The organism is Leptospira hartskeerlii (genome assembly GCF_002811475.1).
GTDB classification, from domain to species: Bacteria; Spirochaetota; Leptospiria; order Leptospirales; family Leptospiraceae; genus Leptospira_B; species Leptospira_B hartskeerlii.
Genome location: NZ_NPDL01000003.1, coordinates 461,371 through 506,700, shown reverse-complemented (window position 1 = coordinate 506,700; position 45,330 = coordinate 461,371). Strand labels below are relative to the sequence as shown.

The following is a 45,330-nucleotide window of genomic DNA, read 5'->3' as shown; positions in this document are numbered from 1 at the left end:
CTCTAGTTCAAGGCCAGCAGCTTTACCTACCATATTGCCTGGTTTTCCTGGAACTGTTGGCAATAGTAGTTCTGCATTTATGGGAGGAACAGCTGGTGCGGGAGGCAATGCAAGTGAATCTGCTCATTCAGGAGAAAATGGAAATTTAAATACTGGGGGTGCTTGGTCGGAGCAACCGACTTGGGGTCTTAGAAATACATTTATTCCGTCTGGTGGTTCAGGAAGGAATTCTTCTGCGCCAGGGGCTGCTGGTGGATTAGGTGGTTCAGGAGAATATTTGAATATTCCAAATTTGCAAGTTACTCCGGGGCTTAATATTTTTGGAGTCGTGGGAAATCGCGGGGTTGGTGGTGCGGGGGGAGCAGGTGGATCAAGCCCTTCCGGGCAATATGGTGGGAATGGGCAAATGGCAACCGGGAGTAATCTTGGAAATCCGGGTGGAATTAAGATCAAGGGTTGATATAGTTTTTTGAATAAGTGAGGAGACGCCATTTTTTGGCTTGAGGAAAGGCGAAAGTTATGAATTGAATTTATATTATACTATTATAAATTATATATTTTTAATTTTATATCGTTAAGCGAAAAAGATCATAAATTCTCTCTTATGTGGCTCAGATGGATGAATTCCTGATATGGATTATATACCATTTAGGAGAGCATTTAAATGCCAATTCCCAACACAAGCAAGAAGATATCTTGGAATAGGAGTACGCCGAATGACGGACTACTTTTTGACCAAGAATATTCTTCACTTTACGCAAACGATATTTCTCTACAATCCCAGCTAGAGAATTTACAATCTCAAATCGATTCTTTGACAGTTCTGCTTTCGCAGATTAACGTTCCTTTGGGTGCGATTATTGAATTCGATTTTCCTAATATTCCTTCAACCTATATGATCGCAAATGGGCAAGCAATTTCGAGGACGACATATTCTTCTCTCTGGAATCTTGTTCATCGAACGATAACCGGTCTTGTGCCAACTACAGATCGAATACAATCGACTTCTCATGGACTTAGTGCAGGTCAATTGGTTAAGTTTTCTTTTACCGGAGGAGGGATCACAACAAACGTTCCTTACTTTGTATTAAATCCGACTGCTAATGACTTTCAGATCTCTCTCACTCAAGGGGGTGCTGTTATAGATCTAACTTCGAATCAAACGGGGAATTTGCTGACTCATAGTCAGTATGGTTTTGGAAATGGTTCCACAACATTCAATTTGCCGGATCGAAGAGGAATTTTTGCTCGAGGTGCAGGACAACATTCTAATCGAGCGAAAGCTGCCGGAGGAAATTATGATGGCGGAGGAATTGGCCAAGAGATCCAAGATAGATTCCAAAGCCATAGGCACTCAGCCATCGGAATTTCCGCTGATTTGATCCATCCAGACGGGTATTCTGGAGCAGGAACTTCTCAAATTGGGCAAGGAATGGTTTATGTATTAGATCCAATTACGGACGGACCAAGCGGGGCCCCAAGATTCGGAACTGAGACTTCGCCTGCTTCTACATCTGTGCAATACGTCGTACGGGTAATCTAAAAGAGTAAGGTAAAAACCGTAGTAGATCTCTAATTCGAATATTTTACATAAATATATCTGATTAGAGATCTACTTCATTCCGAAATTTTTTCTCAAAACATTCAACCGAATGGTTGACTCTTCTTGTTCTTACTATATACATTTAACCATATGGTTGAATCCAGAAAATACGACCTCAATCTGATCTTCCAGGCATTGTCCGACCCGACAAGAAGGGCAATGTTAAGAAGCCTTTCTAAAAAAGAGAGGGTGATCACGGAAATCGCAAAACCGTTCGAAATGTCATTAGCAGCTGCTTCTAAACATATTAAGGTTTTGGAAAAGGCGAAGTTAGTGAATAGAAGAAAGGAGGGTTCCTTCTCCTATTTAAGCCTGAACGGAAAGGCAATGATGAGCGCGGATCGGTGGATGCAACATTATAAGAAATTCTGGGAGGATCAGCTGGATTCTCTCCAGGAACTGTTGGAGGAAATAGAATGAAAACAGCAGAATACAAACTGCAAATATCTAAGTTTATCAAGGCCAAAAGAGAGAAGGTCTTCGAAGCATGGGTCAAACCTGAAATTATGAAAAAATGGGGCTGTCCTAAGGAGTTGAAGATTGGAGAGATCCAAATGGATTTCAAAGTAGGGGGCAAATTCAGGACCTCAATGCTCGGAAACGGAGATGTTTATATCGCTAGAGGGATATATCAAGAAATTATTTTGAACGAAAAACTTGTTTTTACTCATGGATGGGAAGGACCGGACCAAGGAAATACCCTCGTTACTGTAATCTTTAAAGATAAAAACGAAGGAACTGAAGTGATCCTTACTCACGAAAGACTTCCTAACGAAAGTTCTATGGAAGGTCATAAAGAAGGTTGGATCAGTACTTTGGATAATCTGGAACTGCAATTTTCCTAAGAGTAGGTTAGAAGGAGAGGTATACTTAGCAATTAGCAGAAATGCTTCTTGCCAATTCGCTTATCATTTCCTGAAATAAGAAATTCGATGCCTAAAACGAGTTTCGATATTCTTTGGATCATTCTTTCTTCCGGATTGGTATTTTTCATGCAGGCCGGATTTTTATGTTTAGAATCCGGCCTCACTCGTACAAAGAACTCGATTAACGTAGCAATTAAGAATATTACCGATTTCGGAATTGCTACTCTCATTTTCTATTCAATAGGTTTCGGGCTTATGTTTGGCACAACCTATTATGGTTGGATCGGAAAGGATATGTTCTTTCCTGATTTTTCAAAAACAAATCCTGAAACTTCCGTTTTCTTTTTATTCCAACTCATGTTCTGCGGAACTGCAGCGACTATCGTTTCCGGCGCCGTTGCCGAAAGAATGAAATTCGGTGCGTATATTATCGTTACTACCATCATTTCTTCATTGATCTATCCGATTTTCGGTCACTGGGTTTGGGGGAGAGATCTGCAAGATTGGGATCAATTTACAGGTTGGCTCGCACACCTTGGCTTTATGGATTTTGCGGGCTCTACTGCAGTGCATAGTGTTGGCGGTTGGGTTGGACTTTCTGCGATGTTACTTATCGGAAACCGGACCGGAAAATACGGTAAGGATGGATCCGTTCGGAAGATCACAGGGCATAATTTACCTCTTGCGATGCTTGGAACATTGATACTATGGTTTGGTTGGATCGGATTTAATGGGGGAAGCACTCTCGCTTTCACTTCCGATGTGCCAAAGATCATTACAAATACCATGTTTGCAGCTTCTGGAGGAATGGCTTCCAGTCTGATCTATGGTTGGATCCGATTAAAATATGCAGAAGCTACTCTTCCTTTGAATGGAACCTTAGCAGGGCTTGTAGCAATCACGGCTCCTTGTAATGCAGTCAACTCTCTGGAATCAATTTTGATCGGTCTAGTTGCAGGAATTTTAATGTTCGAAGCGGGTGTCCTTCTGGAGAAACTCAAATTGGACGATGCTGTAGGAGCTATTCCTGTTCATCTTGTGTCCGGGATTTGGGGAACTTTGGCGGTAGGATTTTTCGGGGACCTTTCCGTTTTAGGTACAGGATTGGATAGAACTACACAAATCCTCGTGCAGTTCTTAGGCGTAGTTTCCTGCGCAATTCTTTCCTTCGGCGTAAGTTATCCTCTTCTTTATGTCATACATCGTTTTTACAGCCTTAGAGTTTCTCCTCAAAATGAATTCCAAGGATTGAATTATACGGAACATAGGGCCACTACTGAACTCATAGATCTCTTTATGGAAATGGAATACCAAAAACAGACTGGAGATTTAAGCCAGGACCTTTCTATTGAACCTTTTACGGAAGTAGGGCAAATCGCAGAAAGATACAATCTTGTATTAGATAAGATCAGAACTAATATTAAAGAAAAGGAAACTTTAGCAATTGAATTAGAACATAATCTTAGTTTACTTCAAAGTGATCTGTCCACCGCTCGAAAGATCCAATCCGGTATCATTTCTCAGGAAGATAAACTCACAGGAGAATTAGAAATTACTGTTAGATATCTTCCTCTCACCGAAGTTGGAGGGGACTTTTTCGACATTATGGAACTTCGTCCTGGGCTAACTCGGGTGTTTCTTGCTGACGCTACCGGACATGGAGTGCAAGCTGCGCTCTTGACAATGGCGATCAAGGCAATTTATGAATCCTTAAAACGAGGTATTTATAGCGTTACCGAAATTTTATATCATTTAAACAACGAGTTCTTGCATACATTCAAAAATTTGAATCAATTCTTCACTTGTATAGTGGTCGACATTGATACAAACCTAAATTTGATCCGATATTCCTCTGCGGGCCATGTGCCTCAATACCTGCTCCAAGACCAAGAAATCCATTCCTTGGAAAAAACAGGAAGGATCATGGGGGTGATCCCGAATACAAAATACACTTCGAATGAGATCGGATTTAATCAGGATTCTAAACTGATCCTTTTTACGGACGGTCTTTTTGAACAATGGAATTCCAACAAAGAGGAATTCGGAGAAGAAAGAGTTGAAGCGATCATAGGTAATCTGAAAGGAATTTCCATAGGAGAAGGGATCGATCAAATATTAAATAAGTTGGATGAATTCTTAGATGGATCTCCTAAGCAAGATGATATTTCCGTTTTAGGGATCAGTAGAAAAATCCAAAAACCTTCGAGATAAACTTGCGAAAAATCCATCTATAGCTTTTATAATTCTCTAGATCTATGTTATATCTTGCTCTTAAATATGCGGTAACTTCTGCATTAGTGGTTTTGATTTCGGAAATTGCACGAAGGAACGATCGTATAGGTGCGTTGATTGCTTCTCTTCCTTTGGTGACGATACTGACCTTGCTTTGGCTGCAATTCGAAAGAACGGATCCTGAAAAGATCTCTAATCATGCATATTATACTTTTTGGTTTGTAATTCCCACATTGCCTATGTTTCTAATATTTCCTAAACTGTATTCTGCATTCGGTTTTTGGTTCGCACTAGGTTCCTGTGTTCTATTGACTGTGTTGCTTTTTGTTTCATTCAATTACGTTCTCGAAAAATTCGGTATCAAACTTATTTAAGAACCTGTTCCAGGCACTTGAGGCTCGCTTCGCTGACTAAAATTACTTCTTGCTCGTGCATGTGCGAGTATAGAATCAGTTTTGCTAAATAATAGAGAAGAGAATCATGCCCGCCAAAAAAACAAACCGACCAAGTCCTGGAAATTCACTCGCGATAGGTAGGTCCGCCGAAATTTCGGAATACGGCCCTAGTAAGATCCTAAAATTATTTTTTAAAGAATTCCCTGCCTCCGAAGTTGATACGGAATATTCTAATTCCGTAATCGCCTTTTCTGCAGGTGCCACTTCCATGAAATGTTATGAGAAGGTTAAAATTGGAGATAGGAAAGGGTTGATCTTCGATAGACTGGATGGAATTTCACTCACTAAACTTCCGGACAAAAAGCCTCTGACTTTTTTCAGTCTTTCTAAAATACTCGCTGACCTCCATCTGGATTTGCATAATAAACAAACCAAGAAAATGAAGGATATCAGATCGGAAGCGGTGAAAGTTCTTTCTAAGGAACCTCTTTCTTTCTTGAGTAAAGATGAGAAGAAGATCGCAAAACAGTTCATCGAAAATTTGCCCGAAGGTTCTTCCGTTCTACATCTGGATTTCCATCCTGAAAATGTGATCGTGACCAATGATTCTTTTGTGATCATAGATTGGATGACGGCTTTAAAAGGAGATGCGGCCGCGGATGTTGCTTCCACTGTTTTTCTGTTTCAGGATGCGGAACTTTGGCCCGGCACTCCATTTCTAAAAGTTTTATTTTATACTGTGGTTCGAAAGTTCATCTTAAAAGGCTATTTAAAGAGATATCTTTCCATTTCCGGAATGGATTGGAAAGATATAGAAAGATGGAGACTCCCTATATTAATTTTTCGTTTAGGACTTTGGAATATAGAAAGTGAAAGGGCAGCTCTACAGAAAGAGATTCGAGAGATCGTTTCTTCTTTTAAGGCAGGTAAATGAATCCGCTAAAATTAGAACGTTTTATCGAAAAAGTAGGAGATGAAGCTTACTTTGACGTATTGATCATAGGCGGGGGGATCACCGGTTCTGCCTTGGCGTATGAGGTGGCGAGCAGAGGGCTTTCTGTTGCCTTGGTCGAAAAAAAAGATTTCGGGGGAGCTACATCATCTGCCACAGGAAAGTTGATCCACGGCGGACTCAGATACTTAAAACGTTTTGATCTCTCTTTAGTTAGAGAAGCCCTCAGGGAAAGAAGGATCTTATCTAATATCGCACCCAATCTAGTATATCCTTATCCTATGATCCTTCCAAATCCGGGTCTTTTGGAAAAGATCGGTCTATTCGTATACGATCTACTTTCTTTTGATAGGAACCGGACCTGGGATACATCCAAAAAAATCCCTGCACATAAAAACCTTTCTAAAAAAGAGATCCAAAGTCTTGGATTAGCCATGGACTCGGCGATCTATTTTTATGATTGTATCATGCCTTGTCCTGAAAGATTGACTTTGGCCTTTTTGAAATCAGCAGTCCAAGAGGGCGCATCCGTTTCCAATTATACAAAGGCGGAAGAATTGATATTCGATGGAGATCGAGTGATAGGAGCCTTTGTTAAAGACACAATTCATAATAAAAACGTAAAATTAAGTACTTCGGTTGTTGTAAATGCCTCCGGACCGTGGAGTCAGGACTTACTGAACGGAACTAAAGAGATAAAAGTTCCTGTTCCTAAAACAAGATCCGAAGGGATTTACCTTATCACAAAAAAATACTTCGATACAATGGTGCTTCACGTAGGTAAGAAAGGTCATTTCAGTTTTGCTCCTTGGAGAGGAAAGAATATGATTGGTCCTACTGAGAAAGCATATTATGGTCCTGTGGAAGATTGGAAACTTTCTCAAGAGAGTATTTTAGAATTCTTGGAATATATTAACTCATCAGGTCTACTTTCCGAAAGATTAGAGTTAAAGGATGTTGAGTTTGCTTACGGCGGGCTCAGGCCTCTTGCGGAAACCGGAGGGGAAGATAAGGAAACTTACTCAGCGTCTAGAAAATCCGAATTGCAAGATCATTCTAAGGACGGGATAGAGGGTCTGATCAGCGCGGGTGGTGGAAAATATACCACTAGTCGACACTTCGCACAGAAAATATTCAGACTTATCCAAAAGAAATCCTCTAAAAAAACAGGACCGAGTATTTCCGAGAAGAAATTCCTAAAAGGATGCGAGATCCCTAATATAGTATCTTATTTAGAAAATGCTAAAAATTCTCATCCTAATATTTCTCAAAATACGATCGAATACCTGGTCCGTCATTATGGGACCGAATACGAGTCCGTTCTGGAATTGGCAAATTCTTCTAAACAGTTATCCGAAAAATTGGATGAAGATGGGGAAATAGCGGCTCAAGTTTTATATGCGATCCGTTTTGAAATGGCAATGAATTTGCAGGATATTTTTCTAAGACGGACCGGCATTGGAACTGTTGGACTTCCTACCGACGAGGTGCTTTCTAAAGTAGTTGAGATCGCTGGTAGAGAATGGAATTGGTCTTCTGAAAAAAAAGCGGAAGAGATCCAAAAACTAAAAAGAAAACTTAAACTTCCGGTTTCTTTCTGATTTAGATCTCCTCCGATCGAAAATGGGCTATTTTCTATCGTAATTTTCTATAACGATCGCGATTCCTTGGCCTCCTCCTATACAGAGAGAGGCCACTCCATATTTTAAATTCTTACGTTTGAGTTCGTAGGCGAGTGTCAATGTGACTCTGGTTCCGCTAGCTCCGAGTGGATGGCCGATTGCGATTGCTCCTCCGTTCACATTCGTTTTTTCCGGATCCAGGCCCAATTTGGAGATCACAGCCAAAGTTTGAGAAGCGTATGCCTCGTTGATCTCGAATAGATCTATATCTTTTAAACTAAGTCCTGAATTTTGAAGAGCTTTTGGAATGGCAAATACGGGACCTAAACCCATCATTTTAGGATCACAACCTATATTCGCATAACCTAATATGGATGCTAACGGTTTTACTCCGTTAACTTTTGCCCAATCTTCTGAGGAAAGTAGAATGGAGGCAGCTCCATCATTGATACCGGAAGCGTTTCCTGCTGTGACTGTTCCTTCTTTTAAAAATGAAGTCGGTAGATTTTTCAATTGAGGTAAACATTCTTCACCTCGGATCTGTTCGTCTTTGTCTAGTAAGACGGATTTTTTACCTCCGGTTTGGACCGGTATCATTTCGGAGGAGAAAGTTCCGTTCTTCGTGGCCTTCTCCGCCCTGATTTGGGAAATTCCGGCCCATTCATCTTGTTCCGATCTGGAAATTTTGAAATGTTGAGAGATATTCTCGGCGGTCATTCCCATAGTTAGATCTGCAAAACAATCTGTAAGACTTTGTGCTAATCTATCTTCGGCAGTCGTGTCTCCATATTTGTTTCCCCATCTCGCACCCTTTAATACGAAGGGTGCATTGCTCATGGATTCTGTTCCGCCTACGAGGATGAGATTGTTTTCTTTAGATAGAATTTTACGAGCGCCTATGAGAATACTTTCCAGTCCGGAGCCGCAAAGTCTATTTACTGTAAGTGCACTGGACTGTTCGGATAGTCCCGATCTGAGAGAGATATGTCTGGCAAGATAAGCTGAGTCTTTATTATCCTGTATTACATTTCCATAAATAGATTCTTCTATCTTAGAAGGATCTATTCCGGTCTTTCGAACGGTTTCTTTTGCCGTGATCACCGCTAAATCGGATGAACTATAATCTTTTAATCCTCCGCCGAATTTTCCAAAAGGGGTTCTTGACCCGTCTATAATAACTACCATCTTGTCTCCTTATATATTGTATATACACTATACGATTTCTGAAAAACTATCGAGCACATCTATCGCTTAGACTTGGTTTTGGGTTTCCAATACCGGAATTTTTCGGACCTCGGAAAGTATCCTTAAGGTTTCTTGGAATTTAGATCTTCCTAACGATTTAGTAAGTTCGCTCTGGGCTTCTTCCCAAAGTAGGATAGCTTCCGCTAATTTGGATTCCCCCTTTTTCGTTAGGGAAAGATTTCGGATATTCCCAGCTTCCTTTTTTTCGATCCGGATCAGACCATCCCGTTTTAGGATCTCTAAACTTCTTTGCAGGGTGGTTCTGTCTATATCAGTGAGTCTGGAAAGATCTGTGATGCTACATTCTTCTTCATATCCTATTCCGACTAAGATGCTGAATTGTGTGATCCTGAGTCCGGAAGGTCTGAGTATCGAATCATAATAGGAAGTAACTAATCTTGCTGTCCTTCTTAAACTTACGTTCAAGCAAGATAATCCTATTTTTTTTAGTTCTGAAGAGGAAGGTTTATTTTTCATATCTTCTAATCAAATGGTGTGTATGCACTATTCTTGGGTCAAGTGCAAAAATACTTGTATGCCGAAGACTATTGTCTTACTCAGAGCAGGGAATTCATAAGCCTGTTTTGATCGATTCTCCTGATTATTCTGTAAGTAGAGTTTTTTTCTTCTAGAATGGATTCATCCAGTAATGATCTAAACGCTCTGCTTACCGATTCGGGGGTTGTTCCTATCAACGAGGCCAATTGATTTTTGGTGATCGGAAGTGTGATAAATTCCTGAGAGGCGCCACATTCTCTTAGAAAATTCAAGATCCTGTCTTTTACGGAGAGATGAAGATTCTCCACTAATTTTTTTCTGAAATAGTTCAAATGTTGAATAGTGACCGCTGAAAATAAATAAAGTGCTCTAGTGTTATCGAATAAGAAAGAGGTAAATTCCCTTTTAGGATAGTATAATAATTCTCCATCTTTTAGCGCTTCGCAGAATGCAGGATAAAAACAAGGTTCTTGTGGCTGAAAGATTGGATGGGAAGCGATCAATTCTCCCGGATAAAATACTTTTAAGATGGCTTCTTTTCCTTCGTGAGATAAAGAATACACTTTAAAGATGCCGGATACGATCTCGAAAAATCCGTCGTAAGGGTCCCTTTCACCGAAAACAACTTGGCCTTTTGAGATTCTTTTTGGGATTCCGATAGAGGAGAGCTCATTTGGAAATTCCCTTTGGATTTCGGCCCAATGATCGCTTGTTTGAACGCTTAACGTTTTAGTCATAACAGACGTTTTGTATAGATTTTTATAAATAATTCAAGCCAAAAGATTGTCAAATTTTTCTAAACTCGCTTGATCTAAATCAAGGAAATTTATTTAGTTATCAGCCAAAATGTCCCCCGATTTCTAAATCACTGTTTCACGCGAGCTCGCGTTTTTTTTAAAGATAAGGAAGAGGGTATGCTTACAAAATTTCAGGCGAAATTATTTTTCCTGGTTGGGACATTTTTATTCTCCGCAGTTTTCCTATTACTTACTTATGATTCTTTAAAGTACGTTTATTCTTCTCCTTCTTCTAAAACTTTAAGTGAAGAAGTGATCAGAGGCAAAGAGCTTTGGGAGAAGAATAATTGTATGGGATGTCATACGATCTTAGGAGAAGGGGCCTATTACGCACCAGAATTGACGAAGGTGTACGAAAGGAGAGGCCCTGAATGGATCAGAGTTTTCCTAAAAGATCCACAGGCGATGTATCCTGGAGAAAGAAAGATGGTGAAATACGATTTTTCCGACTCTCAGATCTCCGATATAATCGCATTCTTAAAATGGAATGGAGAGTTGGATCTAAAAGGTTTTCCTCCTAAGCCGGAATATAAATCTTCTACCCAACTCGTAAACGCCGAGTCTGCCGCTGTCGCTCAACCAGAAAAGTTCAAACAGATCTGCACTGCATGTCATTCTGTTGGAGGCGCTGGAGGAAACGTAGGGCCTGCGCTGGATTCTGTCGGGAAAAAGTATGATATTGCATATCTTCAAAATTGGCTGAAAGATCCTCAGAAGGTCAAGCCGGGTACTGCAATGCCTAAACTTCCCCTTAGTGATAGCGAGATCAAGGATCTGTCCTCTTATCTCTCCCAGTTGAAATAAACAAATAGGATTAGAATATAACGGTTTCTTTATGAAATATAAATCTCAAAAAATTGCATATTGGTTTTTTGCTACCTGCATGCTCTTACTGTCCTTGCAAATAATTTACGGATTCGTAATGGGATTTGCCAGAATGGGATTCGATGTTTTGCATGATTGGGTTCCATTCAATGCCGCCAGGGCAACTCATACGAATTTATTGGTGGTTTGGCTCCTTACTGGTTTTATGGGTGCTGCCCACTATATTATTCCTGACGAATCTGACAGAGAGATCTATTCCGAAAAGCTCGCGTACATCCAGCTAATCTCTCTCATCTTGGTGGGAGTTGTATCGATTATAGGATTTCACCTGAATTTCTGGGAGGGAAGAAAGTTTTTAGAGATCCCTCGTCCTTTAGATTATCTGGTAGTAGTCAACGTTCTATTATTTCTATTTAATATAGGAATGACCGTCTGGAAAGGGAAAAGGTATACTACAACTGCTCTCGTTCTGTATTTTGGTCTCTTCTCTGCGGCTCTTTTATATCTTCCGGGAATGATCCAATTCAATAGCCAAACTGTGGACTCTTATTTCCGTTGGTGGGTAGTCCATCTTTGGGTAGAGGGGGTTTGGGAATTGATCATGGGAGGTATTCTTTCTTTCCTTCTTATCAAACTCACTGGAGTGGACCGCGAAGTTATCGAGAAATGGTTGTATATAATCGTAGGATTAACTTTCTTATCCGGGATCCTGGGAACAGGTCACCATTATTATTATATTGGAGTTCCTGAATATTGGAAATGGGTAGGTGGCTTTTTCTCTATGTTAGAGCCTCTTGCATTTCTTGCTATGGCAATGTTCGCGATCTCCATGTATAGAAAAAGTGGAAGAAACCACCCGAATACGATCGCTCTTTTCTGGACGATCGGAAGTGCAGTCATGTCTTTTGTGGGAGCAGGGTTTTTAGGATTTGCTCATACTCTTCCTCAAGTAAATTTATATACTCACGGAACTTTGATCACTGCGATGCATGGTCACCTCGCGTTCTGGGGAGCGTACGCAATGATCGTGTTTGCGATCTTAACATACGCAATGCCTTTGCTTACCGGCAGAAAACTTTGGAATAATCCGACAGGCCTCTTTGCATTCTGGGCTTCCAATATTGGAATGCTGGGAATGACCGGAGCATTTGCGGTGGCAGGTATTGCACAAGTTTACTTGGAAAGAAAGCTTGGGTTAGACTTTTTGACCGTTCAAAAAGAGATCCAAGTCCATTTTCTAGGTTTGATACTCGCTGCAGTCGTGTTTACTTCAGGGATTATTGCGTTCATTATAAACTTCATACGTTTTGGAACTCCTACGGATGAGGCCTTAGGCGCAGAGCAGGCTTCGGGAGATATTTCTCTTGCCCGTAGATCCTAAAGCAGATCATAAAAATGGAATGTTAGGTGAAGCTGAGGTCCCGTATTATCGGCCTATTGGACAAGAGATAGAAATATTCGAACATGCTTATAAGAATAAACTTCCTATCTTGCTCAAAGGGCCTACCGGTTGTGGTAAAACTCGATTTGTAGAATTTATGGCCTCTAAATTAGGTCTTCCCATGACAAGTGTATCTTGTCATGAGGAGACTTCTGCAGTGGACCTACTCGGAAGATTTTTAATCCAAGGTTCGGAAACCGTTTGGCAGGATGGGCCTTTGACAAGAAGCGTTCGGTCCGGTGGAATATTATATATAGATGAAATTGCAGAAGCTAGACCCGATACAATCGTTTCTATCCATCCTTTGACGGACCACCGAAGGGAAATTTTTATAGATAGAAAGAACGAAAATTTAAAAGCTCCGGATTCTTTCGTTTTAGTAGCTTCTTATAATCCAGGTTATCAAAGAGGTTGGAAGGAGTTAAAACCTTCTACGAGACAAAGATTTATATCCGTCCAATTCGATTATCCTGATAAAGATACTGAGGCAGAGATATTAAGTAGGGAAACCGGAATTTCTTCTTCTGTTTCTTCTAAGTTAGTGAAGCTTGCGGAAAAGATCAGAAATCTTACAGAGTTGGGATTATTGGAATCTTGCTCTACAAGATTACTTGTGGATGCTGCAAAATTGATCTCTACAGGTTTACCTTCTCGTTTGTCCTGCGAAGTCGCAATAGTCCAACCATTAAGTGATGATCCGGATACGATCCGTTCTTTAAAAGATCTGGTCTCTTTGATGATCTAATATGGGTTGGGAAGAATTCATATTCAAAAAGACTTACAATACTGTCAGAGAACTTTTTTCCTCCGAAAAAGACCCATTCTTAAAAGCTAAAATAGTAAAACTCTCCGAACTTAAGCCCAGACTTTCGATCCTTGCTAAGTCTTTGACTGGGGAAAATATTGAGATATTTCCTGCGGAAAGGGAAGGAGGATTTCAGGACCAGATCTACTTTTTACCTGGGTCCTATTCTCATGGCCCGGATACATTCTCTAATCTTCAATTTTATATGTTTAGAATACTTTATATATCTGAGCAGAGAAAATTAGGGTTTCATTGGAAAAAAGGAGAAATCAGAAGCCTAAACGAATCATCAAAAGCCGCGGCGGAGACCTATCCGCAGGTAATGTCAAGTTTGGAAAAAAATTTTCCGGATGCGAGATCTCTTTTTGAATCCGTAGAGAATGTGGAAAGGAACTTTCAGAGATCTATATTAAAAAATAAGAATATACCTGAGGACCTCTCCTTGTTATACGGGGTTTGGATGTCTTCTTCTCCGTCAAAATCTGAAAATCAGATTTCTTCTCAGGATTTGTTCTCTCAAAAGACTGAAGACGATAAGATTGAAACTGAATTAGAAGGTGTCCCAAGAGAAAGAATAGAGACAATCCAGGCGGATCTTAAATCCCAGGAAGATTATACCTTAATGCACCAATTCGAAAAGGTGGAAACTGCGGAAGAATTCCAAGGAAATTGGCGTGACTTTGACGGTTCCGATACTTTATCGGAACAAGAAGAAGCTATTCGAGAATTGGACCTTAGGCAAACGGTTCGTTCTAACGAGCCGACACATTCCGTCTTTAGGACAGATTTTTTTTCCGGATTATTTGCGGGAGAAGTAGGGAATGATCGGTCGGAAGAAAATCCGATCTCGTACGATGAATGGGACTTTAAAAAAAGGAAATATAGAAAAGATCATTGTAAGGTGTTTCCTCAAAAATTTCCGGATGGAAACTACGGATTCACTCAGAAGATCTTCCAAGAGAATTATAGTACTTTAAATTCGCTTCGGTCCAGAATGAATCGATTCTTTAATCTGAAAACTTCTCTCAAAAGACAACCTTATGGAGAAGACTTAGATTTGGACGCGGCTCTACAATATTTTTCGGATCTGTCCTGCGGACAAACCCCTACTGAAAATGTGTATCTATCCGATAGGAAAAGGCTTAGGGAAGTTTCTATACTTCTGCTTGCAGATATGAGTTTATCTACCGATTCTTATGTGGATAACCAGAGGATCTTGGATGTGGAAAAAGCTTCCTTAGTGTTATTCGGACAGATATGTTCGGAATTTGGAGATCGTTTTAGGATAGATTCATTTTATTCTAATACTCGGAATCATTGCGATTATTCTAATATAAAAAGTTTTGATGAACCTTGGGAAAAATCCAGAGATAAGATAGGACTTATGGAAGCAAAGGGCTATACTAGGATAGGGCCGGCCATCAGGCATTCTCTCTCTTTGATCCAAAAGGAAAAAAGCCAGAAACGTTGGATCCTTCTTTTGACGGACGGTAAACCGAATGACTATGATCGTTATGAAGGAAAATACGGAATAGAAGATGTTAAAAAGGCAATTCTGGAATGTGAAAGATCGAATGTCGGTGTCTTTGCACTTGCAATAGATAAAAGTGCAAAACAATATCTTCCCGCAATGCTTGGAAAAGAATCATATAGGATCTTGCCGAATCCTAAAGAATTACCGGAAGCGTTGACTGATTTTTTTATCAAACTGGTGCGATGATTCTTGAAAGTCGGATATTATATTAGTAAAAATTTATATTATTAGAATGGAGTAAATTGTGAAAAAAATTCCCTTAGGATTGATCTCTTTAGTATTATGGTTAATCTCTGCTTCCGTTTTCCTATACTTTTTCTTTTCCGGAAATGTATCCGAATCGATAGACGGAAGGGTTGCAATTCATTTGAATCCACAAGAGAAAAATTTAGTCTTAACGGAGATGAGGGGACTACTTACATCCGTGAATGGGATCGTTTCCGCATTAGCTGAAGAAGATTATAAAAAAGCTGAATTGGCTGCTTCTGCCAGTGGAATGGCTATGGTAAAAAAACTGGAAGACGAGGAAAAAACGATCCTTCTGAAATTGCCTATAGAGTTCAAACAATTAGGATTCGGTACTCATGATCAATTCGATAAGATCGCAGGGGAACTGAGACAGAAGAAGGACACTAAAATTATTCTAAAAGAATTGGATAAGCTCACTCAAAATTGTGTTCGATGTCATGCAACGTATAAAATTGCATTTTAGAGTATAAAAATGGTCATCTAAAACCGGAGGAATGATTTTCCGATTTTAGATGATTATCGCATGCTGGGAATCTAACGAACTGCTTTCATAAGTTCTACTAATTGGTTTAAGGCTGTATTCCAACCTTCGTGGAAGCCCATCTCCTCGTGCTTTTTTCTACTCTCTTCATCTTTATGACGAGCAAGAACATGATACTTGGTTCCATTACCATGTTTTTCTAATGTAAGTATCGCGGTAAAAAATCCACCGTTTGCTGTAGGTTTAAAACCGGGTTCGAAAATATCAGTGAATACAAGCTTCTCATTTTCAACGATATCCAAAAAACAACCGTTATTCGGGAACTCTTGTCCTTCCGGAGATAACATTGTTGTGCGGAAGATACCGCCCGGTCTAAGATCAATCTCGCAATCGATCGTTTTCCAAGGGGCAGGGGTAAACCATTTCAGGATATGTTCCGGAGTGGTCCATGCTTTCCAAACGAGTTCTGTAGGAACATCTACAATCCTTTCCAGAACTAGATCTGTTTTCGGGTCCGGTTGGTAATAGTTAGTTTTTGCCATTTTCTTTCTCCTTCATTTCAAGTAAGTAACTGTCCAGTTGATCAAGCCTTCTGTCCCAGAGGGTGCGTTGTCTAACGAACCAGTCTTCTCCTGCTTTCATGGAATCTTGAGTAAGTTTATAAGTCCTTACCCGACCCACTTTTTCGGAACGAACCAGAGAAGAATCTTCCAACACACCAAGATGTTGCATTAAAGAAGGGAGGGCCATTTTGAAAGGCTCTGCCAATTCTCCTACTGTCGCCGGTCCCATGCTCAAACGCTCTAAGATGGACCTTCTTGTGGGGTCCCCGAGAGCATGAAACAGGTTATCCAGACTGTTACTATACTTAGGCACTTACCTAACTATATCATAAGAATAAACTTAGGTAAATACCTAAGTTTTAAAAAAGTGAGAATTTGGGGAAAAAAGTTTGGGGTCCAGATTGTAGTAACTTCGACGAATTTCGGAAAGAGGATTTAAGCTTTAAAAGGAAAATCTCCTAGATAGTCCTTCTTACCCAATTCGACACCGTTATGTCTGAGGATATCATAAGCAGTTACGATATGAAAGAAGAAGTTCGGGATCATATGATGAAGAGCATATTCTTTTCCGGTCAGAGATTTACCCTCCCAGCGAGGCAGAGAGATTTTACTTTCGGAAGCTTCTTTATAATCTTCAGGTTTTAGGCCTTTTAATATACCAATAACTGAATCGATCCTTTCGATCACTTCTGATAGAGTCTTCTCCTTATCTTCGTGCGTTTGGAATTGTTTTCCGGTTAAGCGGGCTGCTCCTAATTTTGCTGTATCGCAGGCCAACTGGATCTGTCTGATAAAATTATACTGGTCCGGTGCGAGCCTTGAGTTCAATAGAACATCTATATCGATCTTTTTGGATTCGGCGAAACTTTTGCCCTTATCTATAAATCGTTTTAAGTGTTCTAAATTTTTGATTACTTGTGTTACTGTGATTTCGTAAATCGAAATGTCTGACATACTTCCATGGAAAGAGGTGAATAGGATCTATCAAGCCTTAAATCCGCATGAGTCATCTCAAATTTTATTGGTCTTTGGTATAAGTGTTCAGAAACAATTTGCATCCGATTCTACCGCACCGATCGAAATTGCACCGGCTCCAGAAGGAGTGAAAGGGCTAGAAGTATTTGTTCTTAAGCTTCCATAAAAATCAGTCTGAATAAATGGGATCGCAGTGATCGGAAGTGTGATCGTGCTCAAATCGACACCACCATATAGAGAAGAACAAGGAGAATTTGCGGATGTTGGAATTCCAAAAGGAAGATTAAAATTCCAGATCTTTTCGATCTCAATCGTATCTGCAAACTTAGGATCCGCACCATAACTATTCGAATAGTCTCCTATGAATTGTCCAGAGATCGGATGAGCGCAATCTTCTTGGTTTAGTTCGATTCCACAAAAAATATATTGGTCAAAACCTATGACGAGAGGAACACTAACGAAATAATTATTCCCTCGAATAATGGAACTTGCATCCGGAGGAGTTGCAAAATTAATACCGGCAGTATTTGCGGATAGATTTTGAGAGAAAATTTGGTTATTTAGAATTTTATGAATTCCGAATCCTGCCTGTACGAATATCCCTGTGGATTTTCCTAAAGAAGTATTCTGAGAATTTCCAATATAAATATCGTTATTTATAATATTACTAGAATCTGCCGCGTCTGTGAAAATAATCCCGTAAGAAGTTTCTGAAACTAAACCCGGATTTAAATATTGGTATGCATTGATCTTATTTTCAGAAACGATCACTCCTTCGAAATTCCCCGTTTCTATCCAAAGACCGGCGCTAAATCCTGCAGGTTCTATACTCACTAGTCCATCTAAAATATTTCTGGAAAGTATGATAGGTTGCGAAATTGCACCGGCTCCTTCTAACATCGCTCCTATGGAATGAGATCTTCCTGAGCCTCCTCTTAACCAATTTTCAGTTACGACTACATTATCCGATTGGTTGATGAGTAATCCTGTGCGGATCCCGAAACCGTTAGAGTTTGTTTCATTTCCAAAAACCATATTTTTAGAAATGATGATCTGTCCTAAATTTGTCCTAGAGTTTAGAACTTGGATCCCAGTGGAATAATCTCCGATTAGATTCATCTGTATTTGGAAGCCGATTACTGAAAGATTTGTAGTCGGAGAACTTAAAGAAGTGGTCGAGATCAAAATTGCATTACAGAAATTTGCAAAGGAAGTCCCACAACTGGAAAGTGTATCATCCACAATCCTTGTTGGATGAATGCTTGGATCAGAATCTAAATCCGGGAAACCAGAAGCAAATCCTCCGAATAGAGAAGTGGTTCCACCTAAGAAAATTTGGGAGATAGGAGTATAACTTCCTTCCGAAACGAATACTGAACAAATAGATCCGCTTGAGTCGCATTCTTGGACTCCTTTTTCTATACTTCTACAGAAGGCGCTAGGCCCGAAACCAGTTCCGCATCCAGGATCATCTATCCCATTGCTTTCATCCACCAAACGAATATTAGAAGAAGTTATAAAATCATAATGGATCGGATTTCCATTTTGGATCGGCAGACTTTTGGCAGTACAACCGACTAATTCAAAGAATGAACTTCCAGGTGGTCCCCATTTATCAGGAGAATTTGGAGTGATCACAATTGTATGATCATCCGGGGCAGAAGGATACGTAATACTCGGTGGATTTCCAAGAGAAGCCACATTATTTTTTCCAGATATAGTAATCGGATCAAAACTACAACTTCCAGGATCTACTCCATGAAAGGAAAGTTTGACGGAAACCTTTCCATTTGGAGTGAGTATTTTAGACTTAGGAAAAATTTCCAAAATGGAAATACAATCCAGAAGCAAAGTTAGAGGAGCTCCGGACATGGTTCCATTTTCGGAACCGTTCGGAATAAAAGAGCAGCTATGTCCAATAGGAGTGGAGATAAAACTAATAGAATAATTAGCGGAGTCCCCAACCTTATGTGCGAATGTCTTTGTTCCATCCGAGTTAAAAGTAATTTTGTCCGACATATTCTGGAGGACTAAAGGAGAAGTGCCTGCAATCGAAGGGTCCAGGCCGATCACTTTTACGGACAGATCGTAGAATATTTTCCCGCAACTGATAAAAATTACTGTCTTAGGATATACAATCGGCCCTTCCGGATTACTGATCTTACATTCTTGCTGGGAAGAAGCTCCTGAAATTCCTATTATGGAAACTGAATATTCCTTTCCTAATCTGGAAAATTTCGGAAATTGTTGAGTCCCGTTAGAAGGAAACGCCAATGTTTCTCCTAACTGATTGGAAATCGTAAGTGTTCCGGAACTTAAACCGGAAACTTGTGCAAAGACTTTGATTGGAGTATTGAATGCATCCAGATCAGTTTTTAGGCTGAAAAAATCTAAAAGTGTAGATGCTTGTGGAGGTTTATAACAGGTAATATTTGCAAAAAGGACTAAGAGAAAAAATAGGATCCTGTAAGAATAATATTTCATTTTTCTTAACAAGGATCCGGTTTAAGTTTATTGGATGGAAGTCTGGGCTGGAAAATCCACAGAATTCCCTGGAGAAGAGATTTTGATCGGGTAGAACGTATGAGTACTTCCATCAAAATTAGGATCGAAAATATAAACTCCGTCTCCTAACGCGCCTGCGCTTGTATAACATCTGGAAGTCCTGCAGGTGGTAGAGCTTCCCATTGTAAAGTTCATACCAAGTGTGCTTCCTGAATAATTTGTAACTGTTCCTAGCGCGCCACTTGTCGAGTTAAAAGGTCCATGATATACATCGAAGAATGAGGAGCCACTTTGGGTGCATCTTAGATCATAGCCTAATAATACTTTCGAACCTATATTTCCAGGAGAAGGAACATAGGTTTGGAATCCGGTACCGTTTGGATTACAACCATTCGGGATCGTATCCCTTCTAATCTGCGCGGGGACTCCAGATAAATTTCTCCATTCCATTAAACTAGAATCGATCGTGTTATCTACATTGCCCATATTGGATCTATTATAAAAAAGCCATAGATCGGAAGAGGTTTTTACAAATTTTGGATAAGCAGCACCTGCAGAAGTTACCGGGAAGATTGCACCGACGGAGCCGGTTCCGGAAGATAAGAACAATTGGTTGACCGGAGTTGCTGCCCCGGTCGTAAAACGAAATACTGTTACATAATTATTAGGAAGATCATCCGTATTATTATCATGTTCTTCGAATGCAGTAACGTATTTACTTCCATCCCAGATTACATCAGAATATCCGAATGTAGTTCCAATGGTTCCGTCAATTGATTTTATGGTTGTAGGAGTTCCAATCAGAGTGCCGTCCGGATGGAGGCGAACATATCTTACTAAATTTGCAAAAGAAGTGCTCCCTCCAAATTCTACAAATACAACTACGAATTCATCCAGGTCTTTATTATAAGCGGAAGATAATGTGCTGATCTTAGCACCGGAGCCTGTGGAAATTAAACCAGCCACAGTAATATCTGAGCCAATAGCAGTCTGTTCTATATCTAGTAATCGAGCTTTGATCGTACTTCCTGTTGTAGTCCAAACTGCCAAGTATTTACTTCCTGACCAGACTAGATCCAGCATAGGTATTCCTGCGCTGGTGCTAAAGAACATAGGAGCTCCTACCACTGTAGAAGTCTTCTGGTTCACCTGAAAAAGATTCATGACTGGAACGCTGCCTGAAAACCAGGTCCCGAAAACCGCTAAGTTCCTTTCACAATCGATTTTAGAAGCAGCAACAAAACCGACTTTTCCAGAATCCCCAGTGAGGGTGCAATTCTGTCCTCCAGTATACGTTCCAAGATCGATCGTAAAATTTGTACCTGCATCCAAAGTATCCGGAAAGGAAAAGGTTCCGTTATCCGAAATCTGAAGTGTCTGGGTCTCGGAAGTATCCGTATTTGTTAGGGTTAGATTCATCTCTTTGCCGGACTTATTCAAGTATCCGATAACGTTTACTCGCACAAGAGAAGGTCCAGAGGTATTGCTACCGAAAACTCCTAGGTTTCCATCGAATGCGATAGCGCCTATCGCAGAGGAACTTGCATCTATACTTACTGCTTTCGCGTTATTGCAACCCGTGAAAAGAAGTACGATCAAGAGTAAGACAGTCACAAAAAGGGCAGCTTTTAGAAGAATATCCTGGACTTCCTCGTCTTTCAGAAATTTTTGCATGTCTTAACTCCCTCGTATAACTCTCGTTTGTTTTAGGGTCGGTTTCTATAAAGACAGACAAGTCGTTCCGTTTTATTTGAAGGGAAATGCCTATTTGGAGGCTCGTTCGGAATGAACGATACTGATTCCGGAATGGGAGTATATGCGAGAAATCGCCCCGGTTTTTGGTCCTAAAAATATCCGCTCGTCAATTGGAAGAGCTTGAGAAAAGCTTTTATAAATCGACGAAAATGAAAATTAGAAATTTTGAAAATATCCCTCGAACGAGGGACTAAGTTTTTTCAAAATTCTAATTTGTTTCTAAATTTTTTAGGATTGGATTGTAATACGCTCCGCGATCGAATGTAAATATATTCGAATGCGAAAATTTCCTTATTGTGCAGCGGCGCTTCTTCTTTTCTTTTTAGGATCCTGTTCTCTTAAATCTATGAATCTCGCATTTGAAGCGATGCTCGAGGCACAGGTTGCCTGCTTGGTTGCGGGAGATACCTGCGTGGATGCAAGTACTACTCCCACTGGAGACGTAACAGATCCTACAGTCGCAATTACCAATCTGCCAACTTCGGGAAGGCCGACAGTGGAGACCGGATTTCTTTTCGGGACTTCTTCAGATGATATCCTAGTGTCCTCCGTGGAAATCAGGATTGATGGTGGAACTTATACTGCCGCTACAGGAACTACTAGTTGGAGTTTTGCATTGCCGAGCGGGTCTTCTACTTGGAGGAAAGGCTCTCTACATTCTATCAATATCAGAAGTATTGACTCTAGTGGAAATATTTCCTCGGTTCTGAGTTTGCATATTAGAAAAGGGTATAATAGAGACCTAAACGGAGACGGTTACGCGGACATAGTAGCGTTAGCACCAGGTGATGCTTCCGGAATGGGAATGGCTTATATTTTTTACGGAGGATCTTCCGGAATTTCCGCGACAGACACGACAATGGCGGACCATTCTATCACCGGCCAGGGAAGAATGGGTTACACTTCTGCAATGGGGGACGTGAATGGAGATGGATACGGAGATCTAGCGGTAGGTGCTTCCGATTATTCCGGTTTACAAGGGATCACTTATATATTTCACGGAAGTTCTTCCGGTATTACAACTAACGCAGCCGCGAGTGCGGATCTTATCTTGAATTATACGGGTTCAAATGAATTCGGCTATTCAATCGCGTTAGGAGATGTGAATGGAGACGGATACGATGATCTTGCAAATGGTGCATATCGTGTTTCCGGATTTTCCGGACTTGCATTTATTTATTATAGCACAGGATCCGGGGGGATCTCTTCAACAGCCGGTACAACTATTTCAGGTCCTGGTTCGAGTAATTTTGCCTGCGGTATAGCGCTAGGGGATATTAATGGAGACGGATTTTCAGATCTGATCGTGGGTGGAAATGCATATGCCGGAGGTTCTACAGGAGGAGTCTGGATCTTCCATAGTAGTGGATCTGCAGGAGTTACGGTAAATTCTTATACGTTAGCAAACACTACGATAGTCGGAGAAACTGCGAGTAATTTTGGGATCCGTATATATACTGGAGATGTGAACGGAGATGGATACGCGGATCTTGCTGTAGGAGCTCCTCAATACGGTGGATATTTTGGTAGAAGTTATGTATTCAATAGCACTGGGACTACAAGTGGGATCACTGTTTCTGCTGCTACAAGTGCAAACACTATAATCAGCGGTTTCTCTATAAGTGCTGTGGGACTTAGTGTTGTGCTGGGAGATATTAACGGAGACGGATATGACGATTTTGCTACAGGCGCTCCTAATTATTCCACGAGCCAAGGACGAATTTATATAAATTTAAGCGATGGCGCTCAAGTGTCTTCCGGCTCTATAAATATAATTTTGGGAGAAGCCGTTAACCAAGCTTTCGGAAATGTTGCTATGATCTCCGATATAAATGGAGACGGGATGGGGGACTTAGTGGCGGGGGCATACGTCTATCCGGACGGAGTCGCCTTATCCGGCCGAACTTATATTTTTCATAGTGTCGGTTCCGGGTATGCGGCGACAAGTGCAAACTCTGCGAATACGATCATCTCAGGTAGCGCAGGAAGTGAATTCGGAAGCAATTTGGTGGACGCAAATATTCCGAAGGACCTGTATCCTAAATTTTTAGGAGTCTGGGCCTTCGGAAGTTTAGAAAATTATAGGATCCAAATTTAAGAAAATCGAATATTTAGGTAAGCTTTGGTCTTCTTTTTTCTTTTAAAGCGCTCATCGCTTCCAGTAAATTTGCAACTACCGTGGGATCTTCAAAACTGCTCTTAGTGAATTCCAACTGAGATTCGAATTTATCATTGATCTCTTTGTTGATTGCGGCCTTTGTTCTTCTGTAAGCGCTTGGAGCGATTGCCATTACCTCATCCAGTTTTTTCAGAACAAGTTTACGCAGATCTTCTTTATTTTCTGCAGTTTCGTTGATTAAGGAAATTTCCTTGGCTTCTCCCGCCTTATAAGCGGTTCCTAAAAGACAAACTTCGTTTAAGTATTCAGACTTAACAGTGGTCTTCAATTTATCGATAAAGCTGATCGGAAGAGGAAGACCTACTAAAACCTCGGTAAATGCGATCCTTGCTTTACCTTCCAACATAAATTTGAAATCGCAGGAAAGAGTGATAACTGCACCACCTCCCATTGCGTAACCGGTCACCTCTGCAATCAACGGTTTTCCAAAACTCAAAAGTTTTCCGAATAGGATCACGATCTGACCCATCTCTTCGGTGAGTTTTTCTCTGGGAGTATTTAGTATATTCTCCGCATCGATACCATTGGAAAAAAATTTAGGATTGTCGGAACTCAAAAGGACCGCACGGATATTATCGTCCTTATCGATCTCAGCCAGGATGTTTTCCAGTTCTATCATATTCTCCCTGGTCAAAGAATTCTGATCGTTAGTTTGAATTTTAATACATTCGGCTCGGCCGTTCTTTAATTGGATTGGTTCCCGCAAATAGTTCATAGGGCATGATTAGGAACTCCAATATAAGTGATCCACTCGAATTTTATTGTTTAAAAGACAAACTAACCATGCCCCAATTCTAGATTTTATCTAAAGCCGCCAGACGCACTGATCCTTTCTCCAGTAAGCCAATAAGAATCTTCCGAAGCTAAGAACAGTGCAACCTTAGCGATATCTTCCGGTTGTCCTAATCTTCCTAAAGGAGTTTTGGAAACGATCATCTTCTCCATATCACTTCCTATCATTCCAAGTCTATGAGCTCCTTCCGTTTCCACACCTCCCGGAGCGATCGTATTCACTCTGATCTTTTTGGAACTAAGTTCCAGAGCCAATACTTGGGAAACCGTATCCAATGCACCTTTTGTAGAAGCATATACAACTGAATTCGGAACAGGGATGTCGCTCACGATGGAACTAATATTGATCACTGATCCACCTTCCGGAGCAAAATGATTTAGGGATTCCTGAGTGGCGAGAATAGGCCCAAGAACATTCGTATTCATCTGTCTATGAAACTCATCTTCCGTAACCGCTTCTAAAGGAGCGAACTCGAATACACCCGCGTTATTGACTAGAATATTTATCGAACCGAAGGCTTTTTTCGTTTCTGAAAACAAACGTTTTACATCGGAAGACTTGGACATGTCACCTTGTACCGCGATTGCTTTGCCTCCTTGTTTTTCAATCTCTGCAACAACCTTATCTGCGCCTTCTTTACTGGAAGAATAGTTCACCACCACGGAAGCACCTGCGGAACCTAATGTTTTAGCGATACTCGCTCCAATTCCCTTGGAAGCTCCTGTTACCACTGCAACTTTACCTTTTAACTGACTCATAAGACCTCTTCTAAATATTAGGATCTGAATAATTTTATAGTTAGACAAGTATCGAAGTGTTTGTTCTAAAAATATTTCGATATTTTTGGAAATTATGAAAGTAATGAATAGTATGAACGTCGGTCGAGAACGACTCAGATTTGAGAAAGTTTATCCAGATAGGCCTTAAATATATCCCTTCTCAGGGTAATATTCACGAATTTACCTTCTTTAGAAGTCTCTATTAGGCCGGCATTTTCCAATTCTTTAATATGATGAGAAAGAGTAGCAGGGCTAATATCTTGGGATTTGTTCAGAGTGCTGCAGGCAGTAGGCTCATCGTTAGAGCCGATACATTGCAGAAGTTGAAATCTCCTAGGCTCAGCAAGGGCCCTGGAAATTTTAGTAAATTCCTTTTCAGTGAGTTTTACTGTTTTGGGGTTCGGCACTCTCTCCATGTTTACTTATTTAGACAGTTCTGTCTAAAATAAATTCCGCTCTCAAGATCTTTAAACGATTCCATATTCCTGATTTGTTAGTTAAGTTCTATTTACATAATTTGCTTTATTTTGCCTCATATTTGAAATAAATAGTTGATTTCAGTTTCCCAGAAACCGTAGAATATCTCCTCGGTTTGGCCCGGAAGTTTTATAAAAAAATAAAATATGGCAGCTAAGGATAGTACCGAGATAGAGATCGATTTATTATTGGAGGCTATCTATCAGAAATACGGCTACGACTTTAGGCAATATTCAGACGCTCATATAAAACGTAGGATCATGAATCGGATGGTATTGTCCGGATATAATACGGTTTCGGAGATGCAGTTTCAACTTCTACATAACAAAAGTTTTGCTAACGATCTTTTGCATGATCTGTCCATCACAGTTACTGAGATGTTCCGAGATCCAAACTTTTATAGATCCGTTCGCGAAAAGATCGTCCCTATCTTAAAAACTTATCCTTTCATAAAGATTTGGCATGCGGGTTGTTCAACGGGAGAAGAGGCGTATTCCATGGCGATCCTTCTTACTGAAGAAGGCCTGATGGAGAGAACAACCATATATGCGACAGATTTCAATCAGCGTGCCTTGGACGAAGCGAAACAAGGTATATTTTCGAATAATCTAATAAAGGAATATACTTCTAATTATCAAGCGTCGGGGGGAAGGTCCGCTTTTTCGGATTATTATACCGCAGATGATAATATGGCTATCATCGGCCAAAATCTAAAAAAGAATATAGTTTGGGCAAATCACAACCTAGTGACGGACAGTGTGTTTGCAGAAGTCCATATGATATTGTGCAGAAATGTGCTTATTTATTTTAAAAGGGAACTTCAGAACAAAGTGCATAGAATGTTTTACGAAAGTTTAATTAACGGAGGAGTTCTATGTTTGGGCTCAAAGGAGGGAATGTATTTTAGCGAATTAAAAGATGCATACCAAGACTTGGATCCGAGACAGAAAATATTCAAAAAGAAATATTAAGGATTTTTAAATCGAATTAGATGGGGTACGAGGCAATTGTGATCGGAGTTTCTTCAGGAGGATTAAATGCACTTATGAAGATACTACCTTTTCTTCCTGAAAATTATCCTTGCCCCATCGTAGTCGTGCAACATGTGAGTCCTCGTTCTGACGGATACTGGATAGAGAGTATGAACAGGACCTGCAATTTGAACGTAAAGGAAGCAGACGAAAAAGAAAAGATAGAACGAGGGAATATTTATATGGCTCCTGCAAATTACCATCTTTTGGTGGAAAAAGACAAAACATTCTCTTTAAGCACTGAGGCAAGAGTGAATTTTGCAAGACCTTCCATAGATGTGCTTTTTGGATCCGCAGCGGATGCATATGGAGATGGATTGATCGGACTCATTTTGACCGGTTCCAATTCTGACGGGGCCATAGGACTTAGAAAAATAAAAGAAGAAGGTGGACTGACAATCGTACAAGACCCGGAGACCGCAGAATCACCTTCGATGCCTCTATATGCGATCTCGGCTTCTTCCGTGGATCATATTCTTCCTTTAGATGAGATTAGTGGATTTTTAAAGGGATTAGTTTAGGTAATTGTAATGAATATGAAAGGATTCACGATTCGCCAGAGACTGATTTTAGGATTTTCTATACTTCTTATCTTGTTCATAGTAAGCGCATTGTTCTCAATGGACAAACTTTCCGAGGCTAATAAAAGGCTTTTGAATATAGTGGATGTCTCTTCTAAGAGGATCAATTTATCAAACGAATTTATGGTGGGTATCTTAGAAGCCACTAGACAGGAAAAGAATATCATTCTGGAAAAAGATCCCGTCCGAAGGGAATATTTTAAGAACAGGATCTTTTCCTCCGCTGAAGAAGCGGATAGAAAAATGAACGAGCTTGAAACTCTCTTGGATGCGGACGGCAAGAAGATTTTCGATCAATACAAAAAAGCATGGCTGAATTTTAGGCCTAGTTTGGAAGAACTAGTTTCCCTCGCTATGATAGGACAGTCTGAAAAAGCTTTTGCGATATCCGTAGAAAAAGGGATGAAGATGAGAGACTTTGCGGTAAAACGAGCGGCCGAATTGAACTCACTGAACGAAAAAAAAATGGAGTCCGACAAAATACGGAACGATCAGGATTATTATTCAGCGCTCCGATTTTTGATCTTCTCTTTGCTAGCAAATGTTCTACTCTCGTTAGTCGTTTTTTATTGGATTGTCTCTACGATTTCAAGAAGGATTTCTACTATCACTTCGGAAGCGGAAAAGATCGCGAGTAGGGAATTTGCGGATCATGATCTTAAGGATGTTTCCAAAGACGAATTAACCCCTATATTCGATTCTTTAGCAAGCATCAACGACAGCTTTAAGGAAGTGACGCATAATGCGAATTCTGTGGCATCTGGAAATTATTCCGTCGATCTGGTGCCTAGATCTGAAAAGGACATGTTGGGGAATTCGTTAGTGAAGATGACCCGATCGCTCCGCTCCACGACTGCAGAGAACGAAAGGCATAATTGGATAACCCAAGGCCAAAACCAATTGAATGAAAAATTAAGAGGGGACCAAACTGTTGAAGACCTTGCCCAGGAAATCGTAAATTTTTTAGGAAAATATCTAAGGGCACAAGTAGGAGCAATCTATCTTTTAGACGAGAGAGACAAATCTCTTAGATTGACCGGAGAGTATGCGTTCACCGGTGGAAAAACTTTGGAGAAGTTTTCATTCAAAGAAGGTTTAGTAGGCCAGGTCGCATTCGAACAAAAAGTAATCTTATTAACGGATCTGAAAGAAGAACAAATCCGGATTGTTTCTTCTTTTTTGGATGCAAGGCCGACTAACGTTCTTGTGCTTCCATTCTTATACGACGGTCAGACGCTTGGAGTGGTCGAAATCGGAAAATTGGATCATTTTACCGAACTAGAAGTGGAATTTTCCAAAAGCTGCATGGAGAATGTGGGTATTAGCATAAATTCTGCCATTGCCAGAAAGAAGATCTTGGAATTGTTGGAAGAAACTCAAGCTCAAAGTGAGGAACTCCAAAGCCAACAAGAAGAATTAAAACAAATGAATGAAGAGCTGGAGGAGCAGACTCAAGCTCTAAGACAACAACAGGAAGAACTTAGGATCACTAATGAAGAATTAGAAGAGCAAACCCAAGCCTTGGAAGTAAAAAACAAGGAAGTGGAAGCTGCAAGATCAGATATAGAGCAAAAAAGTAAACAATTAGAGGTCAGCAGTAAATACAAATCCGAATTTTTGGCAAACATGTCCCATGAACTTCGGACTCCACTAAACAGCCTCTTGATCCTTTCCAAAGATCTTTCCGAAAACAATAAGAAGAACCTGAGTTCTGACCAGATAGAGAGTGCGAATATTATCTATAAAAGCGGTCAGGACCTATTGGTATTGATCAATGAAGTATTAGATCTTTCTAAAATTGAATCCGGCAAGATGCAGATCAATATAGAGAGAGTCGATATTCGGAAATTTGTAGATTCTTTATTAAAAGATTTCAAACACCAAGCGGATAAAAAGGAATTAAGTATGATCGGTTTTGTATCCGAGGATTGCCCTGAGTATATTTCTACCGATCTTCAACGTTTGAACCAGATCCTTAAAAATTTATTATCGAATGCGCTAAAATTTACGGAAAAGGGAAAAATTTCCCTGGAAGTTCGTCCGGAAGGACATCAGAAAATTGTAATATCCGTTTCAGATACAGGAATAGGCATCCCGGAAGAAAAGCAGATGTCCATATTCGAAGCGTTCCAGCAAGCGGATGGAAGCACTTCTCGAAAATATGGAGGAACCGGTCTTGGGCTATCGATTTCCAGAGAATTGGCTAAAATTTTAAGCGGTCATATCAATTTAGAAAGTAAGATCAATCAGGGATCTACATTCTCTCTTTTGCTTCCTTTAGAAATAAAAAAGGAAAATTTATCTACTCCTACAGAAAGAGAAGTCCCTTTAACGGAACAAAAACCTTATTCTATTCCTAAAGAAACTCGATTTATAAATTCTCCGAGCGCGGAAGACGATAGGGAAAATATTTCGGAAAATGATAAAATAGTCCTGATCATTGAAGATGATCTGAAATTTGCCGCCGTTCTGATCAAACAAGCGCATGATAAAAACTTTAAATGTTTATCAGCTTCCACTGGAGAAGATGGACTGATACTTGCTGAAAAACGTCTGCCTAACGCAATCATTTTGGACCTGAACCTTCCCGGGATCAATGGGAACACGGTTTTGAATGAACTCAAAGCCAATCCGAAAGTAAGGCATATCCCCGTCCATGTTATCTCAGGTAATGAGTATTCCATTGAACCGATCAAAGAGGGTGCAGTGGAATATTTAGTTAAACCGGTGAACAAAAAGGAATTGGAAGAAGCGTTTAATAGAATAGAGAATTTCATCAATCGAAAGATGAAAAACCTCCTGATCATTGAAGATGACGACAATTCTAGGATCGCTATGAGAAAGTTGATCGGGAATGGAGATGTAAAATGTTTCGAAGCAAGCAACGGCAAAGACGCAATTAAGGCTTACCAGGAAAATTATTTTGACTGCATTGTTTTAGATATTGGCCTTCCCGATATGAGTGGATTCGAACTTATCTACGAGTTGGAGAAAATAAAAGGCCAAACAATGCCACCTATTATTATTTATACGGGCAAAGAGTTAACCAGAGAAGAAAATGCGGAACTCCAAAAATATGCGGAGAGTATTATTATTAAAGGAGTGAAATCGGAAGAAAGACTGTTGGATGAAACTGCTCTATTTTTGCATAGGACCATCAGTAAACTTCCGGAAGGGAAACAAAAGATCATAAACAATCTATACGACAAGGAAGCCATTTTTCAGAAGAAGAAAGTACTTCTTGTGGATGATGATATGAGGAACGTATTCGCTTTATCTAAAATTTTAAAGGACCGGGGAATGGAAGTGTTTAAAGCGGATAATGGAAAGACTGCCTTAAGTTCTCTGGATTCTCAGCATGATATGGATATAGTTCTAATGGATATCATGATGCCAGAGATGGACGGATACGAAACCATGAGAAGGATCCGATCCGAAAAAAGATATGATAAACTTCCTATCATTGCACTCACCGCCAAAGCGATGAAAGACGATCGACAAAAATGTATAGATGCGGGAGCAAACGATTATATCTCCAAGCCGGTAGACGTGGAAAGATTACTTTCTTTGATGAGAGTTTGGTTGAGTCGGTGAATCTATGAATGCCAAACCTAAAATACTGATCGTAGATGATAGGCCGGAAAATCTGGTGGCATTGGAAACAGTGTTAAAGGATCTGGATGTGGATTTGATCCGTGCATTGAGTGGGAACGAGGCATTAAAGGCGACATTACACAATGATTTTGCATTGGCATTATTGGATATCCAAATGCCGGAAATGGATGGATACGAACTTGCGAGTATTTTAAGAGAGGAGGAGAAGACTGCAAGATTACCTTTTATCTTTATATCCGCGGTTTACACGGATAATTTGAATGTGTTTAAAGGTTACGAAAGAGGAGCATTCAGCTTTATCACAAAACCCTTTGAACCTCAGATACTCAGAAACAAAGTAAAGTTTTTCGTAGACAAACATTTACAAGAGATCTCTCTTCATGTTCTAAATGAGGATCTTCAAAAGAAAAACGAAGAATTAGAAAATGCGAACAAGGAGCTGGATGCATTCTGTTATTCGGTTTCCCATGATTTGAGAGGGCCATTACGCGCTATCGAAGGTTTTGCTAAAATTCTTCAGGAAGATTATACGAAGGATTTGGATGAAGAGGGAAAACGGATACTAGGAGTGATCGTTGGAAGCACTCTGAAGATGGATAAGTTGATCGATAGCCTGCTTCTTCTCTCTAGAATGGGAAAGAAGGAAATTACCAAAACTATCGTGAATGTTTCGGAACTTGTGCAGCATATATTATATGAACTGCAATCGGATGCGCAGAATGGAAAAACTAAAATACTTGTCGGAGAATTATTTCCGGCTATGGGCGATGTGGAATTACTCGCACAAGTTTTTATAAATTTGGTTTCCAACGCGATCAAGTATTCTTTTAAAAAAGAAAACCCCGTTGTCGAGATAGGATGTAATCAATCGAATAGGGAGAATATTTACTTCGTGAAAGATAACGGCGCAGGTTTTAACATGAAATACCAGAACAGACTTTTCGGAGTATTCCAAAGATTACACGATAATCGGGACTTCGAAGGTGTAGGTATAGGACTTGCGATCGTTCATCGGATCATTTCTAGACATGGCGGAAAAGTTTGGGCAGAAGGCGAAGTAGGCCAGGGAGCAACTTTCTATTTTACACTTCCGCAGATCGAAGAAATTTAATTTTGTTTTTTAGGTTTACCCATCCAACGTAAAGGGCCGCTTCCGTATCTTCCCAATTTGTCTTGTGGGTTTGCTAATTTACAAGTTAGAAGTGAAAGGCAACCGCAACCGATACAAACGGAGAGTCCGTTCTTTAATCTATGAAGTTCCGCAATCTTCTCCTCTATACGTAAACTCCAGGTTTTGGAAAGTTTAGACCAGTCCTGTCCGTTAGGAGTATGATCTTCCGGAAGTTTTGCAATCTCAGCAGCGATCTCGTCTAAAGAGAGTCCTACTCTTTGCGCGAATACTATGAATGCGATCCTTCTTAAAACATGTCTAGGATATTGTCTATGGCCGGAGCCGGCTCTCTCGGAACGGATCAGTCTTCTTTCTTCATAAAAACGTAATGCAGAAGAGGCAACTCCGCTTCTTTTGGATACTTGTCCGATGCTTAAAAATTCGTCCTTATCCACTACATTCTCCAAAATCTAAACTTAAAGTGAACTTTAGATTTAAATTTTATCCAAGCAGCACTTTGAGCACAAACGTTTTCGGATTTTTTCTGAAAAAATCGTAAAAAAATGAAGGTAGGCTCTTTACTTAAAGTTCACTTTAACTTGTAGAATATTGTGACTGAAACAAAGAAGGGTATTCTGAAATGTTATTAGAGAAGATCAGTACTGGTGCAAGCCTTAGATTAGGAATCATATTAGGTAGTACAAGAAAAGGTAGGTTCGGGGAAACAGTTGCAAAATGGTTTGAAGAGATCGCTAAACAAGATTACCGATTTGAAACTGATCTAATCGATCTTTCTGAATTTTCTCTTCCTTGGGACATGTCAAAGAACATGGACTCGGATCTTCCCTTATTCTCGGATAGAATAGCTGAAGCCGATGTTTTTGTAGTAATTACACCGGAGTATAACCACGGATATCCTGCGTATTTAAAGTTGGCAATTGACTCACTTCATGAAGAATGGAATGCGAAGCCTCTTGGATTCGTTTCCTATGGAGGTAGTTCCGGCGGTTTAAGAGCGGTAGAACAACTTCGCAATGTATTTGCGGAATTGAGAGTGACTACTGTTCGAGACTGTGTTAGTTTTCATTGGGCTCATGCTAGATTTCATAATGGAAGACCTACGGAGGAATTTCGTTATACATCTTCGGCTGAGAAATTATTGAATGAATTGTATTGGTGGGGTAACGTTTTGAAACAAGCTAGAATGAATTTCCCACAATCGGTTCTGAGGTCCTGATTTTAAGGAATAAATATGAAATTTACATTTAGTAAATACCAAATCTTTGTAATAGCCTTATTGGCATTTATCCAATTCACAGTGGTGCTTGATTTTATGATCTTATCCCCGTTAGGAGTTCAGGTCATGAATCAACTAAAAATATCCACGACTAAGTTTGGGTTGGTGGTCTCTGCTTATGCGTTTAGCGCGGGGATTTCCGGGATCCTGGCCGCTGGTTTTGCGGATAAATTCGACCGTAAAAAGATGTTACTATTTTTTTATAGCGGTTTCGTTTTAGGAACAGCTCTTTGCGGGATCGCACCGAATTACGAATTTCTACTATTTGCAAGGGTAGTGACCGGTATTTTCGGCGGTGTGATTGCTTCTATCAGCTTTGCCATCATTGCGGATCTATTTCCTTTGGAAGTAAGAGGGAGAGTGATGGGGCTTGTGATGACTGCATTTGCTGCCAGCCAAGTTTTCGGCCTTCCGATCGGAATGTATTTTTCAAACCTTTGGGGCTGGCAATCTCCTTTCTGGATGGTCGCTATCATTAGTGGTCTTGTGGGAATTGCAGCGGCATTTTACCTCCAACCTCTCGTTTCTCATCTGAGCGGAAAGACCGAACATAATGCCGTCAAACACTTGGTTTTAACTGCCGGGAATTCAAATTATCTTCCCGGATTTTTGGCAACTATGCTTTTGGCAACCGGTGGATATATGCTTATGCCTTTCGGTTCCGCGTTCAGCGTCCATAACTTAGGGATTTCTTTAGAAGATCTGCCATTAGTATATCTGGCGACCGGGGCTGTAAGCATGGTTGCGGGACCCCGGATCGGAAAAGCAGCGGATAAATATGGAAAATATTCCGTATTCCTAGTTTCTTCCTTAATAGCTTGCGGGATCCTGCTTTATTATACCGCGATGGGGATCTCCCCGCTTTCATTTGTAATATCAATCAACTCTGCTCTATTCATTATGATTACTGGTAGGATAATTTCGGCTAACGCATTGACTTCTGCGGTTCCGGAACTTAAGGACAGGGGAGCTTATATGGCAATCAGTTCTTCTCTGCAACAGTTATCCGGAGGGATTGCATCTTACGCGGCAGGATTGATCGTAGTCCAGACACCGAGCGGATATATCGAGGGTTATCGAAACCTAGGGTATGTTGTGATTGTGGCTATTTTGATCACAGTTGCGATCATGTATAAGGTAAACGAATACGTTCTATCTAAACAACCTGCTCCTGTAAAAAGTCCGGAAACCGAATTGGTTTCGGAAACTTAAAAGATTGCATTTAAAAATGGAGTCCTGATCTTTCTTACTTTATGAGCGACATCGAAGTAACAGTACTCAGCACTCCTGAAAATTATAAAACGATCCTTCGTAGCAAGAACCACGAAGTTATCGCTGACGAATCCAAAGAAGACGGTGGAGGAGATCTAGGACCTTCTCCACATGAATATCTTCTTCTTTCTTTGGGAGCTTGCACGGACATTACAATTCGAATGTATGCTCAAAGAAAGAAGATGGATCTAAAAGAAGTGATCGTAGAACTGAATCTGACGAGATGGACGGATCATACTGAGATCCACAGGATTGTAAAGTTAGAAGGGAATTTGAGTGAACAGGAAAGAGAGAGACTTTTACAAGTTGCAAACGCTTGTCCTGTCCACAAAACTCTGACCCATCCTATCCAAATAGAGACCAAACTGGGTTAAAATAAAATTTTTCCACGCCTTCTTAAACCGCGTTTCGGGAAACGGAAGGCTGGGAAACCAGGTCCAATAAGTCGAAAAGATCCTTTCGATTATATGAAATTTAGCTTCTCCAAACTTATCTACTTTTTCTTTTTTTTAACCTTTGCATTTTTGATTTCCTGCCTTTCTTCCGTAAAAGATCCTAAGGATGAGTTTGTCTATGTACAAAACGTCCAGGGAAAAACTGAGGAAGAATTAGAATTAAACGCTAAACGAAAAATTTTGGAGAATGGACTCGGAGAATTGATACAAGGATCTACCCAAGTAATCAACGCCAAATTGAAGGATAGTGTCGTAAACTCTTCTGTAGAAGGATTTGTATTAGAATATTCTAAAGTTGGTCCTACTCGAAAATTGGCAACAGGTGTTTTGGAAATAGACGCTAAGGGTAAGGTGAACCAAAAAGCAGTCCGGGACGCTTTGAGAGAAAGATACAAGGACATAGGAAAGCCTAAGTTTTTAGTATTCATAGAAGAAAAAATATTAGGAAAACAAAATGTAAAAGAGAAAGTCGGGATCACTGAGAATGAGATAGTAAGGATCTTTTCAGACTTCGACTTTTTGGACAAAAAACAATTTTATCGTGTTCTTTTTAAGGAAGGAAACAAGGACTCAAGCCTCTTTTCGGAATATTCCTTTGAAGATAGAATATTATCTTTGGCTAGTGAATCTGAGGCTCAGATCTTGCTCGTGGGTCAAACAGAGGTCACAGACTTGGGAAGAATAGAAGATACTGGACTTCATTCGTACCAATCCGTTCTTAGATTCAAAATTTTTGACGTAAATACTGCTCGAATCATCGCAGCAGATAATTCTTCCGGAGTTTCTCCTCATATCAATCCTAATACCGGCATCCAAGAATCTATCAAAAGGTCAGTGGAAAAAGCATATCCAAAGATCAAGGAACAGATCTCCGATAAATGGAAACCTGGAAATCTGATCCGTATCAAAATAGAAGGTCTGAGTTATGACGATTATTTGGATAAGGATGTACAAGGGATTATTCGAACCATCCAAGGAGTCAATCGGGTTAGTGAAACTTCGGGCTCTAATCCGAATAATGGGATTGTTTTAGAAATAGAAGCATTATATAACGGCGGAGCTTTGTATCAGAAGCTTAGGGAAAGAAAGGAAGATTTCGGTATGGAGTTTTCCGGGCAAGAGATAAAGCCCTCATATATCCGTTTATTCTTTAAAAAATAGGAATATTCTACTGTATCTATCTCTCTAAAACTTTTAATCTAATGTATTACTATTTTCTTTTTCTTCGCTGTTAGGTGAAAAAACAGATTGAAAGATGATAATTTTAATTAGATAATCGCGGGGTGCAAGGCTTTTCGAATATCGACCAAGAGCCGAATTACGGTTCATTCTCCGAACCTTTCCCTCGCGAATCAGAAGGATTTTCTAAAGAAGATCCGATTGATAGATCTAATCAAGAAGATCAAAATACAAAAGACGAACTTTTAAAAAAGATCTCGGTTTTAAATCTTCTACAACAAGTCGCAACCGCTGCAAACGAAGCAAATGATGTTGAATCCGTTCTGCAATTTTCGGTAGATCGGATATGCGCGATTGCAGACTGGAAATTAGGCCTCGTATGTTTAGTGTTGGAAGAATCCGAAAAACCGGAATATTCTTCCATCTCCTTTTTCAGAGAAGAAACATTCCTAAAAGAGTTTAGAAATTTATTAAGGACTAGATCTAAAAAAGAAGAATCTATTCTTTCGGAACGAGTCAGAAGTGGGAGAAAACCGATCCTACTAGAGAATTTTCCTTCTTATTTAAAAGGAGAACTAAAAGAACTTTCTCGCAAAGCTGGGATCGAGGCTGCGATCGGAATTCCTATCTTAGTGAAAGAAAATCTAGTGGGCGTTTTGGAATTTTATTCCGGGAATAAAGCCACGGATCCTTCTTTTTTCGAAGCTGTTTCTCATATTAGTTCTCAGATAGGAAGGGTATTCGAAAGAAGAGATGCGGAAAACCATCTCAAGACTTCAGGGGAACAGTTAAGAGCATTATCCGCCAGATTACAGGAAGTAAGGGAAGAAGAAAGGTTATTAGTTGCAAGGGAAGTCCACGACGAGTTGGGGCAATTATTAACTGTTCTTAAAATAGATCTTACATTATTAAAAAATAATTTTCAAAAATCTAAAGGTTCTGACTCCAAATTAGTATCGGAACTTTTATCTATGATTAAGGTAGCAGACTCAGGTATCGAATCCGTGCAGAGGATCGCAACTGAACTCAGACCTTTGATCTTGGAGGATTTGGGATTATTGGAAGGAATTGAATGGTATGCCAAAGATTTCGAAAAAAGGACCGGAATTCGCTGCGAAATCAAGATCCCTGCCGGAATTCTATTCTTAGAAAAAGATCCATCCATTGCATTATTCCGCATTTTTCAAGAAGCATTGACTAACGCAGCCAGACATTCCAAAGCGAGTTCCATACATGTTTCTTGTTTGGAAGAAGGCCAGTTCCTGATACTAAAAATCCAAGACAATGGGATCGGAATAGATCCTAAAAAGATGAATCAATCTAAGTCTCTTGGACTGATCGGAATGAGAGAAAGAGCAGTCGTATTGGGAGGAGAAGTTTCCATCACTGGCGGCTCCGAAAAAGGCACAAGTGTGATCGTAAAAATACCAATCTCAAATCGAAATAAGGAGGATTTCCCATGATTTCCACATTGATCGCTGATGATCATTTATTGATCCGAGAAGGTTTAAGAAAGATCCTTTCGGAAGAAGAAGATATAGAGATCGTCTATGAGGCGGAAAACGGACAACAGGTTTTGGATTATCTTGCGGGCCAATCAGTCCAAGTGCTGATCCTAGATATAAATATGCCACTGATGAGCGGCTTGGATATATTAAAATATGTTCATAAACTTTCTCCTGATACTAGGGTTCTCATCTTAAGTATGTATCCCGAGGATCGGTTTGCAGTCCGAGCATTAAAGGCAGGCGCATCCGGCTATATCACTAAGGCAAGCGCTGGAGATGAGTTGATCTCCGCAGTTCGTAAGGTGATAGAAGGTGCTAGATATATTAGTCCGGAAGCGACTGAGATGTTAGTGAGGGAACTTTCTAAACCTTCCGATAGACTTCCTCATGAAACTCTTTCAGAAAGAGAGTTTCAGATACTCATGCTTTTAGTAAAGGGCAAAAATGTTCGATCTATTTCAGAGGATCTTGGTTTGAGTGTGAATACTGTAAACACATATAGAGCTAGAATTTTCGAGAAGATGAGTTTGAAGTCCACACAAGAACTTGTTCGTTACGCTTACGATCATAAGCTTTTGGAATAAATTTACAAACTTAAGAACAATTTGTTTTTGTAATATCCTTTTCATTCTGTCACATTTCTTGTGACAGAAAAATTCTTCGTTTAACTTAATCCCTACGATGTATTTATGAAATAATTATTGTTGTTATTCTCTGCATTTTACGTCATCATTCTCCTTCGTGCGCATTAACCTTTTATTATAGGTTTAGGTCCAGCTATGAAGAATGCCCCAACAATAGATCCCAAACAAGATAAAGATTCTGTAAATCCGAAACAATTATTGGAAGTTCTTACTGCATTTAAACGAGGGGACTTTTCTAAACGAATGCCTTTGGACCAAGTTGGGATCGCAGGTAAAATTTCAGACTTAATAAATGATATCATGGACCAAAATGATAGAATGGTCAAAGAGTTTGAAAGGATCAGTAACGAAGTTGGACAAGAGGGTAAAATTTCTCAAAGGGTTAGCGGTATTTCTTCTATAGGTTCTTGGGGGATTTGTATGAATTCAATCAACTCTCTCATCGGAAATCTTGTGCAACCGAATACGGAAGTGATGAGGGTGATCGGCGCTGTTGCTGGCGGTGACCTTTCTCAAAACATGTCTTTGGAAATAGATGGAAGACCTCTTAAGGGAGAATTTTTTAGAACCGCAAAGATTGTGAACATCATGGTGGACCAGTTGAATTCATTCGCTTCCGAGGTAACGAGGGTTGCGAAAGAGGTGGGAACAGAAGGTAAACTTGGTGGTCAGGCGGATGTTCGAGGAGTTGCGGGGACTTGGAAAGACTTAACAGATAGTGTAAACTCAATGGCGTCTAACCTTACAGGTCAGGTGCGTGATATCGCGGAAGTGACTAAGGCAGTTGCGACCGGTGACTTATCCAAGAAGATCACTGTGGATGTTAAGGGAGAGATCTTAGAGCTCAAAAACACAATCAATACGATGGTGGACCAGTTGAACTCCTTCGCATCCGAGGTAACCCGGGTTGCGAAAGAGGTGGGAACAGAAGGTAAACTTGGTGGACAAGCGGACGTTCGAGGAGTAGCGGGAACTTGGAAAGACTTAACAGATAGCGTGAACTCAATGGCATCTAACCTTACGGGTCAGGTGCGTAATATTGCCGAAGTTACTACAGCAGTAGCTCGAGGAGACTTATCCAAGAAAATCACGGTGGATGTTAAGGGAGAGATCCTTGAACTGAAGGATACCATCAACACGATGGTGGACCAGTTGAACTCATTCGCTTCCGAGGTAACCCGGGTTGCTCGAGAAGTGGGAACGGAAGGAGAGTTAGGTGGCCAGGCGGACGTACAGGGAGTTGCGGGAACTTGGAAAGACTTAACGGATAGTGTGAACTCAATGGCATCTAATCTTACGGGTCAGGTGCGTAATATTGCCGAAGTTACTACAGCAGTTGCTCGAGGAGACTTATCCAAGAAGATCACGGTGGATGTTAAGGGAGAGATCCTTGAACTGAAGGATACCATCAACACGATGGTGGACCAGTTGAACTCCTTCGCTTCCGAGGTAACCAGGGTTGCTCGAGAAGTGGGAACAGAAGGTAAACTTGGTGGACAAGCAGACGTACAGGGGGTAGCGGGAACTTGGAAAGACTTAACGGATAGTGTGAATTCGATGGCATCCAACCTTACGGGTCAGGTGCGTAATATTGCCGAAGTTACTACAGCAGTGGCAACCGGTGACTTATCCAAGAAGATCACGGTGGATGTTAAGGGAGAGATCCTCGAACTGAAGGATACTATCAACACGATGGTGGACCAGTTGAACTCATTCGCTTCCGAGGTAACCAGGGTTGCTCGAGAGGTAGGAACAGAAGGTAAACTGGGTGGTCAAGCAAATGTTCGAGGAGTTGCGGGAACTTGGAAGGATTTAACAGATAGTGTGAACTCAATGGCATCCAACCTAACAGGTCAGGTGCGTAATATTGCCGAAGTTACTACAGCGGTTGCTCGGGGTGACTTATCCAAGAAGATCACAGTGGATGTTAAGGGAGAGATCCTAGAACTGAAAGTGACCATCAACACGATGGTGGACCAGCTAAACTCATTCGCATCCGAGGTAACGAGGGTTGCGCGAGAGGTGGGAACAGAAGGAGAGTTAGGTGGGCAGGCGGACGTTCAGGGTGTTGCGGGAACTTGGAAAGACTTAACAGATAGTGTTAACTCGATGGCATCCAACCTTACAGGTCAGGTGCGTAATATTGCCGAAGTTACTACAGCAGTAGCGAACGGAGATTTATCCAAAAAGATCACGGTGGATGTTAAGGGAGAGATCTTAGAACTCAAAAACACAATCAATACGATGGTGGACCAGTTGAATTCATTCGCTTCCGAGGTAACGAGGGTTGCGCGAGAGGTAGGGGCAGAGGGTAAGCTTGGTGGACAAGCGGACGTTCGAGGAGTTGCAGGAACTTGGAAAGACTTAACGGATAGTGTGAACTTTATGGCCGGTAACTTGACCGGCCAAGTGCGTGATATCGCGGAAGTTACCAAGGCAGTTGCGACCGGTGACTTATCCAAGAAGATCACTGTGGATGTTAAGGGAGAAATCTTAGAACTTAAAAACACGATCAATACGATGGTGGACCAGTTGAACTCCTTCGCATCCGAGGTAACCCGGGTTGCGAAAGAGGTGGGAACAGAAGGTAAACTTGGTGGACAAGCGGATGTTCGAGGAGTTGCAGGAACTTGGAAAGACTTAACAGATAGTGTAAACTCAATGGCGTCTAACCTCACAGGTCAGGTGCGTAATATTGCCGAAGTTACTACAGCAGTTGCTCGAGGTGACTTATCTAAGAAGATCACGGTGGATGTTAAGGGAGAGATCCTTGAGTTGAAGGATACCATCAACACGATGGTGGACCAGTTGAACTCATTCGCTTCCGAGGTAACCCGGGTTGCTCGAGAAGTGGGAACAGAAGGAGAGTTAGGTGGTCAGGCGGACGTTCGAGGAGTTGCAGGAACTTGGAAAGACTTAACGGATAGTGTGAACTCAATGGCATCCAACCTTACAGGTCAGGTGCGTAATATTGCCGAAGTTACTACAGCGGTTGCTCGGGGTGACTTATCCAAGAAGATCACGGTGGATGTTAAAGGAGAGATCCTTGAACTGAAGGATACCATCAACACGATGGTGGACCAGTTGAACTCATTTGCTTCCGAGGTAACCAGGGTTGCTCGAGAGGTGGGAACAGAAGGTAAACTGGGCGGACAGGCAAATGTGCAAGGGGTTGCAGGTATCTGGAAGGATCTTACAGATAGTGTGAACTTCATGGCGAACAATCTTACCACGCAAGTAAGGGGCATCGCCAAAGTAGTAACTTCCGTTGCAAACGGGGACTTAAAGAAAAAGTTATATTTAGAAGCAAAAGGAGAGATCGCAGAACTCTCGGATACGATTAACGACATGATCGATACCTTGGGGCTTTTCGGAGACCAGGTGACCACGGTTGCAAAAGAAGTGGGTATCGAAGGAAGATTGGGAGGCCAAGCAAGTGTGCCAGGTGCCGCGGGTCTTTGGAGAAACCTTACGGATAACGTGAACCAGCTCGCTTCTAACTTGACCACTCAGGTGAGAGCGATCGCGGAAGTGGCAACAGGTGTGACCAAAGGTGATCTATCTCGAACAGTTACCATCCAAGCTGCTGGAGAGGTGGCAGCCTTATCGGATAATATTAACGAAATGATCCGAAACTTAAGGGAAACTACTCGGATCAATACGGAGCAAGACTGGTTAAAAACGAACCTAGCAAAATTCACAAGATTATTACAAGGACAAAGGAATTTAGTCAACGTAAGCAAATTGATTTTGTCCGAACTTGCTCCACTTGTTTCCGCACAACATGGCGCATTCTTCATTACTGAAAATGTAGAAGAAGGTCCATTACTCAAACTACTAGTAAGTTACGCCTACCAAGAAAGGAAAAACCTATCGAACCGTTTCTATCCTGGAGAAGGTCTGATCGGTCAATGTTTCCTGGAAAAAGAAAGGATACTCGTTACACATGTCCCTTCCAGCTATATCATGATCAATTCGGCTTTAGGAGAAGCTCCTCCGATCAATATAGTCGTCTTACCGGTGTTATTCGAGGGAGAAGTGAAGGCAGTGATAGAGCTTGCATCCTTCTCAAACTTCACTCCGATCCATTTGAATTTTTTGGATCAGTTGACTGAAAGTATCGGGATCGTATTGAATACAATTGCTGCAGGGATGAGGACGGAAGAACTTCTGATCCAATCTCAAACTCTGACAGAAGAGTTACAAGGACGACAAGAAGAATTGACCAATACCAACCAACGATTGGAAGAACAAGCCAAATCCCTAAAGGCGTCCGAGGATATGCTTAAGGACCAAAGGGAGGAGTTGCAGGAAAAGAACGAAGAATTAGAAGAGAAAGCAAGACTACTCGCCAAAAAGAACAGTGAGGTAGAAAGAAAGAATAGAGAAGTAGAACAGGCCAGACATTCCCTGGAAGAAAAGGCCCGCCAGCTTGCGCTTACTTCCAGATACAAATCGGAGTTTTTGGCAAACATGTCACACGAGTTGAGAACTCCGTTGAACAATATGCTGATCCTATCTCGATTATTGTATGATAATGAGAGTCGAAACTTATCTGAAAAACAGACTGAATATGCAAAAACTATCCATAGTTCAGGAAACGATCTATTACAGTTGATTAACGATATATTAGATCTTTCTAAAATTGAGTCCGGTAAGATGAGTGTGGATCTGGATTCTGTTTCTATTGAAGAATTGGGAGGATATTTAGATCGTTCTTTTAGAGAAACTGCAAGGAATAAGGACTTGAAATTCCAAGTGGAAATAGATCCCGAACTTCCTTCTAGGATCACTACTGACTTGCAAAGATTGCAGCAGATTCTCCAGAACCTTCTTTCTAATGCATTCAAATTTACTCATAAAGGTGGCGTGAAGCTTAGAATAGAATCTTCTTCTGCAGGCTGGAGTAAGGATCATAAGATCTTAAACCAAGGAGGTAGTGTGATCGCATTCTCCGTGATTGATACTGGAATTGGTATTTCTGCCGAAAAACAAGGTCTGATCTTCGAAGCCTTCCGACAAGCGGACGGAAGCACTAGCAGAAAATATGGAGGAACTGGACTTGGGCTTTCCATTAGCAAAGAGATCACTCGAATCTTAGGTGGAGAATTAAAATTGGAAAGTGAACCTGAGGTTGGGAGTAAGTTCACCTTATACCTTCCAATGGATTATATCCAAGTGGAAGAAAATCCTATCGAGCCTGATTCGATCAAATGGTCTGAGAATCCTGATAATGATTCTTCCGGTTCAAATGATTCCTATGTAAGAAGTAAGATCAAAGCCACGCGAAGAGTTTTAGAGGATGAAACTCAAAACGAATCCAAAGAAAAGGTTTTGATTATAGAGGAAGATGAAACATTTGCGAAGTCTCTTTTGGAGATCGCTAAGAGTAACGGGTTCAAGGGAACAGTTGCCTTGGATGGAAAAAGTGGGATCTCTGCATTACAAGAATCTTCTTTTAATGCAGTCTTGTTGGACGTCCAACTCTCTGATATGGATGGAAGTTTGATCTTAAATTGGTTGAAACGAAATCCTAAACTCAGGCAACTTCCTGTCCATGTGCTTTCCGGAGAGAACGATTGGAGAAGGAGTTTAGAGATCGGAGCAATCTCACATTTGAGAAAGCCGGTCGGAATAGAATCCTTAAACGAGGCATTCGAGAAGATCAAAACCTACTTACATAAAATAGATAAAACAGTTTATGTTTGTGGAATAGAGAAGGAACATTTTAAATTCCTAGAGGAAAAACTTACCTCCAAGGATCTCGTACTGAAGAATATAGAGTCCGGTCAGGAAGTTTTAGACATTCTAAAAAAAGAAATCCCGGATTGTATTCTTATCGGGAGTAAATTTCAGGATATGTCCGTTACCGATCTGGTTTCTAAGATTAATTTATTAGATCCGGAGAGAACATTGATACTATTCTATTCGGACGAGCAGAATGGACCTGAAAATTTTCAGAAACTTCTATCCTTTAATGGTTCGAATATTCTGAAATTTGTAAATTCTTATGCAACTTCACTCGAAGAGATCAAGATTCATTTGCATGAACCTGAATCGGTTTCTAAGTCGGGAGATACATATTCTCTAGAAGGCCATAAGGTTCTGATCGTAGATGACGATGTAAGGAATATATTCGCGTTAACGAGTATGTTGGAATTACATAAAATGAAAATACATTATGCGGAGAATGCGTTAGACGGAATTAATATTTTGGAAAAGAATCCGGATATAGAGATCGTTCTTATGGATGTAATGATGCCGGATATGGACGGATACGAAGCAATGAAAGTGATCCGTTCTAAGACTGAATTTGTAAATCTGCCTATTTTAGCGCTTACGGCAAAAGCGATGAAAGGGGACCGTGAAAAATGTATAGAGGCCGGCGCGACAGAATATATAACTAAGCCGGTCAGTGTGGACCATTTGCTTTCTCTGCTTCGGGTGTTGTTGTGCAGGTAGAAGATATGGAACAGCCAATGAAAGTGAGTATTTTACTCGTAGACGACCATGCAGATAATTTGCAGGTAATGGAGCATATTCTTAAGAGCCCTGAATTGAATTTGATCAAAGCGGGTTCAGGAGAAGAAGCATTGAAGGCACTTCTAGACGAACCTGACGAAGTAGCATTGATCTTCATGGACGTAAGAATGCCCGGAATGGACGGATTCGAAGCTGCAGCATTGATCCGGCAAAGGGAAAAATGTGCCAAGATCCCGATCATTTTTCTCACCGCTTATGCAAATAACGAAACTGGAATGTTCAAAGGATATTCTTTGGGAGCGGTTGACTTCTTGGTTAAACCGACTGCGCCGGAGATCTTAAGATCAAAAGCTTCCGTGTTCGTGGACCTACATAAGAAAAACAAAATATTACGGATCCAGGAAGAACTTCTAAGACAAAGCCATGATGAATTGGAAATAAGAGTAGAAGAAAGGACTTTCGAACTACATAGAGTCAACAATGAGTTGATGACCGAGATAGCAGAACGAAAAAGAGCTGAGGAGGCGTTAACGGCTTCCTTAAAAGAGAAGGAAGTCTTACTCAGGGAAATTCATCATAGGGT

The 45,330-nt window shown here is 40.6% G+C and carries 37 protein-coding genes and 1 pseudogene (1 of these 38 only partly in view); 26 read left to right on the top strand and 12 right to left on the bottom strand.

Annotation, left to right across the window (positions count from 1 at the left end; translation table 11 throughout):
• The 8 genes and pseudogenes from CH352_RS19010 to CH352_RS07700 all read left to right on the top strand — a co-directional run.
• Window positions 1–460 (top strand): annotated as a pseudogene (locus CH352_RS19010) (hypothetical protein); the annotation flags it as partial.
• 204 nt (window positions 461–664) lie between these two features.
• A complete protein-coding gene (locus CH352_RS07730) occupies window positions 665–1,543 on the top strand; it encodes a phage tail protein (protein WP_100706236.1) in 879 nt (292 codons plus the stop codon).
• A 123-nt stretch (window positions 1,544–1,666) separates the two neighbouring features.
• A complete protein-coding gene (locus CH352_RS07725; protein WP_207766658.1) occupies window positions 1,667–2,023 on the top strand; it encodes an ArsR/SmtB family transcription factor in 357 nt (118 codons plus the stop codon).
• A complete protein-coding gene (locus tag CH352_RS07720) occupies window positions 2,020–2,448 on the top strand; it encodes an SRPBCC family protein (protein ID WP_100706235.1) in 429 nt (142 codons plus the stop codon). The genes CH352_RS07725 and CH352_RS07720 overlap by 4 nt, the downstream gene beginning before the upstream one ends.
• Window positions 2,449–2,535: 87 nt before the next feature.
• Window positions 2,536–4,680, top strand: coding sequence for an ammonium transporter (gene amt / locus CH352_RS07715; RefSeq protein ID WP_100706234.1), 2,145 nt, complete (start codon window positions 2,536–2,538; stop codon window positions 4,678–4,680).
• 44 nt (window positions 4,681–4,724) lie between these two features.
• The gene (locus tag CH352_RS07710) at window positions 4,725–5,075 is read left to right on the top strand and encodes a DUF3147 family protein (protein ID WP_100706233.1); all 351 of its coding nucleotides are present in this window, start codon (window positions 4,725–4,727) and stop codon (window positions 5,073–5,075) included.
• 106 nt (window positions 5,076–5,181) lie between these two features.
• Window positions 5,182–6,030, top strand: a complete 849-nt coding sequence (locus CH352_RS07705; RefSeq protein ID WP_100706232.1) for a phosphotransferase family protein — start codon at window positions 5,182–5,184, stop codon at window positions 6,028–6,030.
• Complete coding sequence (locus tag CH352_RS07700) at window positions 6,027–7,649, top strand: glycerol-3-phosphate dehydrogenase/oxidase (protein WP_100706231.1); 1,623 nt, start codon at window positions 6,027–6,029, stop codon at window positions 7,647–7,649. Before CH352_RS07705 ends, CH352_RS07700 begins: the two co-directional genes overlap by 4 nt.
• A gap of 27 nt (window positions 7,650–7,676) precedes the next feature.
• Here CH352_RS07700 and CH352_RS07695 read toward each other — a convergent pair whose 3' ends face one another.
• The 3 genes from CH352_RS07695 to CH352_RS07685 form a co-directional block, all read right to left on the bottom strand.
• Window positions 7,677–8,855, bottom strand: a complete 1,179-nt coding sequence (locus CH352_RS07695; protein ID WP_100706230.1) for a thiolase family protein — start codon at window positions 8,853–8,855, stop codon at window positions 7,677–7,679.
• Between the two features lie 66 nt (window positions 8,856–8,921).
• On the bottom strand, window positions 8,922–9,392 hold the full coding sequence (locus CH352_RS07690; protein ID WP_100706229.1) for a MarR family winged helix-turn-helix transcriptional regulator: 471 nt from the start codon (window positions 9,390–9,392) through the stop codon (window positions 8,922–8,924).
• Window positions 9,393–9,472: 80 nt separating this feature from the next.
• On the bottom strand, window positions 9,473–10,150 hold the full coding sequence (locus tag CH352_RS07685; protein ID WP_100706228.1) for a Crp/Fnr family transcriptional regulator: 678 nt from the start codon (window positions 10,148–10,150) through the stop codon (window positions 9,473–9,475).
• 177 nt (window positions 10,151–10,327) lie between these two features.
• On the opposite strand from CH352_RS07685, the gene CH352_RS07680 reads away from it, so the two are divergent.
• The 5 genes from CH352_RS07680 to CH352_RS07660 are packed head-to-tail and all read left to right on the top strand — an operon-like array spanning window position 10,328 to window position 15,527.
• Window positions 10,328–11,014: a c-type cytochrome gene (locus CH352_RS07680; protein ID WP_100706227.1), complete on the top strand. Its 687-nt coding sequence runs from the start codon at window positions 10,328–10,330 to the stop codon at window positions 11,012–11,014.
• 31 nt (window positions 11,015–11,045) lie between these two features.
• The gene (locus CH352_RS07675) at window positions 11,046–12,416 is read left to right on the top strand and encodes a cbb3-type cytochrome c oxidase subunit I (RefSeq protein ID WP_100706226.1); all 1,371 of its coding nucleotides are present in this window, start codon (window positions 11,046–11,048) and stop codon (window positions 12,414–12,416) included.
• Window positions 12,400–13,221, top strand: coding sequence for a CbbQ/NirQ/NorQ/GpvN family protein (locus CH352_RS07670; RefSeq protein WP_100706225.1), 822 nt, complete (start codon window positions 12,400–12,402; stop codon window positions 13,219–13,221). The genes CH352_RS07675 and CH352_RS07670 overlap by 17 nt, the downstream gene beginning before the upstream one ends.
• 1 nt (window position 13,222) lies before the next feature.
• On the top strand, window positions 13,223–15,001 hold the full coding sequence (locus CH352_RS07665; protein ID WP_100706224.1) for a nitric oxide reductase activation protein NorD: 1,779 nt from the start codon (window positions 13,223–13,225) through the stop codon (window positions 14,999–15,001).
• A gap of 58 nt (window positions 15,002–15,059) precedes the next feature.
• A complete protein-coding gene (locus tag CH352_RS07660; RefSeq protein WP_100706223.1) occupies window positions 15,060–15,527 on the top strand; it encodes a hypothetical protein in 468 nt (155 codons plus the stop codon).
• A gap of 71 nt (window positions 15,528–15,598) precedes the next feature.
• Here the strand turns inward: CH352_RS07660 and CH352_RS07655 are convergent, their stop codons facing one another.
• The 5 genes from CH352_RS07655 to CH352_RS07635 all read right to left on the bottom strand — a co-directional run bounded on the left by CH352_RS07655 (window position 15,599) and on the right by CH352_RS07635 (window position 21,262).
• On the bottom strand, window positions 15,599–16,087 hold the full coding sequence (locus CH352_RS07655; protein WP_100706222.1) for an SRPBCC family protein: 489 nt from the start codon (window positions 16,085–16,087) through the stop codon (window positions 15,599–15,601).
• Window positions 16,074–16,421: an ArsR/SmtB family transcription factor gene (locus tag CH352_RS07650; protein ID WP_243396252.1), complete on the bottom strand. Its 348-nt coding sequence runs from the start codon at window positions 16,419–16,421 to the stop codon at window positions 16,074–16,076. The genes CH352_RS07655 and CH352_RS07650 overlap by 14 nt, the downstream gene beginning before the upstream one ends.
• A gap of 122 nt (window positions 16,422–16,543) precedes the next feature.
• The gene (locus CH352_RS07645; protein WP_100706221.1) at window positions 16,544–17,062 is read right to left on the bottom strand and encodes a DUF1993 domain-containing protein; all 519 of its coding nucleotides are present in this window, start codon (window positions 17,060–17,062) and stop codon (window positions 16,544–16,546) included.
• A gap of 87 nt (window positions 17,063–17,149) precedes the next feature.
• Window positions 17,150–19,567: a hypothetical protein gene (locus tag CH352_RS07640; RefSeq protein WP_100706220.1), complete on the bottom strand. Its 2,418-nt coding sequence runs from the start codon at window positions 19,565–19,567 to the stop codon at window positions 17,150–17,152.
• Window positions 19,568–19,594: 27 nt separating this feature from the next.
• Window positions 19,595–21,262 (bottom strand): hypothetical protein, encoded by a 1,668-nt coding sequence (locus CH352_RS07635; RefSeq protein WP_100706219.1) that lies wholly within the window; start codon window positions 21,260–21,262, stop codon window positions 19,595–19,597.
• Window positions 21,263–21,620: 358 nt separating this feature from the next.
• Here CH352_RS07635 and CH352_RS07630 point away from each other — a divergent pair, with 358 nt between their 5' ends.
• Complete coding sequence (locus CH352_RS07630) at window positions 21,621–23,441, top strand: FG-GAP-like repeat-containing protein (RefSeq protein WP_100706218.1); 1,821 nt, start codon at window positions 21,621–21,623, stop codon at window positions 23,439–23,441.
• A gap of 13 nt (window positions 23,442–23,454) precedes the next feature.
• Here the strand turns inward: CH352_RS07630 and CH352_RS07625 are convergent, their stop codons facing one another.
• From CH352_RS07625 to CH352_RS07615, 3 genes are all read right to left on the bottom strand, one after another.
• On the bottom strand, window positions 23,455–24,237 hold the full coding sequence (locus CH352_RS07625) for an enoyl-CoA hydratase/isomerase family protein (RefSeq protein WP_100706217.1): 783 nt from the start codon (window positions 24,235–24,237) through the stop codon (window positions 23,455–23,457).
• A gap of 86 nt (window positions 24,238–24,323) precedes the next feature.
• Window positions 24,324–25,073 carry an SDR family NAD(P)-dependent oxidoreductase gene (locus CH352_RS07620; RefSeq protein ID WP_100706216.1) on the bottom strand — a complete coding sequence of 250 codons (750 nt, stop codon included), beginning with the start codon at window positions 25,071–25,073 and terminating at the stop codon, window positions 24,324–24,326.
• Window positions 25,074–25,207: 134 nt separating this feature from the next.
• A complete protein-coding gene (locus tag CH352_RS07615; RefSeq protein ID WP_100706215.1) occupies window positions 25,208–25,510 on the bottom strand; it encodes an ArsR/SmtB family transcription factor in 303 nt (100 codons plus the stop codon).
• 207 nt (window positions 25,511–25,717) lie between these two features.
• Between CH352_RS07615 and CH352_RS07610 the strand changes: the two genes are divergently transcribed.
• From CH352_RS07610 to CH352_RS07595, 4 genes are read left to right on the top strand one after another with little or no spacing between them, the layout of a single operon-like run.
• Window positions 25,718–26,542 carry a CheR family methyltransferase gene (locus CH352_RS07610; protein ID WP_100706214.1) on the top strand — a complete coding sequence of 275 codons (825 nt, stop codon included), beginning with the start codon at window positions 25,718–25,720 and terminating at the stop codon, window positions 26,540–26,542.
• Window positions 26,543–26,562: 20 nt separating this feature from the next.
• Window positions 26,563–27,123, top strand: coding sequence for a chemotaxis protein CheB (locus tag CH352_RS07605; RefSeq protein ID WP_100706213.1), 561 nt, complete (start codon window positions 26,563–26,565; stop codon window positions 27,121–27,123).
• A gap of 9 nt (window positions 27,124–27,132) precedes the next feature.
• Window positions 27,133–30,777: a response regulator gene (locus CH352_RS07600; protein WP_100706212.1), complete on the top strand. Its 3,645-nt coding sequence runs from the start codon at window positions 27,133–27,135 to the stop codon at window positions 30,775–30,777.
• Window positions 30,778–30,781: 4 nt separating this feature from the next.
• Complete coding sequence (locus tag CH352_RS07595; protein ID WP_100706211.1) at window positions 30,782–31,909, top strand: sensor histidine kinase; 1,128 nt, start codon at window positions 30,782–30,784, stop codon at window positions 31,907–31,909.
• Here the strand turns inward: CH352_RS07595 and soxR are convergent.
• Window positions 31,906–32,364 carry a redox-sensitive transcriptional activator SoxR gene (gene soxR / locus CH352_RS07590; protein ID WP_100706210.1) on the bottom strand — a complete coding sequence of 153 codons (459 nt, stop codon included), beginning with the start codon at window positions 32,362–32,364 and terminating at the stop codon, window positions 31,906–31,908. The two genes, CH352_RS07595 and soxR, sit on opposite strands and share 4 nt — an antisense overlap.
• A gap of 185 nt (window positions 32,365–32,549) precedes the next feature.
• Between soxR and CH352_RS07585 the strand changes: the two genes are divergently transcribed.
• From CH352_RS07585 to CH352_RS07550, 8 genes are all read left to right on the top strand, one after another.
• Window positions 32,550–33,146, top strand: coding sequence for an NADPH-dependent FMN reductase (locus tag CH352_RS07585; RefSeq protein WP_100706209.1), 597 nt, complete (start codon window positions 32,550–32,552; stop codon window positions 33,144–33,146).
• A gap of 15 nt (window positions 33,147–33,161) precedes the next feature.
• The gene (locus CH352_RS07580; protein WP_100706208.1) at window positions 33,162–34,418 is read left to right on the top strand and encodes an MFS transporter; all 1,257 of its coding nucleotides are present in this window, start codon (window positions 33,162–33,164) and stop codon (window positions 34,416–34,418) included.
• Between the two features lie 41 nt (window positions 34,419–34,459).
• Window positions 34,460–34,852, top strand: a complete 393-nt coding sequence (locus CH352_RS07575; RefSeq protein WP_100706207.1) for an OsmC family protein — start codon at window positions 34,460–34,462, stop codon at window positions 34,850–34,852.
• Between the two features lie 93 nt (window positions 34,853–34,945).
• Window positions 34,946–36,094 carry a hypothetical protein gene (locus CH352_RS07570; RefSeq protein ID WP_243396251.1) on the top strand — a complete coding sequence of 383 codons (1,149 nt, stop codon included), beginning with the start codon at window positions 34,946–34,948 and terminating at the stop codon, window positions 36,092–36,094.
• A 122-nt stretch (window positions 36,095–36,216) separates the two neighbouring features.
• Complete coding sequence (locus CH352_RS07565; RefSeq protein WP_100706205.1) at window positions 36,217–37,575, top strand: GAF domain-containing sensor histidine kinase; 1,359 nt, start codon at window positions 36,217–36,219, stop codon at window positions 37,573–37,575.
• On the top strand, window positions 37,572–38,204 hold the full coding sequence (locus tag CH352_RS07560) for a response regulator (protein ID WP_100706204.1): 633 nt from the start codon (window positions 37,572–37,574) through the stop codon (window positions 38,202–38,204). Before CH352_RS07565 ends, CH352_RS07560 begins: the two co-directional genes overlap by 4 nt.
• 195 nt (window positions 38,205–38,399) lie before the next feature.
• A complete protein-coding gene (locus CH352_RS07555; RefSeq protein ID WP_100706203.1) occupies window positions 38,400–44,726 on the top strand; it encodes a hybrid sensor histidine kinase/response regulator in 6,327 nt (2,108 codons plus the stop codon).
• Window positions 44,727–44,743: 17 nt separating this feature from the next.
• Window positions 44,744–45,330: the 5' portion of a sensor histidine kinase gene (locus CH352_RS07550; protein WP_100706202.1), read on the top strand. Its footprint extends 577 nt past the window's final position; the window shows 587 of its 1,164 coding nt (coding positions 1–587); it begins with the start codon at window positions 44,744–44,746; the stop codon falls past the right edge of the window.

Coding starts and splice junctions, on each gene's coding strand:
- CH352_RS07680 (WP_100706227.1), top strand. CDS start 10,328: ATGCTTACAAAATTTCAGGCGAAATTATTTTTCCTGGTTGGGACATTT.
- CH352_RS07675 (WP_100706226.1), top strand. CDS start 11,046: ATGAAATATAAATCTCAAAAAATTGCATATTGGTTTTTTGCTACCTGC.
- amt (WP_100706234.1), top strand. CDS start 2,536: ATGCCTAAAACGAGTTTCGATATTCTTTGGATCATTCTTTCTTCCGGA.
- CH352_RS07710 (WP_100706233.1), top strand. CDS start 4,725: ATGTTATATCTTGCTCTTAAATATGCGGTAACTTCTGCATTAGTGGTT.
- CH352_RS07610 (WP_100706214.1), top strand. CDS start 25,718: ATGGCAGCTAAGGATAGTACCGAGATAGAGATCGATTTATTATTGGAG.
- CH352_RS07665 (WP_100706224.1), top strand. CDS start 13,223: ATGGGTTGGGAAGAATTCATATTCAAAAAGACTTACAATACTGTCAGA.
- CH352_RS07600 (WP_100706212.1), top strand. CDS start 27,133: ATGAATATGAAAGGATTCACGATTCGCCAGAGACTGATTTTAGGATTT.
- CH352_RS07605 (WP_100706213.1), top strand. CDS start 26,563: ATGGGGTACGAGGCAATTGTGATCGGAGTTTCTTCAGGAGGATTAAAT.
- CH352_RS07615 (WP_100706215.1), bottom strand. CDS start 25,510: ATGGAGAGAGTGCCGAACCCCAAAACAGTAAAACTCACTGAAAAGGAA.
- CH352_RS07700 (WP_100706231.1), top strand. CDS start 6,027: ATGAATCCGCTAAAATTAGAACGTTTTATCGAAAAAGTAGGAGATGAA.
- CH352_RS07570 (WP_243396251.1), top strand. CDS start 34,946: ATGAAATTTAGCTTCTCCAAACTTATCTACTTTTTCTTTTTTTTAACC.
- CH352_RS07585 (WP_100706209.1), top strand. CDS start 32,550: ATGTTATTAGAGAAGATCAGTACTGGTGCAAGCCTTAGATTAGGAATC.
- CH352_RS07645 (WP_100706221.1), bottom strand. CDS start 17,062: ATGTCAGACATTTCGATTTACGAAATCACAGTAACACAAGTAATCAAA.
- CH352_RS07720 (WP_100706235.1), top strand. CDS start 2,020: ATGAAAACAGCAGAATACAAACTGCAAATATCTAAGTTTATCAAGGCC.
- CH352_RS07595 (WP_100706211.1), top strand. CDS start 30,782: ATGAATGCCAAACCTAAAATACTGATCGTAGATGATAGGCCGGAAAAT.
- CH352_RS07685 (WP_100706228.1), bottom strand. CDS start 10,150: ATGACTAAAACGTTAAGCGTTCAAACAAGCGATCATTGGGCCGAAATC.
- CH352_RS07630 (WP_100706218.1), top strand. CDS start 21,621: ATGCGAAAATTTCCTTATTGTGCAGCGGCGCTTCTTCTTTTCTTTTTA.
- CH352_RS07580 (WP_100706208.1), top strand. CDS start 33,162: ATGAAATTTACATTTAGTAAATACCAAATCTTTGTAATAGCCTTATTG.
- CH352_RS07705 (WP_100706232.1), top strand. CDS start 5,182: ATGCCCGCCAAAAAAACAAACCGACCAAGTCCTGGAAATTCACTCGCG.
- CH352_RS07635 (WP_100706219.1), bottom strand. CDS start 21,262: ATGCAAAAATTTCTGAAAGACGAGGAAGTCCAGGATATTCTTCTAAAA.
- CH352_RS07730 (WP_100706236.1), top strand. CDS start 665: ATGCCAATTCCCAACACAAGCAAGAAGATATCTTGGAATAGGAGTACG.
- CH352_RS07640 (WP_100706220.1), bottom strand. CDS start 19,567: ATGAAATATTATTCTTACAGGATCCTATTTTTTCTCTTAGTCCTTTTT.
- CH352_RS07690 (WP_100706229.1), bottom strand. CDS start 9,392: ATGAAAAATAAACCTTCCTCTTCAGAACTAAAAAAAATAGGATTATCT.
- CH352_RS07560 (WP_100706204.1), top strand. CDS start 37,572: ATGATTTCCACATTGATCGCTGATGATCATTTATTGATCCGAGAAGGT.
- CH352_RS07555 (WP_100706203.1), top strand. CDS start 38,400: ATGAAGAATGCCCCAACAATAGATCCCAAACAAGATAAAGATTCTGTA.
- CH352_RS07625 (WP_100706217.1), bottom strand. CDS start 24,237: ATGAACTATTTGCGGGAACCAATCCAATTAAAGAACGGCCGAGCCGAA.
- CH352_RS07620 (WP_100706216.1), bottom strand. CDS start 25,073: ATGAGTCAGTTAAAAGGTAAAGTTGCAGTGGTAACAGGAGCTTCCAAG.
- CH352_RS07575 (WP_100706207.1), top strand. CDS start 34,460: ATGAGCGACATCGAAGTAACAGTACTCAGCACTCCTGAAAATTATAAA.
- CH352_RS07695 (WP_100706230.1), bottom strand. CDS start 8,855: ATGGTAGTTATTATAGACGGGTCAAGAACCCCTTTTGGAAAATTCGGC.
- CH352_RS07655 (WP_100706222.1), bottom strand. CDS start 16,087: ATGGCAAAAACTAACTATTACCAACCGGACCCGAAAACAGATCTAGTT.